At 56.5% G+C, this 57671-nt stretch carries 48 protein-coding genes, 4 tRNA genes, 5 pseudogenes and 1 other annotated feature (2 of these 58 cut by a window edge); of the genes and pseudogenes, 20 read left to right on the forward strand and 37 right to left on the reverse strand.

Annotated features, from left to right (window positions below; translation table 11 throughout):
- From rnr to nnr, 13 genes are all read right to left on the reverse strand, one after another.
- Positions 1 to 1292, reverse strand: the 5' portion of a protein-coding gene (rnr, locus tag ACMGGK_RS21605; RefSeq protein WP_033638918.1) for a ribonuclease R. 1183 nt of this gene lie to the left of the window's left edge; 1292 of the gene's 2475 nt are visible here — the first part of the coding sequence; the start codon lies at positions 1290 to 1292; its stop codon lies off the left edge, out of view.
- 59 nt (positions 1293 to 1351) lie between these two features.
- The gene (gene nsrR / locus ACMGGK_RS21610) at positions 1352 to 1777 is read right to left on the reverse strand and encodes a nitric oxide-sensing transcriptional repressor NsrR (protein ID WP_004933660.1); all 426 of its coding nucleotides are present in this window, start codon (positions 1775 to 1777) and stop codon (positions 1352 to 1354) included.
- 233 nt (positions 1778 to 2010) lie between these two features.
- Entirely contained in the window at positions 2011 to 3309 is a 1299-nt protein-coding gene (locus tag ACMGGK_RS21615) for an adenylosuccinate synthase (protein WP_004933663.1), read from the reverse strand.
- A 98-nt stretch (positions 3310 to 3407) separates the two neighbouring features.
- The gene (locus tag ACMGGK_RS21620; RefSeq protein ID WP_004933666.1) at positions 3408 to 3608 is read right to left on the reverse strand and encodes a DUF2065 domain-containing protein; all 201 of its coding nucleotides are present in this window, start codon (positions 3606 to 3608) and stop codon (positions 3408 to 3410) included.
- Between the two features lie 63 nt (positions 3609 to 3671).
- Complete coding sequence (hflC, locus tag ACMGGK_RS21625) at positions 3672 to 4676, reverse strand: protease modulator HflC (protein WP_004933669.1); 1005 nt, start codon at positions 4674 to 4676, stop codon at positions 3672 to 3674.
- Positions 4677 to 4679: 3 nt separating this feature from the next.
- Entirely contained in the window at positions 4680 to 5930 is a 1251-nt protein-coding gene (gene hflK / locus ACMGGK_RS21630) for an FtsH protease activity modulator HflK (protein WP_004933672.1), read from the reverse strand.
- A 68-nt stretch (positions 5931 to 5998) separates the two neighbouring features.
- A complete protein-coding gene (hflX, locus tag ACMGGK_RS21635; RefSeq protein ID WP_004933675.1) occupies positions 5999 to 7279 on the reverse strand; it encodes a ribosome rescue GTPase HflX in 1281 nt (426 codons plus the stop codon).
- 98 nt (positions 7280 to 7377) lie between these two features.
- Positions 7378 to 7686 (reverse strand): RNA chaperone Hfq, encoded by a 309-nt coding sequence (gene hfq, locus ACMGGK_RS21640; RefSeq protein WP_004933678.1) that lies wholly within the window; start codon positions 7684 to 7686, stop codon positions 7378 to 7380.
- Positions 7687 to 7800: 114 nt separating this feature from the next.
- Entirely contained in the window at positions 7801 to 8742 is a 942-nt protein-coding gene (gene miaA / locus ACMGGK_RS21645; RefSeq protein WP_004933679.1) for a tRNA (adenosine(37)-N6)-dimethylallyltransferase MiaA, read from the reverse strand.
- Positions 8729 to 10618 carry a DNA mismatch repair endonuclease MutL gene (gene mutL, locus ACMGGK_RS21650; protein ID WP_420277194.1) on the reverse strand — a complete coding sequence of 630 codons (1890 nt, stop codon included), beginning with the start codon at positions 10616 to 10618 and terminating at the stop codon, positions 8729 to 8731. Before mutL ends, miaA begins: the two co-directional genes overlap by 14 nt.
- A gap of 22 nt (positions 10619 to 10640) precedes the next feature.
- Positions 10641 to 12437, reverse strand: coding sequence for an N-acetylmuramoyl-L-alanine amidase AmiB (amiB, locus tag ACMGGK_RS21655; protein ID WP_033638922.1), 1797 nt, complete (start codon positions 12435 to 12437; stop codon positions 10641 to 10643).
- Between the two features lie 7 nt (positions 12438 to 12444).
- Entirely contained in the window at positions 12445 to 12915 is a 471-nt protein-coding gene (tsaE, locus tag ACMGGK_RS21660) for a tRNA (adenosine(37)-N6)-threonylcarbamoyltransferase complex ATPase subunit type 1 TsaE (RefSeq protein WP_025305017.1), read from the reverse strand.
- Positions 12916 to 12925: 10 nt separating this feature from the next.
- On the reverse strand, positions 12926 to 14440 hold the full coding sequence (gene nnr / locus ACMGGK_RS21665) for a bifunctional ADP-dependent NAD(P)H-hydrate dehydratase/NAD(P)H-hydrate epimerase (protein WP_110146627.1): 1515 nt from the start codon (positions 14438 to 14440) through the stop codon (positions 12926 to 12928).
- Between nnr and queG the strand changes: the two genes are divergently transcribed.
- A complete protein-coding gene (gene queG / locus ACMGGK_RS21670) occupies positions 14439 to 15578 on the forward strand; it encodes a tRNA epoxyqueuosine(34) reductase QueG (RefSeq protein ID WP_016929367.1) in 1140 nt (379 codons plus the stop codon). The two genes, nnr and queG, sit on opposite strands and share 2 nt — an antisense overlap.
- A 311-nt stretch (positions 15579 to 15889) precedes the next feature.
- Here the strand turns inward: queG and ACMGGK_RS21675 are convergent.
- The 4 genes from ACMGGK_RS21675 to orn form a co-directional block, all read right to left on the reverse strand.
- Positions 15890 to 15965: transfer RNA gene (locus ACMGGK_RS21675), tRNA-Gly, on the reverse strand.
- Positions 15966 to 16019: 54 nt separating this feature from the next.
- Positions 16020 to 16095, reverse strand: a tRNA-Gly gene (locus ACMGGK_RS21680).
- A gap of 66 nt (positions 16096 to 16161) precedes the next feature.
- Positions 16162 to 16237: transfer RNA gene (locus tag ACMGGK_RS21685), tRNA-Gly, on the reverse strand.
- A gap of 192 nt (positions 16238 to 16429) precedes the next feature.
- The gene (gene orn, locus ACMGGK_RS21690) at positions 16430 to 16975 is read right to left on the reverse strand and encodes an oligoribonuclease (protein WP_004929689.1); all 546 of its coding nucleotides are present in this window, start codon (positions 16973 to 16975) and stop codon (positions 16430 to 16432) included.
- Positions 16976 to 17220: 245 nt separating this feature from the next.
- Between orn and rsgA the strand changes: the two genes are divergently transcribed.
- From rsgA to mscM, 3 genes are all read left to right on the forward strand, one after another.
- Positions 17221 to 18270 (forward strand): small ribosomal subunit biogenesis GTPase RsgA, encoded by a 1050-nt coding sequence (gene rsgA, locus ACMGGK_RS21695; RefSeq protein ID WP_033641617.1) that lies wholly within the window; start codon positions 17221 to 17223, stop codon positions 18268 to 18270.
- Between the two features lie 76 nt (positions 18271 to 18346).
- The gene (gene asd, locus ACMGGK_RS21700) at positions 18347 to 19240 is read left to right on the forward strand and encodes an archaetidylserine decarboxylase (RefSeq protein ID WP_028127565.1); all 894 of its coding nucleotides are present in this window, start codon (positions 18347 to 18349) and stop codon (positions 19238 to 19240) included.
- Positions 19241 to 19253: 13 nt separating this feature from the next.
- On the forward strand, positions 19254 to 22601 hold the full coding sequence (mscM, locus tag ACMGGK_RS21705; RefSeq protein WP_016929370.1) for a miniconductance mechanosensitive channel MscM: 3348 nt from the start codon (positions 19254 to 19256) through the stop codon (positions 22599 to 22601).
- 68 nt (positions 22602 to 22669) lie between these two features.
- Here mscM and epmA read toward each other — a convergent pair whose 3' ends face one another.
- Entirely contained in the window at positions 22670 to 23647 is a 978-nt protein-coding gene (gene epmA / locus ACMGGK_RS21710; protein WP_004929681.1) for an elongation factor P--(R)-beta-lysine ligase, read from the reverse strand.
- A gap of 385 nt (positions 23648 to 24032) precedes the next feature.
- Here epmA and frdA point away from each other — a divergent pair, with 385 nt between their 5' ends.
- From frdA to blc, 5 genes are all read left to right on the forward strand, one after another.
- A complete protein-coding gene (gene frdA, locus ACMGGK_RS21715; protein ID WP_028127563.1) occupies positions 24033 to 25829 on the forward strand; it encodes a fumarate reductase (quinol) flavoprotein subunit in 1797 nt (598 codons plus the stop codon).
- On the forward strand, positions 25822 to 26556 hold the full coding sequence (locus ACMGGK_RS21720; RefSeq protein ID WP_004929676.1) for a succinate dehydrogenase/fumarate reductase iron-sulfur subunit: 735 nt from the start codon (positions 25822 to 25824) through the stop codon (positions 26554 to 26556). The genes frdA and ACMGGK_RS21720 overlap by 8 nt, the downstream gene beginning before the upstream one ends.
- Before the next feature lie 14 nt (positions 26557 to 26570).
- A complete protein-coding gene (frdC, locus tag ACMGGK_RS21725; protein ID WP_025305010.1) occupies positions 26571 to 26963 on the forward strand; it encodes a fumarate reductase subunit FrdC in 393 nt (130 codons plus the stop codon).
- Between the two features lie 12 nt (positions 26964 to 26975).
- Entirely contained in the window at positions 26976 to 27335 is a 360-nt protein-coding gene (gene frdD, locus ACMGGK_RS21730; protein WP_420277195.1) for a fumarate reductase subunit FrdD, read from the forward strand.
- Between the two features lie 84 nt (positions 27336 to 27419).
- Entirely contained in the window at positions 27420 to 27953 is a 534-nt protein-coding gene (gene blc / locus ACMGGK_RS21735; protein ID WP_033638927.1) for an outer membrane lipoprotein Blc, read from the forward strand.
- On the opposite strand, the gene sugE is transcribed toward blc, so the two are convergent.
- The 4 genes from sugE to efp all read right to left on the reverse strand — a co-directional run bounded on the left by sugE (position 27947) and on the right by efp (position 29477).
- Complete coding sequence (gene sugE, locus ACMGGK_RS21740; protein ID WP_004929669.1) at positions 27947 to 28264, reverse strand: quaternary ammonium compound efflux SMR transporter SugE; 318 nt, start codon at positions 28262 to 28264, stop codon at positions 27947 to 27949. The two genes, blc and sugE, sit on opposite strands and share 7 nt — an antisense overlap.
- A 192-nt stretch (positions 28265 to 28456) precedes the next feature.
- Positions 28457 to 28588, reverse strand: a complete 132-nt coding sequence (locus ACMGGK_RS21745; RefSeq protein WP_004929668.1) for an entericidin A/B family lipoprotein — start codon at positions 28586 to 28588, stop codon at positions 28457 to 28459.
- Positions 28589 to 28708: 120 nt separating this feature from the next.
- Positions 28709 to 28840, reverse strand: a complete 132-nt coding sequence (locus ACMGGK_RS21750) for an entericidin A/B family lipoprotein (RefSeq protein WP_004929667.1) — start codon at positions 28838 to 28840, stop codon at positions 28709 to 28711.
- A gap of 70 nt (positions 28841 to 28910) precedes the next feature.
- A complete protein-coding gene (gene efp / locus ACMGGK_RS21755) occupies positions 28911 to 29477 on the reverse strand; it encodes an elongation factor P (protein WP_004929666.1) in 567 nt (188 codons plus the stop codon).
- Between the two features lie 42 nt (positions 29478 to 29519).
- On the opposite strand from efp, the gene epmB reads away from it, so the two are divergent.
- The gene (gene epmB, locus ACMGGK_RS21760; protein ID WP_028127561.1) at positions 29520 to 30548 is read left to right on the forward strand and encodes an EF-P beta-lysylation protein EpmB; all 1029 of its coding nucleotides are present in this window, start codon (positions 29520 to 29522) and stop codon (positions 30546 to 30548) included.
- An 88-nt stretch (positions 30549 to 30636) separates the two neighbouring features.
- Here the strand turns inward: epmB and ACMGGK_RS21765 are convergent, their stop codons facing one another.
- The 4 genes from ACMGGK_RS21765 to ACMGGK_RS21780 form a co-directional block, all read right to left on the reverse strand.
- Positions 30637 to 30981, reverse strand: coding sequence for a DUF4156 domain-containing protein (locus ACMGGK_RS21765; RefSeq protein WP_025305007.1), 345 nt, complete (start codon positions 30979 to 30981; stop codon positions 30637 to 30639).
- Between the two features lie 243 nt (positions 30982 to 31224).
- Entirely contained in the window at positions 31225 to 32871 is a 1647-nt protein-coding gene (gene groL, locus ACMGGK_RS21770; protein WP_004929662.1) for a chaperonin GroEL, read from the reverse strand.
- Positions 32872 to 32915: 44 nt separating this feature from the next.
- Positions 32916 to 33209 (reverse strand): co-chaperone GroES, encoded by a 294-nt coding sequence (locus ACMGGK_RS21775; protein ID WP_004929661.1) that lies wholly within the window; start codon positions 33207 to 33209, stop codon positions 32916 to 32918.
- 189 nt (positions 33210 to 33398) lie between these two features.
- Positions 33399 to 33887, reverse strand: a complete 489-nt coding sequence (locus tag ACMGGK_RS21780; protein ID WP_004929660.1) for an FxsA family protein — start codon at positions 33885 to 33887, stop codon at positions 33399 to 33401.
- 368 nt (positions 33888 to 34255) lie between these two features.
- On the opposite strand from ACMGGK_RS21780, the gene aspA reads away from it, so the two are divergent.
- The 6 genes from aspA to ACMGGK_RS21810 all read left to right on the forward strand — a co-directional run bounded on the left by aspA (position 34256) and on the right by ACMGGK_RS21810 (position 40296).
- The gene (aspA, locus tag ACMGGK_RS21785) at positions 34256 to 35692 is read left to right on the forward strand and encodes an aspartate ammonia-lyase (RefSeq protein WP_004929659.1); all 1437 of its coding nucleotides are present in this window, start codon (positions 34256 to 34258) and stop codon (positions 35690 to 35692) included.
- Between the two features lie 324 nt (positions 35693 to 36016).
- The gene (locus ACMGGK_RS21790; protein ID WP_118892531.1) at positions 36017 to 37318 is read left to right on the forward strand and encodes an anaerobic C4-dicarboxylate transporter; all 1302 of its coding nucleotides are present in this window, start codon (positions 36017 to 36019) and stop codon (positions 37316 to 37318) included.
- A gap of 109 nt (positions 37319 to 37427) precedes the next feature.
- Positions 37428 to 37751 carry a divalent cation tolerance protein CutA gene (gene cutA / locus ACMGGK_RS21795; RefSeq protein WP_015376376.1) on the forward strand — a complete coding sequence of 108 codons (324 nt, stop codon included), beginning with the start codon at positions 37428 to 37430 and terminating at the stop codon, positions 37749 to 37751.
- On the forward strand, positions 37727 to 39445 hold the full coding sequence (locus ACMGGK_RS21800) for a protein-disulfide reductase DsbD (RefSeq protein ID WP_164053124.1): 1719 nt from the start codon (positions 37727 to 37729) through the stop codon (positions 39443 to 39445). The genes cutA and ACMGGK_RS21800 overlap by 25 nt, the downstream gene beginning before the upstream one ends.
- A gap of 39 nt (positions 39446 to 39484) precedes the next feature.
- Positions 39485 to 40060, forward strand: a complete 576-nt coding sequence (gene dicD, locus ACMGGK_RS21805) for a division control transcriptional repressor DicD (RefSeq protein WP_015376374.1) — start codon at positions 39485 to 39487, stop codon at positions 40058 to 40060.
- A gap of 160 nt (positions 40061 to 40220) precedes the next feature.
- Positions 40221 to 40296: transfer RNA gene (locus tag ACMGGK_RS21810), tRNA-Phe, on the forward strand.
- A 192-nt stretch (positions 40297 to 40488) separates the two neighbouring features.
- On the opposite strand, the gene ACMGGK_RS21815 is transcribed toward ACMGGK_RS21810, so the two are convergent.
- Together ACMGGK_RS21815 and ACMGGK_RS21820 are read right to left on the reverse strand one after the other, a co-directional pair.
- Positions 40489 to 41520 (reverse strand): tyrosine-type recombinase/integrase, encoded by a 1032-nt coding sequence (locus ACMGGK_RS21815; protein ID WP_080352509.1) that lies wholly within the window; start codon positions 41518 to 41520, stop codon positions 40489 to 40491.
- An 85-nt stretch (positions 41521 to 41605) separates the two neighbouring features.
- On the reverse strand, positions 41606 to 43207 hold the full coding sequence (locus ACMGGK_RS21820; protein WP_420277196.1) for a TraI domain-containing protein: 1602 nt from the start codon (positions 43205 to 43207) through the stop codon (positions 41606 to 41608).
- A 102-nt stretch (positions 43208 to 43309) separates the two neighbouring features.
- Here ACMGGK_RS21820 and ACMGGK_RS21825 point away from each other — a divergent pair.
- Positions 43310 to 44550 (forward strand): IS3 family transposase gene (locus tag ACMGGK_RS21825; RefSeq protein WP_420276929.1). Its coding sequence is split into 2 segments (ribosomal slippage): positions 43310 to 43625 and positions 43625 to 44550, totalling 1242 coding nucleotides; the frame shifts between segments, so codons are not numbered across the junction.
- Positions 43618 to 43734 (forward strand) — a sequence feature (AL1L pseudoknot). It overlaps the preceding gene by 117 nt.
- Here ACMGGK_RS21825 and ACMGGK_RS21830 read toward each other — a convergent pair.
- The 3 genes and pseudogenes from ACMGGK_RS21830 to ACMGGK_RS21840 all read right to left on the reverse strand — a co-directional run.
- A complete protein-coding gene (locus tag ACMGGK_RS21830; protein ID WP_420277197.1) occupies positions 44514 to 44873 on the reverse strand; it encodes a hypothetical protein in 360 nt (119 codons plus the stop codon). The genes ACMGGK_RS21825 and ACMGGK_RS21830 overlap by 37 nt on opposite strands.
- Before the next feature lie 560 nt (positions 44874 to 45433).
- Positions 45434 to 46333 (reverse strand): annotated as a pseudogene (locus ACMGGK_RS21835) (integrase domain-containing protein).
- 1815 nt (positions 46334 to 48148) lie between these two features.
- Positions 48149 to 48896: pseudogene (locus ACMGGK_RS21840) on the reverse strand (transposase); the annotation flags it as partial.
- A 281-nt stretch (positions 48897 to 49177) separates the two neighbouring features.
- On the opposite strand from ACMGGK_RS21840, the gene ACMGGK_RS21845 reads away from it, so the two are divergent.
- Complete coding sequence (locus tag ACMGGK_RS21845) at positions 49178 to 49783, forward strand: tyrosine-type DNA invertase (RefSeq protein WP_420277198.1); 606 nt, start codon at positions 49178 to 49180, stop codon at positions 49781 to 49783.
- Between the two features lie 166 nt (positions 49784 to 49949).
- Here ACMGGK_RS21845 and ACMGGK_RS21850 read toward each other — a convergent pair.
- Positions 49950 to 51086 (reverse strand): annotated as a pseudogene (locus ACMGGK_RS21850) (IS3 family transposase).
- Positions 51087 to 51274: 188 nt separating this feature from the next.
- On the opposite strand from ACMGGK_RS21850, the gene ACMGGK_RS21855 reads away from it, so the two are divergent.
- Positions 51275 to 52234 (forward strand): IS110 family transposase, encoded by a 960-nt coding sequence (locus tag ACMGGK_RS21855; protein ID WP_420277199.1) that lies wholly within the window; start codon positions 51275 to 51277, stop codon positions 52232 to 52234.
- A gap of 129 nt (positions 52235 to 52363) precedes the next feature.
- Here the strand turns inward: ACMGGK_RS21855 and ACMGGK_RS21860 are convergent, their stop codons facing one another.
- The gene (locus ACMGGK_RS21860) at positions 52364 to 52555 is read right to left on the reverse strand and encodes a hypothetical protein (protein WP_420277200.1); all 192 of its coding nucleotides are present in this window, start codon (positions 52553 to 52555) and stop codon (positions 52364 to 52366) included.
- Between the two features lie 222 nt (positions 52556 to 52777).
- Between ACMGGK_RS21860 and ACMGGK_RS21865 the strand changes: the two are divergent.
- Positions 52778 to 53888 (forward strand): annotated as a pseudogene (locus tag ACMGGK_RS21865) (integrase core domain-containing protein).
- 1271 nt (positions 53889 to 55159) lie between these two features.
- Here the strand turns inward: ACMGGK_RS21865 and ACMGGK_RS21870 are convergent.
- The 4 genes and pseudogenes from ACMGGK_RS21870 to ACMGGK_RS21885 form a co-directional block, all read right to left on the reverse strand.
- The gene (locus tag ACMGGK_RS21870; RefSeq protein WP_420277201.1) at positions 55160 to 55432 is read right to left on the reverse strand and encodes a hypothetical protein; all 273 of its coding nucleotides are present in this window, start codon (positions 55430 to 55432) and stop codon (positions 55160 to 55162) included.
- A 34-nt stretch (positions 55433 to 55466) separates the two neighbouring features.
- On the reverse strand, positions 55467 to 55895 hold the full coding sequence (locus ACMGGK_RS21875) for a hypothetical protein (protein ID WP_420277202.1): 429 nt from the start codon (positions 55893 to 55895) through the stop codon (positions 55467 to 55469).
- Positions 55867 to 56055 carry a hypothetical protein gene (locus tag ACMGGK_RS21880; RefSeq protein WP_420277203.1) on the reverse strand — a complete coding sequence of 63 codons (189 nt, stop codon included), beginning with the start codon at positions 56053 to 56055 and terminating at the stop codon, positions 55867 to 55869. The genes ACMGGK_RS21875 and ACMGGK_RS21880 overlap by 29 nt, the downstream gene beginning before the upstream one ends.
- A gap of 534 nt (positions 56056 to 56589) precedes the next feature.
- A pseudogene (locus ACMGGK_RS21885) lies at positions 56590 to 57671 on the reverse strand (IS3 family transposase); it runs 111 nt beyond the window's last position.

Below are 57671 nucleotides of genomic sequence, written 5' to 3' on the forward strand. Positions count from 1 at the left end.
GTTTCGAACGCGATGCCGCCGCGCTCGGCGCGCGCCTTATCCAGCACCTTGTACATGGCGTGCAGCTCTTCCAGGTGCTTGACCAGCGGATGGTAATGCTCGCGCAGCTCCTGATCGCCCTGCAAAATGTGCCACACCTTGTTGTAGGTCAGGCGGGCGTGAGAGCTCATTACCGCCTCGTAGAACTTGGCCGTCGACAGGCGCCCCTGGGCGGAGATGGTCATTTCGCACACCATGCACAGACGATCGACCTGCGGGTTCAGGGAGCACAGCCCGTTGGACAGCACTTCCGGCAGCATCGGGATCACCTGCGACGGGAAGTACACCGAGTTGCCGCGGCTGCGCGCTTCATCGTCCAGCGCGGTGCGCGGGCGCACGTAGTAACTGACGTCGGCGATCGCCACCCACAGGCGCCAGCCGCCGCCGCGTTTTTTCTCGCAGTACACGGCGTCATCGAAGTCGCGCGCGTCTTCACCGTCGATGGTGACCAACGGCAGCTTGCGCAGATCGACGCGGCCCTTCTTGGCCGCTTCCGGCACCTGCTCGCTGAGATCGGCTACCTGTTTTTCCACCTGCGGCGGCCAGGTATGCGGGATCTCATGGGTGCGCAGCGCGATGTCCACCGCCATGCTGGTGCCCATCTTGTCGCCGAGGATCTCGACGATCTTGCCGACCGCCTTGGTGCGGCGGGTCGGGCGCTGAGTCAGCTCCACTACCACCATAAAGCCCATGCGCGCGCCGCTGACGCTGTCCGCCGGGATCAGAATATCGAAGCTCAGACGGCTGTCGTCCGGCACCACGAAGCCGGTACCGGCGTCCATGAAGAAGCGGCCGACAATCTGGCTGGTTTTCGGCACCAGCACGCGCACGATGCGCGCTTCGCGGCGCCCTTTGCGATCCGCGCCCAAGGCCTGCGCCAGCACCACGTCACCGTGGATCGCCATTTTCATCTGTTCGGCAGACAGGTACAGATCGTCTTTGCTGCCTTCAACGCGCAGGAAGCCGTAGCCGTCGCGGTGGCCGATCACCGTGCCGCGCAGCAGATCCAAACGTTCCGGCAGCGCGTAGCACTGGCGGCGGGTAAACACTAACTGGCCATCGCGCTCCATGGCGCGCAGGCGGCGGCGCAGCGCTTCCAGCTGTTCTTCGCCGCTGAGGCCCAATTCGTTGCCCAGTTCTTCGCGGCTGGCCGGCGTTTCTCTTTTCGCCAAATGGGCCAGGATATATTCACGGCTGGGGATAGGGGATTCGTATTTTTCTGCTTCTCGTTCCAGGAATGGATCTTGTGACATTGCGGTTCCTCCGTTGTCATCAGCAGGATGACGTTGAGCCTTGTCTTCTCAACGTCGTTTTATTCGACAAGCAATAGCTTGTAGAGCGGCGGATTGTCTTCGACCATGTCGGCCAACGTATGCTTATCCAGCTCTTCAAGGAAATTCTGTACGCCCTGGTGGAGCACCTGCTTCAAGCGGCAGGCAGGGGTAATGTGGCAAAACTCACTGCTGCAGTTAACCAGCGCGAGCGGCTCCAGCGCCCGCACCACGTCACCGAGGCGAATGCTCTCGGCCGGTTTGCCCAAACGTATGCCGCCATGCTTGCCGCGCACCGCCGTGACAAAACCTACCCGGCTCAACTGATTGATGATCTTCACCATATGGTTGCGAGACACGCCATAAACCTCAGTCACTTCCGAGATGCTGGTCATCTTGTCCTGCGGCAACGAGGCCATGTAGATCAACGCCCGCAGGCCATAATCAGTAAAACTTGTTAACTGCACATCTTACCTCTGGGTATCACTTTACCCGTCTGATACGCCGCTTTTCGGCGCTATTCAAAAGATTACTCATTGGATAATAAACCAGCCGGAGAGTTCGTCGCTAATTATTTAGCGAATCCCGCGCCCTAAGGCGGGTTTATGAAAGGATTTTTTGACGTGAAACCGCAATCGGAGGGAGTCAGGATAAAAACAAACCGGGACGCGCCCGGTTTGTTTAATGCCGCAAAGCCTGATTATGCGTCGAACGGGTCGCGCAGGATCATGGTTTCGCTGCGATCCGGGCCGGTAGAGATGATGTCTACCGGTACGCCGGTCACTTCTTCGATGCGCTTGATGTAGTTCAGCGCAGCCTGAGGCAGCTTGCTGTGCTCTTTCACGCCAAAGGTGGTTTCGCTCCAGCCCGGCATGGTTTCGTAGATAGGCTCAATGCCTTCCCAGCCTTCAGCCGCCAGCGGAGTGGTGTCCACTTCGCGGCCGTCCGGCATGCGGTAGCCCACGCAGATCTTCACTTCTTTCAGGCCGTCCAGGACGTCCAGTTTGGTCAGGCAGAAGCCGGACAGGGAGTTGATCTGCACGGCGCGGCGCACCGCTACCGCGTCCAGCCAACCGGTACGACGACGACGGCCGGTGGTGGCACCGAACTCGTTACCCTGCTTGCACAGGTATTCGCCGGTTTCATCGAACAGTTCAGTTGGGAACGGACCTGCACCCACGCGAGTGGAATAGGCTTTCACGATGCCCAGCACGTAATCCACATAACGCGGGCCGATGCCGGAACCGGTAGCCACGCCGCCGGCGGTGGTGTTGGAAGAGGTCACGTACGGATAAGTACCGTGGTCGATATCCAGCAGGGTACCCTGAGCGCCCTCGAACATGATCAGGTCGCCACGCTTGCGCGCGCCGTCCAGCAGTTCGGAAACGTCAACCACCATGGCGGTCAGGATGTCGGCGATAGACAGCACGTAGTCCAGCGTCGCCTGATAATCGACGGCGTCAACTTTGTAGTAGTTGACCAGCTGGAAGTTGTGGTAATCGACGATCTCTTTCAGCTTAACGGCGAAGGTTTCTTTGTTGAACAGGTCGCCGACGCGCAGGCCGCGACGAGCCACTTTATCTTCGTAAGCCGGGCCGATGCCGCGACCGGTGGTGCCGATCGCTTTCGCGCCGCGCGCTTTCTCACGCGCGTTATCCAACGCAACGTGGTAAGGCAGGATCAACGGGCAAGCTTCAGAGAGTAACAGACGTTCGCGTACCGGGATGCCACGCGCTTCGAGTTCACCCATTTCTTTCATCAACGCGTCCGGCGCCAGAACAACACCGTTGCCGATGATGCTGGTGACGTTTTCACGCAGAATACCTGAAGGAATTAAATGAAGGACGGTTTTTTCACCGTTGATTACCAGAGTGTGGCCAGCGTTATGGCCACCTTGGTAGCGCACAACATATTGAGCCCGTTCAGTCAGCAGGTCTACAACCTTGCCTTTACCTTCGTCACCCCATTGGGTGCCCAGTACGACGACGTTCTTACCCATTTTTCAAAATCACCGATTGCTTAAAAATGGATTCTACCACCGTAATTTTCGATTTTCAGCACTTTTAGCATACGATTGCATAAATTTTGGGCTAGACTTTAAAGACCCGTGCGGCCGCTCAACATGTAGTAGATCACGCAGCCCGCAACCACTATTCCACCGCCAAATCGCCGCAGCGTCGCGTCCGGCAGCTGCGACATCGCCACTATCATTTTGCGCCAGGCCTGCGGAAACAGCATCGGCCCCAATCCTTCCAGCACCAGAACCAGCCCGAGCGCCAGCCAAATCGTTGAGTTCATGCATCCCCCAAAAACAAGAAAGGGCCCGCGTAAACGGGCCCTCGATCAGATTGCCTGCCGCGCTTATTTGCGCAGAGTATCAGGCGACTTCATGTAGCGGAAGAAATCGCTGTCCGGGCTCAGTACCAGCACGTCCTGGTTGTCCTTGAAGCTGGCTTCATAGGCGCGCAGGCTGCGGATAAAGGCATAGAAATCCGGATCCTGGCTGAACGCGTTGGCGAACAGCTTGGCCGCTTCGGCATCGCCTTCACCGCGGGTGATACGCGCTTGACGCTCGGCTTCCGCCAGGGTACGGGTCACTTCGTAATCCGCGCTGGCGCGCAGCTTCTCGGCTTCTTCCTGGCCCTGCGAGCGCAGACGACGGGCTACCGCTTCACGCTCGGCGCGCATACGCTGGTAGATGGCGTCGGACACTTCGGCCGGCAGGTTGATCTGCTTGATACGCACGTCGATCACTTCGATGCCCAACGCCGCCATGCTGTTCGGGTTCACCTGCGGCTGTTTGCCGGTGGTTTCCCGCTCAACGCGCGCCGCCGCAGAGGCGATAGCGTCATCGGCTTCGGTGGTCGCCACCTCTTCGCCGTCACCCACGGTGCCGGTGTTCAGCGCGTCACGCACGTCAGACATCAGCTTGCCGCGCGAGTCGGTCACGATGTCTTTCACGTCCAGACGGCCAATTTCGGAACGCAGACGGTCGCTGAACTTGCGTTTCAGCAGCACTTCGGCCTGGGAGACGTCGCCGCCCCCGGTCGCCAGGTAGTAACGGCTGAAGTCGCTGATGCGCCACTTCAGATAGGAGTCGACGATCAGGTCTTTCTTCTCGCTGGTCACGAAGCGATCGGCCTGGTTGTCCATGGTCTGGATGCGCGCATCCAGGTTCTTCACGGTCTCAATGAACGGGATCTTGAGGTGCAGACCCGGCGCATACACCAGCGGCTTGTTTTCGCCGTCGCGCAGAACCTTGCCGAAGCGCAGCACGATGCCGCGCTGGCCTTCCTGCACCACGAACAGCGAAGCGTACAGCACCACCAGCACCGCGAGGACAATAACTACAAAAGACTTACGCATTGATTACTCTCTCCCTACGCGAGTGGTGTCGTCACGCTGCGCATTCGCCCGGCGCTGATCCATAACCGATCCGCCGCTGGTGCGCGGAGTGCTGCTGTTGGCAGCCGGCGCAGGATTCGGATTGAGGCGAATCAGGCTGGTATCCTTGTTGCCGCTCTCCGCCGCCGCGCCTTGGCCGCGCAGCATCTGATCCAGCGGCAGCACCATCAGGTTGTTGCCTTTGTCGCTCACCAACACCTTACGGGTATGGCCCAGCACTTTTTCCATGGTTTCGATATACAGACGCTCGCGGGTGATCTGCGGTGCGGACTTGTATTCCGGCAACAGCTTGGCAAAGCGCGCCACCTCACCCTGAGCTTCCAGGACGGTGCGGTCCTTATAAGCCTTGGAGTCTTCCAGCAGACGCTGCGCCTGGCCGTTCGCACGCGGCTGAACTTCGTTGGCGTAAGCTTCCGCTTCACGGATGTATTGCTGCTCGTTCTCACGCGCGGCGATCGCATCGTCGAACGACGCCTTCACCTCTTCCGGCGGACGCGCCGCCTGGAAGTTGACGTCCAGCAGCGTGATGCCCATGTTGTAAGGACGGATGGTCTCTTCCAGCATGCGCTGCGTATCGTTACGCACCACGGTACGGCCTTCAGTCAGGATGCGATCCATCGAGTACTTGCCGATCACGCCGCGCAGGGCGCTGTCGGTCGCCTGGCTCAGGCTGTCGTCGGCATTGACGACGCTGAACAGGTACGCTTCCGGGTTGGTCACGCGGTACTGCACGTTCATTTCCACGCGCACCACGTTTTCATCGGAGGTCAGCATCACGCCGGACGCCGCCAATTCGCGCACGGATTCCACGTTCACCGGACGCACGTCGTCGATGAAGGTCGGCTTCCAGTTCAGGCCCGGCTGCACCAGATGGCTGAACTTGCCGAAACGCGTCACGACGCCGCGCTCGGCTTCCTTGATGGTGTAGAAGCCGCTGGCGGCCCAGATCACCACCACGGCGACCGCCGCGATACCGATAATGCGGCCGCTGAAGCCCGGGCCAGAGGTGCCGGTGCCGCCGCTATTGCTGTTGGAGCCTTTGCCCCCGCCGAAACCGCTCAATTTCTTGCTCAGTTTGCGGAAGATATCGTCCAAATCAGGTGGCCCTTGATCACGACCGCCTTTGTTGTTACCGCCAGAGTTGCCGCCATTATTATTGCTGCTCCCCCACGGGTCGCGGTCCTGTCCGTTATTACCGGGCTGATTCCACGCCATGTTTTAGCTCCATATTCTGTGATTGGGTACTTCAGGCTTTCGCGAAGCATAAATGTAACAGGATATGATCATACGATAAAGTCAATCAGGTCCTGTTCTTGCTTGCAGAGACGACGCCATTCGACGATCGGCATTCGCACCACCACGCCAATGCTGCCGTCTTCTTCGTTCCACTCTTTTTCAATCGCCTGAAGCTGGTAAAAACGGCTGCGAAGACGGCCTGCCCGTGGCGGTAAGCGCAATTCGTAATGCGCGATCTCCCCCGATAAGCGCTCCGTCAACGCCTGATACAGCAACGGAATACCCTCTCCGCTGGCGGCGGACAGCCACACCCGGATCGGCAGGTTTTCGTCGTTGCGGTCGATACGCGGCACAAAATCGTCCAGCATATCTATTTTGTTCATCACTAACAGTGTAGGAATTTCATCCGAGTCTATCTCCGCCAGCACGGTGTTCACCGCTTCGATGTTCTCATCGACGCGCGGATCTGCGGCATCGATGACGTGCAGCAGCAGAGATGCCTGGCGCGTTTCCTGCAGCGTCGCCTTGAAGGCGGCCACCAGATCGTGCGGCAGGTGCCGGATGAAGCCTACGGTATCCGCCAACACGGTATCCCCCACGTCCGGCACGTCAATGCGCCGCAACGTAGGATCCAGGGTGGCAAATAGCTGGTCCGCCGCATACACCTCGGCAGACGTTATTCGGTTAAACAGGGTGGATTTGCCGGCGTTGGTGTAGCCCACCAGCGATACGGTCGGCACATCGGCACGGGTCCGCGCGCGTCGGCCTTGTTCACGCTGCTTTTCTACCCGCTCCAGGCGGCGCAGAATCAAGCTGATGCGATCGCGCAACAGGCGACGGTCGGTCTCAAGCTGGGTTTCCCCCGGCCCGCGCAGGCCAATCCCCCCTTTTTGCCGCTCCAGGTGCGTCCAGCCGCGTACCAGACGCGTGGCGATGTGACGCAACTGCGCCAGCTCCACCTGCAGCTTACCTTCATGGGTGCGGGCACGCTGGGCGAAGATGTCTAAAATCAGCCCGGTGCGATCGATCACCCGGCATTCGCACAGGCGCTCGAGGTTTCTTTCCTGCGCCGGGGAAAGGGAATGATCAAACAGGACAACAGACGCGCCGCTGGCTTTCACCGCATCTGCAATTTCTTCGGCCTTTCCTTCGCCGACAAAGTACTTCGGATGCGGGGCTTTGCGGCTACCAGTCACCACTTGCAAAGCTTCGACACCGGCTGAGGAGACCAGCGATTCGAACTCGTTGAGGTCTTCCGTATCTTTGTCTTGCGAGAAATAGATATGAACCAGTACGGCCTGCTCACCGGCTTCATAACGGTCAAACAAGCGTGCAACCTCTCAAACGGACACTCACCGTGAGTTTGGGGGACATAAACAGCCCGCGGCTGCTTATGCTCCCCGTCATGGTTGACTTGCAACGCGCTTTATTCAGCGTCATCGCTTTCCTGCTGCGGCTGTTGCTGCGCAGACGGATTGTTGCCATGGTGATAGTTGCTTGAACCGCCGCTCGGGTTGTTGCTGTGATGCGAAACCGGACGTGACGGGACAACGGTAGAGATAGCGTGCTTGTACACCATCTGGCTAACCGTGTTCTTCAACAGGATGACAAACTGGTCAAAAGACTCAATCTGGCCTTGCAGCTTAATACCATTCACCAAATAAATAGAAACCGGAACACGTTCACGACGCAATGCGTTCAGGAACGGATCTTGCAAAGATTGCCCCTTAGCCATTCTATCTTTTCCTTATTTGCTTGTTGTTTGTAACTAAGAACCTGTCGGCTCTAAAATAAACGACGTAAAAAATTTGCGCGCTGAATACTCAGCAATTGTACACAATCACCCAACCTATGCACTAACAACCTGTGTCACCGAGTCCAAAGCCTCTCCCGGCTTTTCACTGTCCAACCAATGGACCGACTCCCAACCCCGTAACCAGGTCATTTGGCGTTTAGCCAACTGACGTGTTGCGCAAATACCACGATAAACCATCTCATCGTAACTAATTTCACCAGACAAGTATGACCACATCTGGCGGTAACCGACACAGCGAATGGAGGGCAAGTCCGTATGCAAATCACCCCGTGCGAAAAGTGCACGCGCTTCCGTCTCAAAACCCGCCGCCAACATTTGATGGTACCGCAGCTCGATGCGTTGATGGATCAACTCACGGCTGGTCGGCGCTATCGCAAATTGGTGAACTTGATACGGCAACGATTCACCCGAAATTTTAGTCAGTTCCGTTAAAGTTTTACCCGAAATAAAAAAAACTTCCAGTGCTCTGGACAGTCTCTGCGGATCATTCGGATGAATTCTCAATGCCGCGACCGGATCGATCGCCTGTAACTGACGGTGCAACGCCTCCCAGCCCTGCTCCGCCGCTTGCCGTTCGATACGCTCGCGCACCGCGGGATCGGCGGACGGCAACGGCGATAATCCTTCCAGCAACGCCTTGAAATACAACATGGTGCCGCCCACCAACAGCGGAATGCGGCCGGCGGCGGTGATGTCGGCCATCTCTTTCAGCGCATCGGCGCGGAACTCCGCGGCCGAGTAAGCTTCGGCGGGATCGCGAATATCGATCAGCCGATGCGGCGCCTGCGCCAATTCTTCAGCGCTCGGCTTGGCGGTGCCGATATCCATGCCGCGGTAAATCAGCGCGGAATCGACGCTGATCAGTTCCACCGGCAGGCGTTCGCGCAGCGCGATCGCCAGCGCGGTCTTGCCCGAGGCGGTCGGCCCCATGATGAAAATAGCCGGGGGACGTGGTGTCATTTCAGTGTCTGTCATGCTTGAGGGCCGCCAGTGCGGCCTGTAAATCAACGGGTTGTAAAAGTCCGCTCGGTGGCGATTTGACCAGCTGCGGGCAAAGTCGTTCAACGTCGGTCAGCAATTGTATCGCTTGCGAGGTGTTCCACTGTTCATGTTCGCTGCCAAGACGGCGAGCGAGCCAGGTGGCCAGCACCGCGGGCGACATCTCCTGATGTTCGGCCAGATAGCCTAACAGTTCGGGTATCAGTTTTTGTAAATTTTGTTGGCGTAATGGTAAAGGCACTGCGCGCAGCGTCACACGGCCGTGATCCGCCTGCAGATCCAGCCCCATCATCGTCAGCAGCGCCTGATGCCGTGCGATGGCTGCCGCTTCGCTCTTTTCCAACGTCAGCTTGACTGGGATTAGCAGCGGCTGCGGCCGCAGCCCTTCCGTCGGCGGGTTGAGCTGCGCCTGACGCAGCCAGCGCTCGGCCACCGTAAGATTGAGCAACGCCGGCTGCTGGCGCTGTTCAATCAACGCATAACACGGCGGATGGATCATCAACACCCGGCCAAAACTGTGCTGGCCGCCCGCCAACGGCGTTTCCGCTGCGGCTTTCGCCGGCGGGAACAGCGGCGGCTTGATCGAGACTTCCGGCGCGGCCTCGGCCGGCGGCTCGGCGGCGGGCTGCATCAGTTTACCGTACAGCTCGCCTTCGCGTTTCTGATAACCGCCCGCCGCTTGCCAGCCCGGCTGCGGCGGCCGCTCGCGGGCGGTGCCGGCCGGTGGCGGCGTTTCACGGCGCGGCGCAGGCTGAGAAAAATGGTTACCGCCGGCGGCGACGCGGTTTTCCTGCTGCCAGACCGGCGCGGGCGCTTCGGCCGGCATTTCCGCCAGCGGCAGCGACGGTGTCTGACCGGCCTGTTGCAGCACGGTGGTCACCGCCTGGTAGATAAAATCGTGCACCAGCCGCGCCTGATGGAAACGCACCTCGTGCTTGGCGGGATGCACGTTGACGTCCACCTGGTGCGGATCGACCTCCAGATACAGCACGTAAGCGGGCTGCTGATCGTCCTTCAACTGATCCTGATAGGCCTGACGAATGGCGTGATTGATCAAACGATCGCGCATCATGCGGCAGTTGACGTAACAATACTGCATTTCACCCAGCTGGCGCGCCCCGGCCGGATCCGCCACCCAACCGCGGATGCTCAGATCGCCGTGCTGCCAGTCGATGTTCAGCGCATGCTGCAAAAACGCCGGGCCGCAGATGCTGCCCAAACGGCGCTCGTGCTGGCTTTCTTCCTTCGCCGCCCGGTATTGGCGGATCAGTTTGCCGTTGTGGCTGAGGTTGATCGCCACATCGAAGCGCGCCAGCGCGATGCGCCGCACCACTTCATCGATATGGCCGAATTCGGTTTTCTCGGTGCGCATGAACTTGCGGCGCGCCGGGGTGTTGTAAAACAGATCCAGCACTTCCAGCGTGCTGCCGACCGGGTGCGCAGCGGGTTTGACCGTCACCGCCTGCTCGCGCCCTTCGGCATAGGCTTGCCACGCTTCGCTCTGGTCGGCGGTGCGCGACGTCAGAGTCAAACGGGACACCGAACTGATGCTGGCCAGCGCTTCGCCGCGAAAGCCGAGGCTGACGATCGCCTCCAGGTCGTCGAGCGTGCTGATTTTACTGGTGGCGTGCCGCGCCAGCGCCAGCGCCAGATCGTCCTTGCCGATGCCGCAACCGTTGTCGCGAATGCGGATCAGCTTGGCGCCGCCGCGTTCGATATCGATATCGATGCGCGTCGCCCCGGCGTCCAGGCTGTTTTCCACCAGCTCTTTGACGACCGACGCGGGGCGCTCAACCACCTCTCCGGCGGCGATCTGGTTGGCGAGCTGTGGCGGTAACACCTGGATAGGCATGCTGACTCCTGTAGCGGTGGCGCTAGGCCTGCGGAATGGTCAGCGTCCGATCCAGCGGCGCGACGTCCGACTTCAGATTATTGACCCGTTTCAGATCGCCGACGCTGACCCCGTAGCGGGAAGCGATGGAGGACAGCGTATCTCCGCGGGCCACTTTATGTTTAGACGGCCTTTTCGCCGGCGTTTTCGCTTTGGCGACGGCGGTGACAGCGGCGGTTTTCCCCGCCGGCACCTTCAGGCGTTGCCCGACCCACACGCCATCTTTCTTCAGTTTGTTCAGATCCCGCAGCGCCGCCATGGTGGTGCCGTAGCTGTCGGCGATGCCGGACAGCGTCTCCGCCCGTTTCACCACGTGGATCTGGGTCTTGCCGCTAACGCTGCGGCTCGCGCCGGCCGGGCTGACGATAGGCTCCGGCTGACGCACGTCTGGTGTTGAGGTGTTAACCGCCGCTGCGACGTCCAGCGGTCGGTTTTCCACCTTTGGGTCGGCTTGCAGCGGATGCGCCAGGAAGTAGCTGCGCAGGCCGTTATGAATGGCCTTGGCAATCTTCTCCTGATACGCGCTACTGCCCAGCAGCCGCTCCTCCGTGCTATTACTGATAAATCCGGTTTCCACCAGCAGCGATGGAATATCCGGCGAACGCAGCACGCCCAGGCTGGCGTGTTCCGGCCGGCGTTTATGCAACGATCCGACGCTCTGCAGCTGCTGCAGCACTTTCACCGCCACGTCGTACCCGACGCGCTGCGAGTGACCGAACTGCAGATCCAGCACCGCCTGGCTCAGATAAGGGTCGGCCTGGCTATTGGCCAGCAAATCGCCGGCGCCGCCGAGCAGCTCAGACTGCTTCTCATGCTGTTCGAGCCAACCGGCCATTTCGCTGTTGGCGCGGCGGTTGGACAGCACCCAGACGGAAGCGCCGCTGGCGCTGCGGTTTGGCGCGGCGTCCGCATGGATGGAGACCAGTACGTTGGCGCCCTGTTTACGCGCAACGTCGGAACGCCCCATCACCGAGATGAAATAATCACCGTTACGCGTCAGCACCGGTTTGAACTGCGGGTCGGCGTCCAGCATCGCCTGCAGGCGACGCGCGATGGCGATGGTGACATTCTTTTCTTTCAACCCGCTCGGGCCGATGGCCCCCGGATCCTGGCCGCCGTGGCCGGCGTCGATCGCCACCACCACCCGATCGCCGGAACCGGCGGAAACGCGGCTGCTGCGCGGCGTGACCTCAGTGGCGGTGCCTGCGACCACGGTCTGTTTTTGGGTAAAGGGATTCGATCCCGTCGGCGCTTTGCGCAGCGGCGGCTCCGGCGCTTCACGCACCGCGACCGGCGCCTGACGCGGCGGTTGACTGACGGCGACCGGCGGAGGCGTTTGCACCGGCGCTTTACGCGCCACGATATTGGCGCCGCCTTCGGCCGAAATGGTGAACACCACGGTATGCACGCCGCCGTTCTGGCGAGTGGAAACGCGGGTTTTGGCGCGCTGGGTCAGATCAAACACCAGGCGCACGCTCTGAGCGTCTTTCGGCGCGCTGGAGCGAATGCTTTTCACCAGGTTTTGCCCGCTGAAATTGAGCGGAAGACCGCCGACCTTGCCCTTCTGATTAACGTCCAGCACCACCCGTTCCGGGCCGTGCAGCGGGAAAAACGCATAGTCCGGCGGACCATTGAAGCTCACCGACACCGTCGCTTCGCGTTGGGCGTTCGACACTTTGATATCGGACAGCGAGGACGCCGCCAGCGCGTTCAACGCGCCGAGCGGCCCCAGCACGGCGATCAGCATGATGACCGCAAATTTTTTCAACACCTGCGTCATTGCAGCATCATCCCTGTGATCCATGAATGCGGTCTAACAACTGGCTGCCGTATGCGGAAATCGCCTCAATCTTCGCCTCTCGCCCCTCGCCCTGATAGCTGAGGTGCAGCGCCAGGTCCGGCTCCGGCAGCACGCCGGTGCCCTGCTGCGGCCATTCGACCAGGCAGATGGCGTCTTGCGCGAAGTAATCGCGAATGCCCATGAATTCAAGCTCTTCCGGATCGGCCAAGCGATACAGATCGAAGTGATACACCGCCAACGGCTGCAAGGCATAGGGCTCTACCAGCGTATAAGTCGGGCTTTTGACGTTGCCCTGATGCCCCAACGCCTGCAGGAAGCCACGGCTGAAGGTGGTTTTACCGGCGCCCAGGTCGCCGTAGAGATAGATGACGCTGGCGCGATCGCAGGCCTTGGCCAAAGTGGTGCCCAAAGCGACAGTCGCTGCCTCGTCCGGCAGAGGTAAAACGAGTTCTTTCATTCGATAAAGTCTATTTTGCCCACTCAGGATTAACGAAATGAAGGATGTCCGGCAGTAAATCGGTCGCCAACATGCCTCTTGTTCCTTGTCTTTCCGCTACGCGATCGCCGGCCGCGCCATGCACGACGCAGCCCGCACAGGCGGCATCATACAGCGGGAGCTTTTGCGCCAGCAAACCGCCGATGATGCCCGACAGCACATCGCCCATGCCGCCGGAGGCCATGCCGGCGTTGCCGACGTCGGCGATCGCCATCTGCCCCTGCTCATCGGCGATCAGCGTACCGGCGCCTTTCAGCACCGCCACGCCGCCGTAGCGCGCCGTCAGCTTGCGCACGGCAAGTAAGCGATCACTCTCGATGTCAGCAGTGCTGCAGCTCAACAGCCGCGCCGCCTCTCCAGGATGCGGAGTCATCACGCGATTCTGCCGTTTCTCGGGATTTAATGCCAGCAAGTTCAGCGCATCGGCGTCCCACAAGGCTGGTTTATCGCTGGTTTGCAGCACGCTCAAGGCGTTTTTGCCCCACTCAGCCTGGCCCAGCCCCGGGCCAATCACCAGCACATCCGCCCATTGCATCGCCTGCCGCAGCGTCGCCTCGTCCAGCGCCTGCGCCATCAGCTCCGGCCTGGCCGTCAGCAGCGGCGTAACATGATCAATGTGAGTAAGCACTCGCACCAATCCAGCCCCGCTGCGCAGCGCCGCCTCCGCCGCCATGCGAATGGCGCCACCGAAACCGCTATCGCCGCCCACCAACAGCAGGCGGCCATGCTCGCCCTTATGAGCGCAAGGACGGCGCGGATGCAGCCAGCGCGGCAACACCTCGGCGGTAAGCCGCTGAATCTGCTCCGGTTGCTTCGCCAACCAACCCGATAAGCCTAGCGCATTCTGATGAAGTTGCCCGACCCAGTCACGCGCCTGGCCGGTCAGCAACCCCGGTTTGAGGCCGATGAACGTGACGGTGTGGGCGGCACGCACCACCGCGCCTGGCGCCGCGCCGCTTTCCGCCAGCAGGCCGGACGGAATATCGAGCGCCACCACCGGCGCCGAATGGCGGTTGGCGGCCTCGATCAGCGCGTCGTAAGGCGCACGCGGCGCGCTGCCCAGACCAGTGCCCAGCAGGCCGTCGATGATGAGCGAAACAGACGCCGGCCAGCGGCTGTTCGCCGGCAGAATGTCGCCGCCTGCTGCTTGCCAGGCCTCGCGAGCCGCTGCGGCTTCCGGTGGCAAAGGACGTGCGCCTTCGCAGGCGATCAGCGTCACCTGCACGCCCGCCGCCTTCGCCAGACGCGCCACCACATAACCGTCGCCACCGTTGTTGCCGTGGCCACACAGCACCAGCCAGTGGTCGCGGGAAGGGTACGCGTTGCGCGCCAGCGCGTAGGCCGCCTGACCGGCGCGCTGCATCAAATCGTAAAGAGAAATACCGAGCGAGGCCGCCGCCGCGGGTTCCGAGCGACGGATCCAATCCGCAGGCCAGACAGAGTGTGGTAAACTGTCAGCGTATGCTTTTTCACTGTGGCCCGTCATGACGCACCCCCTCGATCTTCATCAACTCGCCCAACATATCAAGCAATGGGGGCAATCGCTAGGATTCCAGCAGGTTGGCATCTGCGATACCGATCTGAGCCTTGAAGAGCCGAAGCTGCAGGCCTGGCTCGACAAGCAGTACCACGGCGAGATGGAATGGATGGCGCGCCACGGCATGTTGCGCGCACGCCCTCACGAACTGTTGCCGGGCACGCTGCGAGTGATCAGCGTACGCATGAACTACCTGCCGGCCAAGGCGGCGTTCGCCAGCACCTTGCAAGATTCGCAGTTGGGCTACGTCAGCCGCTACGCGCTGGGGCGTGACTATCACAAGCTGTTGCGCCAGCGCCTGAAAAAACTGGGCGATCAGATCCAGGAATACTGCGGCGAGTTGAATTTCCGCCCCTTTGTCGATTCTGCGCCGGTGATGGAGCGCGCGCTGGCCGCCAAGGCGGGCATCGGATGGGTTGGTAAACACTCACTAATTCTCAACCGCGAAGCCGGATCGTGGTTTTTCCTCGGCGAATTGCTGATCGATCTGCCGCTGCCGGTGGATCAGCCGCAGGAAGAACAGTGCGGCCGCTGCGTCGCCTGCATCACCACTTGCCCGACCGGCGCCATCGTCGCCCCCTATACCGTCGACGCCCGGCGCTGCATCTCCTACCTGACCATCGAGCTGGAAGGCGCGATCCCGGAAGAATTCCGCCCGCTGCTCGGCAACCGCATCTACGGCTGCGACGACTGCCAGCTGATCTGCCCGTGGAATCGCTTTTCGCAGCTCACCGACGAAGACGATTTCAGCCCGCGCGCCGCGCTGCATGCGCCGCAGCTGATCGATCTGTTCAACTGGACAGAAGAAAAATTCCTGCGCATCACCGAAGGCTCGGCGATACGCCGCATCGGCCACCTGCGCTGGCTGCGCAATATCGCCGTGGCGCTGGGCAATGCGCCTTATGAGGACGGCGTCGTGCTCGCGCTGCGCACGCGTTTGGGCCAGGACAGCATGCTGGACGAACATATCCACTGGGCGCTGGCGCAACAGCTCGCCCGCCGCGAAGCGCAGGGCATCGAGGTGCAGACGGCACAGAAAAAACGGCTGATACGGGCTGTGGAAAAAGGTTTGCCGAGGGACGCCTGACGGCGTGCGCCGCGCGGGCTTATCGCCGGAAGACTCACTCTGTGGATTTGTGCATAAAAATAAAAACACGTTGTCTTTCAACTGCAACAAAAAGAGCAAGTGATCGGCATAACGTTTTGGGATAAATAAATAAACATATAAATCAAATAGATAAATATTTAATTTGTATGACGTTGATTTTTCAGGCAGGCGAGTTTAAGTGCAGAGGCTGTGGATAACTCTGTTCACAACATTTTTAGCAGGCGTGTAAAACGGGACAAAAATCCGCGCCGGATAAGGCGTTGGACTTGAGTTTGAAACGAAGAGAAAATTGGAGCGGGAAACGAGACTCGAACTCGCGACCCCGACCTTGGCAAGGTCGTGCTCTACCAACTGAGCTATTCCCGCATAGAGATGCTTTTGGCATCCGGTCACCAAACACTGGCGTGACCTTTGAATTTTTGGAGCGGGAAACGAGGCTCGAACTCGCGACCTCAACCTTGGCAAGGTTGCGCTCTACCAACTGAGCTATTCCCGCGTCGCATAGGTACTGCTTGATACTGCTTTATTTATTCATCATGCCGCATCGCGACATTGTTGAATTTGGAGCGGGAAACGAGACTCGAACTCGCGACCCCGACCTTGGCAAGGTCGTGCTCTACCAACTGAGCTATTCCCGCCCGGCGTATCGATGGTGGAACGTTACGAAATTCTTCATCGGTACGGGGTGCGCATTATACGAGAAATCCTTTTTGCCGCAAGCCCCTGAAAGCAAAAAAACGCGATTTTTGTTTGATTGCCGATTAAAGCGCCAGATTGGCGAATTAAGCGGCTAAAAACGACGTTTTTTCCCCGCAGGGGCCGCCATCGCCTTAAAGCTGAATGAAATGTTCGCGGTAATAAGCCAGTTCGGCCACCGATTCGCGGATGTCATCCAGCGCCTGATGGGTGCCCTGCTTCTTAAAGCCGCCGAGAATTTCCGGCTTCCAACGGCGCGCCAGTTCCTTCAGCGTGCTGACGTCCAGATAGCGGTAATGGAAGTAGGCCTCCAGCTCGGGCATATAGCGGAACAGGAAACGGCGATCCTGGCCCACGCTGTTGCCGCAAATCGGCGATTTGCCGGCCGGCACCCATTGCTGCAGGAAGGCGATGGTTTCCAACTCGGCGGCGCGATCGTCCTGGCGGCTGGCTTTCACCCGCTCCACCAGCCCGCTGCCGGTATGGGTGCGCACGTTCCACTCGTCCATCAAGGCCAGTTGCTCGTCGGATTGGTGCACGGCGATCACCGGCCCTTCCGCCAGGATGTTCAGGTTGGCGTCGGTGACCAGCGTGGCGATCTCGATAATGCGGTCGCGCTCGGGATCCAGCCCGGTCATCTCCAAATCGATCCAAATCAGGTTATTTTCGTTTCCTGTCATGATGTTTCCTGCCTAAAAGCCGAGAGAAAAACGCTGTGCGGACGAGACGACGGGCGCCGCCGGTGGCAACGCGCCGCAGCCGGCGGCTAACAACGGTTATTTAATATAAAATAGCGTGTATCATAGTCTTTTTGGTCGCCTTGGGCGACATATACCCTGACGGGTTCAAGGCTGCGCCCGGGGCTAGTCCCTCGCCGCAGCTGTGCGTATACGTAAAGGTATAAAACCGATTCAAGTGAGGCGCAGTGAGTAAGAACAAACTGTCCAAAGGTCAGCAACGCCGCGTGCAGGCGAACCATCAGCGCCGTCTGAAGCGCGCCGATAACAAACCGGAACCGGATGATTCCCAGCTGGGCGAGCCGCAGGAAGGCGTCGTCATCAGCCGTTTCGGCATGCACGCCGACGTTGAGGCGCCGGATGGCACTCAGCACCGCTGCAACATCCGCCGCACGCTGCGTTCGCTGGTCACCGGCGATCGCGTGGTGTGGCGCCCCGGCCTGGGCGCCCATGAAGGGGTGAAGGGCATTGTGGAAGCGGTGCACGAGCGCACTTCGGTGCTGACGCGCCCGGACTTCTACGACGGCGTGAAGCCGATCGCCGCCAATATCAATCAGATCGTCATCGTGTCGGCGATCCTGCCCGAGCTGTCGCTGAACATCATCGACCGCTATCTGGTGGCCTGCGAAACGCTCGAAGTCGAGCCGCTGATCGTGCTCAACAAAATTGACCTGCTGGACGCCGAAGCGCGCAAGCTGGTCGACGGCATGATGGATATCTATCGCAAGATTGGCTACCGGGTGCTGGAAGTCTCCAGCCAAACGCGGGAAGGCATGGCGGAGTTCGAACAGGCGCTGGCCGGGCGCATCAGCATCTTCGCCGGCCAGTCGGGGGTCGGCAAATCCAGCCTGCTGAACGCGCTGCTGCCGCCGTCTGAAGAGCAAATTCTGGTAAATCAGGTTTCCGACGTCTCGGGCCTCGGGCAACATACCACCACCGCCGCGCGGCTGTACCACTTCCAGCACGGCGGCGACGTGATCGACTCCCCCGGAGTGCGCGAGTTTGGCCTGTGGCACCTGGAGCCGGAACAAATTACCCGCGGCTTTGTCGAATTCCGTGATTATTTAGGCGGTTGCAAATTCCGCGACTGCCGCCACGATACCGATCCCGGCTGCGCTATCCGCGCGGCGATGGAGAAAGGCGATATCGCGCAAGAGCGTTTCGACAACTACCACCGCATTCTGGAAAGCATGGCGCAGGTGAAGGTTCGCAAGAACTTCACGGACGCCGCAGACTGACACTGACGGGCGGGCATTGACGACGGCGGCGCCCTCGTTACAATGCGCGCCCTTTACCCTGATTCACGAGGTTAACGTGCTGGATAGCATCAAGATTAAACTGCAATATTGGCTGCCTAAGCTGGCGCTGACCCGCCTGGCGGGCTGGGGCGCCGACAAACGGGCCGGCTGGCTGACCCAACTGGTGGTCAAAACCTTCGCCCGCTACTACCGCGTGGACATGCAGGAAGCGCAAAACCCGGACCTGGCGTCTTACGCCACCTTCAACGACTTCTTCGTGCGCCCGCTGCGCGATGGCGCGCGCCCGATCATCGCCGACGCCAACTGGCTGGCGCTGCCCGCCGATGGCGCCATCAGCCAGCTCGGCCCGATCCGCGAGGACCAAATCTTCCAGGCCAAAGGCCACCACTACAGCCTGGAAGCGCTGCTGGCCGGCAACTACCTGTTGGCCGAGCCGTTCCGCAACGGCCTGTTCGCCACCACCTACCTGGCGCCGCGCGACTATCACCGCGTACACATGCCGTGCGCCGGCGTACTGCGCGAAATGATCTATGTGCCGGGCGATCTGTTCTCGGTCAACCCGCTCACCGCCGCCAACGTGCCTAACCTGTTCGCACGCAACGAGCGCGTGATCTGCGTCTTCGACACAGACATCGGGCCGATGGTGCAAATCCTGGTCGGCGCCACCATCGTCGGCAGTATCGAAACCGTCTGGGCCGGCACCGTCACGCCGCCGCGCGAAGGCATCATCAAACGCTGGACCTACCCGGCCGCCGGCGAAGAAGGCGCCATCGCGCTGGAAAAAGGCGCCGAGATGGGCCGTTTCAAACTCGGCTCCACGGTGATCAACCTGTTTACCGCAGGCAGCGTGCAGTTCGCGCCGCAGCTGCATAACGGCACCGTCACCCGCATGGGTGAAGCCTTCGCCGAAATCCCGGCCGCCGCTGAAACACCACAGACCCCGATCTAAAGGAATCGACGCCGTGCGCCTGATCATCACGCTTTTGCTCGGTTGCCTGCTGTGGCAACCGGCGCTGGCCGCCCCCGTGCCGACCGAGACCCAGCTCAAACAGGAGCTGAAGCAGGCGGAAAGCAGCAAAAACGCGCCGAATCAGGCGGAAACCACCGAGGCGCTGCAAAGCGCCCTCAACTGGCTGACGGAGCGCAAAGAGTCGCAGACTCGCTCCGAGCAGTATCAGAGAGTGATCGACGATTTCCCGAAGATGACGCAGGAACTGCGCCGTCAGTTGGTGCTGGAAAGCAACAAGATCCTGCCGAACGGCGACGATCTGCCGGCCGCCGAGCTGGAACAGCAGATCCTGCAAACCAGCAGCCTGCTGCTGGAACAGGCGCGCCTGCTGCAGCAAGAACAGGATCGCACGCGGGAAATCAGCGATTCGCTCGGCCAGTTGCCGCAGCAGCAGACCGACGCCCGCCGTGCGCTGACGGAAGTGCAGCGCCGCCTGCAGGCGCAGCCCGCCAACCCGACCACGCCGTACGCGCAGGCCGCCCTGGCCCTGCTGCAGACCGAAGCTGCGGCGCGCAAAGCCAAAGTGGACGAGCTGGAGCTGGCGCAGCTGTCGGCCAACAACCGGCAGGAGCTGGCGCGCATGCGCGCCGAGGTCTATAAAAAGCGCCACGAGAAAATAGACGTTCAGCTGCAGGCGCTGCGCAACAACCTCAACGCCCAGCGCCAACGCGAAGCGGAACTGGCGCTGGAAAAAACCGAGCAGTTGGCCGAGCAGAACGGCGATTTGCCAAGAAGCATCAGCCAACAGCTGCAGATCAACCGCGAACTGTCCGCCGCGCTGAACAGCCAGGCGCAGCGCATGGATCTGATTTCGTCGCAGCAGCGGCAGGCGGCGGCGCAGACGCTGCAGGTGCGCCAGGCGCTGAGCACCATCATCGAACAGGCCCAATGGCTCGGCTCGTCGTCGGCGCTGGGGGAAACCCTGCGCGCCCAGGTGGCGACGCTGCCGGAAATGCCCAAGCCGCAACAGCTGGACGGCGACATGGCCCAGCTGCGCGTGCAGCGCCTGCAGTTTGAAAACCAGCTGGAAAAACTGTCGCAGCGCGAATTCAAGCGCGACGACGGCAGCGCGCTGACCAACCAGGAGCAGCGCATCGTCGATGCCCAGCTGCGCACCCAGCGCGAGCTGCTCAACTCGTTGTTGTCCGGTTGCGACACCCAAATCCTTGAGCTGACCAAGCTGAAGGTGGCCAACACCCAGTTGATCGAAGCGTTGAACGAGATCCGCGACGCCACCCACCGCTATCTGTTCTGGGTGCCGGACGTCAATCCGATCAACTTCTCTTATCCGCTCAACGTGGCGCACGATCTGACCCGCGTCCTGTCGCTGGACACGCTGTCGCAGCTCGGCGGCGCCTTCATGATGATGGTGACCAGCCGCGAAACGCTGATCCCGATCTTCGGCGCCCTGCTGCTGGTGATTTTCAGCATCAGTTCGCGCAAGCACTATCACGCCTTCCTCGAGCGCGCCAGCAGCCGCGTCGGCAAGGTGACGCAGGACGAATTCTTCCTGACGGTGCGCACCGTGTTCTGGTCGATTCTGGTGGCGATGCCGCTGCCGGTGCTGTGGGCCGCGCTCGGTTACGGCCTGCAGAGCGCCTGGAACTACCCGGTGGCGGAAGCGATCGGCAAAGGGGTGACCGCCACGCTGCCGATCCTGTGGATCTGCATGATCTGCGCCGCCTTCGCCCACCCGCAGGGGCTGTTCATCGTGCACTTCCGCTGGCCGGCGAAGCAGGTTTCGCGCGCCATGCGCTACTACAAGATGTCGATCTGGCTGATCGTGCCGCTGATCATGGCGCTGATCACCTTCGATAGCCTGAAAGAACGCGAGTTCGCCAACACCCTGGGGCGGCTGTGCTTTATCCTGCTGTGTCTGGCGCTGGCGCTGGTCACCCACAGCCTGAAACGCGCCGGCATTCCGCTGTATCTGGATAAAAACGGCTCCGGCGACAACATGCTCAACAGCGCCTTCTGGGGGCTGCTGCTGTCGGCGCCGCTGCTGGCGGCGCTGGCGTCGACCGTCGGTTACCTCACCACCGCGCAGGCGCTGTTGGCGCGCCTGGAAACCTCGGTGGCGATCTGGTTCCTGCTGCTGGTCATCTACCACATCATCCGCCGCTGGATGCTGATCCAACGGCGGCGCATCGCTTTCGATCGCGCCAAACAGCGCCGCGCCGACATCCTGGCCCAGCGCGCCCGCGGCGAAGACGAAACCTCGCACACCCCGAACAGCACCGAAGGCGCCATCGATCCGGACGATTCGGACTTCGATCTGGACACCATCAGCGCCCAGTCGCTGCGGCTGGTGCGATCGATCCTGACGCTGATCGCGCTGGTGTCGGTGATCGTACTGTGGTCGGAGATCCACTCCGCGTTCGCCTTCCTGGAAAACATTTCGCTGTGGGACGTGACTTCGACGGTCAACGGCGTGGAGACCGCCCATCCGATCACCCTCGGCGCGGTGCTGATCGCCATTCTGGTGCTGATCATCACCATGCAGCTGGTGCGCAACCTGCCGGCGCTGCTGGAGCTGGCGGTGCTGCAGCACCTGGATCTGTCGCCGGGCACCGGCTACGCCATCACCACCATCACCAAGTACTTGCTGCTGCTGTTCGGCGCGGTGCTCAGCTTCGCCTGGATCGGCATCGAATGGTCAAAACTGCAGTGGGTGGTTACCGCGCTCAGTCTGGGATTGGGCTTCGGCATGCAGGAGATCTTCTCCAACTTCATCTCCGGCCTGATCATCCTGTTCGAGAAACCGATCCGCATCGGCGACACCGTGACGATCCGCAACCTGACCGGCACCGTCACCAAGATCAACACCCGCGCCACCACCATTTCGGACTGGGATCGCAAAGAGATCATCGTGCCGAACAAAGCGTTCATCACCGAACAGTTCGTCAACTGGTCGCTGTCGGACACCCTGACCCGCGTGGTGCTGACCGTACCGGCGCCGGGCGAAGCCAACAGCGAAGAAGTGACCAAGATCCTGATGAACGCCGCCGAGCGCTGCTCGCTGGTGCTGGATAACCCGGCGCCGGAGGTTTACCTGGTCGATCTGCAACAGGGCATCCAGATCTTCGAGATGCGTATTTACGCCGCCGAGATGGGCCACCGCATGCCGCTGCGCCACGAGATCCACCAGCTGATCCTGGCGGGCTATCGCGAGCACGGCATCACGCTGCCGTACCCGCCGTTCCAGGTGCGCACCGAGACGCTGTCGCGGTTGACCAACAACGGCCGTACGCCGCCGTCTACGCCGGCGCCGAACACCAAGCGCGACGCCGGGGGGCTGTAAGCGCTTCTCGCGATAAAAAAAGGGTCGGCAAATGCCGACCCTTTTTGCTTTTTTCACCGCCTGAAACGTCAGGCGATCCCGACCGGGAAGGCCAACACGTCGCTCAGGCTCTCGGCGCCCAGCGCCAGCATCACCAGACGATCCACGCCCAGCGCTACGCCGGAACATTCCGGCATGCCGTGCTGCAACGCCGCCAACAAGTTGTAGTCGATCGGTTGCTGCGGCAGACCGCGCTCCGCGCGTTTGCGGTTGTCCTGCTCGAAGCGCTGCTGTTGTTCACGGCCGTCGGTCAGCTCGCGGAAACCATTCGCCAGCTCAATGCCCTTGAAGTACACCTCAAAACGCTCCGCCACGCGGTGGTCTTCGGTGCTGATCTCCGCCAACGCCGCCTGGCTGGCCGGGAAGTGGTAAACGAACGCCGGCTTTTCACGGCCGATATGCGGTTCCACGCCCACGGTGAACAGCAGCTGCAGCAGCGTATCGCGATCTTCTTCGGTATCGGCGATGTTGCTCAGATCGAGTTTGGCCGCCGCTTCGCGCAGCTGCGCCTTCTCCGCCGACAGCGGATCGATGTCCAGATGGCGCAGGAACGCTTGCTGATAGGACAGGGTCTCCGCGCTCTCGCAGTCCAGCACCTGTTGCAGCAGATCGTCCACCTCATTCATCAGGCGGTACATGTCGTAGTGCGGACGGTACCACTCCAGCATGGTGAATTCGGGGTTATGGTGCCGCCCGGCCTCTTCATTGCGGAAGCTGCGCCCCATTTGGTAGATCGGGCCGCTGCCCGCCGCCAGCAGGCGCTTCATGTGATATTCCGGGCTGGTCATCATGTATAGCGTCAGGCCCTCTGCCGCCCCCGGCCCGACGAAACGCGTCTCGAACGGGAACAGGTGAACGTCGGTGACCGTCGCCTGGCTCATGGTGGGCGTCTCAACTTCCAGCACGCCACGATCGGCGAAGAAACGCCGGATCTCAGCCAGAATCGCTGCGCGTTTCAACAAATTGGCGATGGGTGCACTAGGCTGCCAGCTTGCCGTTTCGCTCATGGTAATTAACTCCGAAATCAAACAGGGGATGCAGTCTACTCGCATCCTTGCAGCCAAACAAATTCTTCACGATGCGCAACCGGCCATAACGCCAATTTCCGATAAATAGGCGGCAAAAGCGCGTTAAAAAGGGTAAAGCACGCCGAACGCGCGAAAAGGCAGGCAAGCCTGTTGGGCAAGCGTTAATCGACAAAACAATCGATCACATCAAATTTCGACTACTTAACTTTAGGTATAGTTAATTCCCCATTATTGGTGGGAGATATCTATCCTTAACCTTTAAGCAACATTAATCGGTTCAATTAGTTAGCACCCGAAGAGTTCGCTAAATTTTAAGCATAGATATTTAACTTGCCGTTCTTAACAAGAACATTGGAGGAATGCAGTGCAAACCTTTAACGCCGATCTTGCCATTATTGGGGCCGGGGGCGCTGGTTTACGTGCAGCAATAGCCGCAGCGGAAGCCAATCCCCAACTGAAAATCGCGCTGATCTCTAAGGTCTACCCGATGCGCAGCCACACGGTCGCCGCCGAGGGGGGCTCCGCCGCCGTCACTCAGGATCATGATACCTTCGACTACCACTTCCACGACACCGTCGCCGGCGGCGACTGGCTGTGCGAGCAGGACGTGGTCGATCACTTCGTGCATCAGTGCCCGCGCGAGATGACCCAGCTCGAACAATGGGGCTGCCCGTGGAGCCGCAAACCGGACGGTTCGGTCAACGTGCGGCGTTTCGGCGGCATGAAGATCGAACGCACCTGGTTCGCCGCCGACAAGACCGGCTTCCACATGCTGCACACCCTGTTCCAGACCTCGCTGAAATACCCGCAAATTCAACGCTTCGACGAGCACTTCGTGCTGGATATCCTGGTGGATGACGGCCAGGCGCGCGGCCTGGTGGCGCTCAACATGATGGAAGGCACCCGCGTGCAGATCCGCGCCAACGCGGTGGTGATGGCCACCGGCGGCGCCGGGCGCGTTTACCGCTACAACACCAACGGCGGCATCGTCACCGGCGACGGCATGGGCATGGCGTTCCACCACGGCGTACCGCTGCGCGACATGGAGTTCGTGCAGTATCACCCGACCGGCCTGCCCGGTTCCGGCATCCTGATGACCGAGGGCTGCCGCGGCGAAGGTGGCATCCTGGTGAACAAAGACGGCTACCGCTACCTGCAAGACTACGGCATGGGCCCGGAAACCCCGCTGGGCGAGCCGAAGAACAAATACATGGAGCTGGGCCCGCGCGACAAAGTGTCCCAGGCCTTCTGGCACGAATGGCGCGCCGGCCGCACCATCGCCACCCCACGCGGCGACGTGGTCTACCTCGATCTGCGCCACCTGGGCGAGAAAAAGCTGCTGGAACGGCTGCCGTTCATCTGCGAACTGGCCAAGGCCTATGTCGGCGTCGATCCGGTGAAAGATCCGATCCCGGTGCGCCCTACCGCGCACTACACCATGGGCGGCATTGAAACCGACCAGAACTGTGAAACCCGCATCAAGGGGCTGTTCGCGGTCGGCGAGTGCTCCTCCGTCGGCCTGCACGGCGCCAACCGCCTCGGCTCCAACTCGCTGGCGGAACTGGTGGTGTTCGGCCGCGTCGCCGGTGAGCATGCGGCGCGCCGCGCGCTGGAAACCGCGCCGGCCAACGGCAGCGCGCTGGATGCGCAAACCCGCGACGTCGAAACCCGCCTGAGCAACCTGATGAAGCAGGAAGGCAACGAAAACTGGGCGAAGATCCGCGACGAAATGGGGCTGTCGATGGAAGAAGGCTGCGGCATCTACCGCACGCCGGAGCTGATGCAAAAAACCATCGATAAGCTGGCCGAGCTGAAAGAGCGCTTCAAACGCGTCAAAATCACCGACAACTCCAGCGTGTTCAATACCGATCTGCTGTACACCATCGAGCTGGGCTACGGCCTGGACGTCGCCGAATGTATGGCGCACTCCGCGTTTAACCGCAAAGAGTCGCGCGGCGCCCATCAGCGCCTGGACGAAGGCTGCACCGAGCGTGACGACGTCAACTTCCTCAAGCATACGCTGGCGTTCCATAACCCGCAGGGCGCGCCGCGTCTCGAATACAGCGACGTGAAAATCACCAAACTGCCGCCGGCCAAACGCGTCTACGGCGCAGAAGCCGAAGCGCAGGAGAAAAAGAATAAGGAGCAGGCAAATGGCTGAGATGCAAACCCTGAAGATCGACGTCATGCGCTATAACCCGGAAAGCGACGCCGAACCGCATTTCGTCACTTACGCCGTGCCTTACGACGAACAGACCTCGCTGCTCGATGCGCTGGGCTATATCAAGGATAACCTGGCGCCGGATCTCTCCTACCGCTGGTCTTGCCGCATGGCGATCTGCGGCTCCTGCGGCATGATGGTCAACCGCGTGCCGAAGCTGGCGTGCAAAACCTTCCTGCGCGACTACGTCGGCGGCATGAAGGTCGAAGCGCTGGGCAACTTCCCGATCGAGCGCGATCTGGTGGTCGACATGACCCACTTCATCGAAAGCCTGGAGGCGATCAAACCGTACATCATCGGCAACGATCGCAAACCGGAGGATGGCCCGAACGTGCAGACCCCGGCGCAGATGGCCAAGTACCACCAGTTCTCCGGCTGCATCAACTGCGGCCTGTGCTACGCGGCGTGCCCGCAGTTCGGCCTCAACCCCGAGTTTATCGGCCCGGCGGCAATCACGCTGGCGCACCGCTATAACCTGGACAACCGCGACCACGGCAAGAAACAGCGCATGCCGCAGCTCAACGGCCAAAACGGCGTCTGGAGCTGCACCTTCGTCGGCTATTGCTCCGAAGTCTGTCCGAAACACGTCGATCCCGCCGCCGCCATCCAGCAGGGCAAGGTGGAGAGCGCCAAAGACTTCATGATCGCCATGTTGAAGCCGCAATAAGGGAGAAAATTGCCATGACAACTCAACGTAAGCCCTATGTGCGCACCATGACGCCCACCTGGTGGCAAAAGCTCGGCTTCTACCGTTTCTACATGCTGCGTGAAGGCACCTCGGTGCTGGCGGTCTGGTTCAGCATCGTGCTGCTCTACGGCGTGTTCGCGCTGAAGGGCGGCGCCGAGAGCTGGGCCGGCTTCGTCGGCTTCTTACAGAACCCGCTGGTGCTGTTAATCAACGTCGTCGCCCTGCTGGCGGCGGCGCTGCACACCAAAACCTGGTTCGATCTGGCGCCGAAGGCCGCCAATATCGTGGTCAACAGCGAGAAAATGGGACCGGGCCCCATCGTGAAAGGGCTGTGGGCCGTCACGATCGTCGTCAGCGTGGTCATCCTGGCCGTGGCCCTGTTCTAATCCGGAGGAATCATGATAAATCAAGCACCTAAACGCTCCGACGAGCCGGTTTTCTGGGGATTGTTCGGCGCCGGCGGCATGTGGGGCGCGATCGTCGCGCCGGCTATCGTGCTGCTGGTCGGCATCCTGCTGCCGCTGGGGCTGTACCCCGGTGAAGCGCTGGGTTACGAGCGCGTGCTGGCGTTCTGCCAGAGCCTGATCGGCCGCCTGTTCCTGCTGCTGATGATCATTCTGCCGCTGTGGTGCGGCCTGCACCGCATCCACCATGCGATGCACGATCTGAAGATCCACGTGCCGGCCGGCAAGTGGGTGTTCTACGGTCTGGCAGCAATCCTCAGCGTCGTCACCGTCATCGGCGTCGTCACTCTGTAAACCGCTCGGGTGGCCAACGCCCGTTGGCCGCCCTTTTCTCATCGGCTACACTGTCTACTCGCCCCCGGTAAACAGGAGTCACCGATGCGTTTATGGTCAAAGCTTAGCGTCATGCTTTCCGCCCTGCTCTCCGTGGCCTGCAGCGTCTCCCCGCCTAAAGACATCAAGGTCGTGACCCCTTTCGACAGCCAGCGCTATCTCGGCACCTGGTATGAGATCGCTCGTCTGGATCATCGTTTTGAACGCGGTTTGCAGCAGGTGACCGCCCATTACGGCCCGCGCGCCGACGGCGGACTGAAAGTCATCAATCGCGGCTTCAATGCGCAAAAACAGCAATGGCAAGAAAGCGAAGGCAAAGCCTACTTTATCGGTTCACCGCAGGTCGCGGCGCTGAAAGTGTCGTTCTTCGGCCCCTTCTATGGCGGCTACAACGTGATAGCCCTGGATCCGGAATATCGCTACGCGCTGGTTTGCGGCCCTAACCGCGACTATCTGTGGATCCTGTCGCGCACGCCGACGCTTGACGCCAGCGTACGCGACCGTTTATTGCAGACAGCCAAGGGCTACGGTTTCGCCACCGATGCGCTGATCTGGGTGCAGCAGTCCGCCGATCAGTGACTGCTGAACTTCAGCCCGAGTATGCCGACCACGATCAGGCACAGGCTGATGATGCGCGCAATATTGGTCGATTCCCCCAACAGCACCATGCCCATGATGGCCGCGCCCACCGCGCCGATGCCGGTCCACACCGCGTAGGCGGTGCCGGCGGGCAGCGTTTTCATGGCGTTGGCCAACAGCAACATGCTGACCACCATTGCGGCGATGGTGATGATGCTCGGCGTCAGCCGGGTAAAACCGTGGGTGTATTTCAGACCGATAGCCCAAACCACTTCGAGCAAACCGGCGATAAGCAAAATAATCCAGGCCATGAGACGGCCTCCCTACCACTGGGGTCGTCCCCGATAAAATGACGCGTAAACGGGTCGTCCCGTTCAGCTGAGTGATGAATGGCGGGCAACCTCACCCGCACTGCGGCAGGATAGCAGCAGCGTTAACGCGCAAGCAAGAGGTGGAAATGCGGCGGCCCTCCGCAGCGGGAACGCCGCCGGGTGGAATGCGGATTATTCCGCGCTGCGCTGAATAGCCTTGCCGCCGGCCTGAATGTCTTCACCCACGCCGCGGGTGGTATTGCAGGCGGTCAGCGAGCTCAAAATCATCAAAGAGAAGATCGCGATAATACTTTTCTTCAGCATAAGAAAGTCCTTATTTGTCGTTGATGAAAAAGTACGGCTTTCTAAGCGTAGTCAAAATTGGCGCAGAGAGTGGAATCGCCACCGGCTTTGTGGCGCGAATACATCGGGTTAAGGGCCGGGTCAGCTGGCCGTGCGCGAAATGGCGCCGCCGAGATGCTGAACGTCTTCGCCGAAACCGCGAAACGTATTGCAACTGCTGAGGGAGAAAAGGAACAACAGGGAGAGCACGGCCAACAACGTTTTCTTGAACATGCGGATTTTCTGCCAACGAACGGGGATGGGGTAAAACAGAGGAACCGCCAGGGTTCCTCTGTTTTGAAACTTATTTAACGCGAGAGACGTATTCGCCAGAGCGAGTGTCAACCTTGATCACTTCGCCGATCTGGACGAACAACGGCACTTTCACCACGGCGCCGGTGCTCAGGGTCGCCGGCTTGCCGCCAGTCCCTGCGGTATCGCCTTTCAGGCCAGGATCGGTATCGGTGATTTCCGCTTCGATGAAGTTCGGCGGCTGAACGGCGATTGGACGGCCATCCCACAGGGTGATGATGCACTCTGCGTTATCCTGCAGCCATTTGGCCGCGTCACCGACGGTTTTGCCGTCAACCTGATGCTGTTCGAAAGACTCAGGGTGCATGAAGTGGTAGAACTCACCGTCGCTGTACAGGTAGTTCATGTTGGTGTCCATCACGTCTGCGCCTTCGCAAGAATCGGTAGACTTGAAGGTTTTTTCCACGCGGGTGCCGGTCAGCAGACGACGCATTTTCACGCGTGCAAACGCCTGGCCTTTGCCCGGCTTAACGAACTCACTGGCTTCGACGGCGTAAGGTTCGCCCTCGAACATGATTTTAAGACCCGGACGGAAATCGTTGCTAGAATAAGTCGCCATGATGGCCCTCTGAATATTTGAACTGGTAGCTTAGCCAAAAAAATGGCACACATTATAACCCAAAGTACGGCACATAGAGAAGATTGGTTGCATCAACTCGCCGATGTTATTACCGATCCCGATGAATTACTGCAGCTTTTGTCACTGAATACGCACCCGGAACTGCCGCAGGGGCGAGATGCCCGCCGGCTGTTTGCCCTGCGCGTGCCGCGCGCCTTCGCTGCGCGCATGCGCCCCGGCGATGCCAACGACCCGCTGCTGCGCCAGGTGCTGACCGCCAGAGAAGAGTTCATCAACGCCCCAGGGTTCACCACCGATCCGCTCGATGAGCAGCGCAGCGTGGTGCCGGGCCTGCTGCACAAATACCGCAATCGCGCGCTGCTGCTGGTCAAAGGCGGCTGTGCGGTCAACTGCCGTTACTGCTTCCGCCGCCACTTCCCCTATCAGGATAATCAGGGCAACAAGAACAACTGGCGGCAGGCGCTGGATTATATCCGCCAACACCCGGAACTCGACGAGATCATTTTTTCCGGCGGCGATCCGCTGATGGCCAAAGACAGCGAGTTGGAGTGGCTGGTCGGCGAACTGGAGGCCATCCCGCACCTGAAACGCCTGCGCATTCACACCCGTCTGCCGGTGGTGATCCCGGCGCGCATTACGCCGGCGTTGTGCCGCCTGCTGTCAGCCTCGCGCCTGCAGGTGCTGATGGTCACACACATCAACCACGCCAACGAAATCGACCGCGAGCTGCGGAGCGCCATGGCCCAGCTGCGCCTCGCCGGCGTCACGCTGCTCAACCAGAGCGTGTTGCTGCGCGACGTCAACGACGATGCCGACACGCTGGCGGCGCTCAGCAACGCGCTGTTCGACGCCGGCATCCTGCCCTACTATATCCACGTGCTGGACAAGGTGCAGGGCGCGGCGCACTTCATGGTCAGCGACGATGAAGCGCGCGTCATCATGCAGGCGCTGCTGAGCAAGGTGTCCGGTTATCTGGTGCCGCGCCTGACGCGTGAAGTGGGCGGCGAACCGAGCAAAACGCCGATCGACCTGCGCCTGATGCAGGAATGACGCGCGCCACATGGCCCGATGGAACGAAAAGAGGAATGCCGTGGCATTCCTCTTTTTTTATCTCTGTGCGGCGTTTGGCCTCAGCGCCTTACGGGCACTTGTAAACCTGGCCGACCATTTTGCTGTCCAGCGGCGCGAAGCTGGAGAGCAGGTTCTGGCTTGGGCTGTTGGCGCCGTAAATGACGTTGCCGCCCATCGCCGCCGCCTTGTTGCGCAGATCGTTGGCCGCACCGCGCATGGAGCTGCCCTCACCGCCGTTGCCGGACAGCCAGTTGCTCTGGGTGCCGGTCACTTCCCCCAGCAGCTGGCATTCCGCCGCCGGCTTGCTGTCGGTGAACTTGATCTGCTGACCCGCAGCGGTCAGTTCATGAGTGGTGCTGCAACCCGCCAGCAGCATCGCTGCCGAAAGACCCAGTAAGGCTTTAATCCGCATCTTGTTCCCCATTCGATGTTGAGAATTACGCAAAAGCTTATCAGAAAGCGATGCCATCTCTTAAGCATCCGTTGCCACGGCTAGCGGGCCAACGTCTTGAGCGACAGCTGATGACTTACCAGTTTACCAGTTAAATCGCCTCCGGCGGCAAAAATATCATCAAATACAGTGCGGCGGCGCTCAGGCATAAAAAACCCCGGTCACTTGACCGGGGTTCTCAGCACACAAGCGTGTGGGGGATGATTACATCATGCCGCCCATACCGCCCATGCCACCCATGCCGCCTGCTGCGCCCAGATCCGGTGCGTCAGCCTTCGGCAGGTCGGTGACCATGCATTCGGTGGTGATCATCAGGCCAGCCACGGAAGCCGCGTACTGCAGAGCAGAACGGGTCACTTTGGTTGGATCCAGGATACCCATCGCGATCATGTCGCCGTATTCTTCAGAGTAAGCGTTGTAGCCGTAGCTGCCTTCGCCCGCTTTCACCTGGTTGGCGATAACGGAAGCTTCTTCACCGGCGTTGACCACGATCTGACGCAGAGGGGCTTCCATTGCGCGCAGCGCAACTTTGATACCCACGTTCTGGTCTTCGTTGTCGCCTTTCAGCGCGGCGATTTTGCCTGCAACGCGGATCAGCGCGACGCCACCGCCGGCAACCACGCCTTCTTCCACTGCAGCGCGGGTCGCGTGCAGGGCGTCTTCAACGCGTGCTTTCTTCTCTTTCATTTCAACTTCAGTCGCTGCGCCAACCTTGATAACGGCAACGCCGCCGGCCAGTTTCGCTACGCGCTCCTGCAGTTTTTCACGATCGTAGTCAGAGGTCGCTTCTTCGATCTGCTGACGGATCTGAGCAACGCGGCCCTGGATGGTCGCTTCGTCGCCCACGCCATCGATGATGATGGTGGTGTCTTTGTTGATGACAACGCGTTTCGCCTGACCCAGGTCTTCCAGGGTGGCTTTTTCCAGCTCCAGACCGATCTCTTCAGAGATAACGGTACCGGCAGTCAGGGTCGCGATGTCCTGCAGCATGGCTTTACGACGGTCGCCGAAGCCAGGCGCCTTAACGGCAGCCACTTTCACGATACCGCGCATGGTGTTGACCACCAGGGTCGCCAGCGCTTCACCTTCAACGTCTTCAGCGATGATCAGCAGCGGTTTGCCTGCTTTGGCAACGGCTTCCAGCACCGGCAGCATTTCGCGGATGTTGGAGATCTTCTTGTCAGCCAGCAGGATGAACGGGCTTTCCAGCTCAACAGAACCGGTTTCCGGCTTGTTGATGAAGTATGGGGACAGGTAACCGCGGTCGAACTGCATACCTTCAACCACGTCCAGCTCGTCTTGCAGGCCGGTGCCTTCTTCAACGGTGATAACGCCTTCTTTGCCCACTTTCTCCATCGCTTCCGCGATCAGTTTACCCACGGTTTCGTCGGAGTTGGCGGAGATGGTGCCCACCTGAGCGATAGCTTTGGAATCGGAGCAAGGTACGGACAGTTTTTTCAGTTCTTCAACCGCAGCGACAACCGCTTTGTCGATGCCGCGCTTCAGATCCATCGGGTTCATGCCGGCAGCAACCGCTTTCAGGCCTTCGGTGATGATGGATTGAGCCAGTACGGTTGCCGTGGTGGTGCCGTCGCCCGCCGCGTCGTTCGCTTTGGAGGCCACTTCTTTCACCATCTGTGCGCCCATGTTCTCGAACTTGTCTTCCAGCTCGATTTCACGCGCAACGGAAACGCCGTCTTTGGTGATGGTTGGTGCGCCGAAAGATTTATCCAGCACTACGTTGCGGCCTTTCGGGCCCAGGGTCACTTTTACTGCATCAGCGAGAACATTCACGCCGCGGAGCATTTTCACGCGAGCGTCATTGCCGAATTTTACGTCTTTAGCTGCCATTGGTATTTCCCTTCAACTCGTTCAGTTCAGAAGATAAAGCGCAATTACGCTTCAACAATTGCCAGAATGTCGCTTTCGGACATGATCAACACTTCTTCATTGTCGATCTTCTCTGCTTTCACGCCGTAGCCGTCGTTGAAAATCACGATATCGCCAACTTTCACATCCAGCGGTTGGATGTTGCCGTTTTCCAGCACACGCCCTTTACCCACTGCAACCACTTCACCGCGAGTGGATTTACCCGCAGCAGAGCCAGTCAGGACGATGCCGCCAGCAGATTTTGATTCAACTTCTTTGCGCTTGACGATAACGCGGTCATGCAATGGACGAATACTCATTGAACGCTCTCCTGTAAGAAGGTCTCTATCAGATTTAGGGTTGTACACCGGGTGGTTGTTATTACCGGCCTCGTGGCATTTGAGATGGGGGCGTTCCAGCCCCCTTCAAGGGGGCTAGCGAAAAAAATTTCGCATTTTTGGTTCGGCGAGTGCCGCAGAGATGAAAAACGCGGCCTGGGCCGCGTTTGCTTAACGATCGTGAGGTTTGCGATCCTCGTCCGGGCGATGTTCCAGCACCGGGCGCTCGTCGTCCTTGCGCTGGAATTCGCCGTCAAAGGTATTGCCGTTGGCGGCGTCGCCGCCCGTCCAACCGCCGGGGCGATACACCGACAGATGCGGCATCAGCTTCAGCGTCAGCGATTTTTGCACCGGCGGCAGCAGCAGCAGCAGGCCGAGGAAGTCGGTGAAGAAGCCCGGAATCAGCAGCAGGAAGCCCGCCAGCACCAGCGAAACGCTTTTCACCATTTCCGCCGCCGGGCTTTCGCCGGCCGCCAGTTTTTGCTGCATCTGGACGAAGGTTTTCATGCCCTGATTGCGCACCAGCGAAATGCCGACGCAGGAGCTGAACACCACCAGCAACAGGGTGACAGCCACGCCGAGCACGGCGGCGACTTTGATAAAGATGGATATTTCTATGTAAGCCAGCAGAAATATCAGCAGTAGCGGTAACCAGCGCACCTGGTTCTCCTATCGGTAGGTAAAGCGCGGCCGCCAAGGGGGCGACGGCGCGAAAAAAGAGGCCGTAAACGGCCGACACCATTACAATGAGGGCATCCCCCCACCATTTCAACCGAGAGCCGGTTTTTATTGCTAAAGTTCACAAACGTGAAAGAAGTCACAGAACCGGAAAAGGGCATATCCTTAAACACCATAAGGTGATCTGGATTCAGTCATTTCTTATCAACCAGCATATGATCTGGGCAGCAACGGGCGATTTGGTTAATCGTTTCACGCCCCAAGCCTTCGGCAATATTAATTTAGGCTGTGCCCTTTAGCCTTGACCTGACAAATTATTAATTCGGCAGCAACACATAGAGAAGGTTCTCATGTCAAACAACATTCGTATCGAAGAAGACCTGTTAGGAACACGTGAAGTCCCCGCAGACGCTTACTACGGAGTTCACACTCTGCGTGCGATTGAAAACTTCTACATCAGCAACAGCAAAATCAGCGATGTCCCTGAGTTCGTTCGCGGCATGGTGATGGTGAAAAAGGCCGCGGCGATGGCCAACAAAGAACTCAAAACCATTCCGCGCAAAATCGCCGACGTGATCATCCAGGCCTGCGACGAGGTGCTGGATAAAGGCAAGTGCATGGATCAGTTCCCGGTAGACGTATTCCAGGGCGGCGCGGGCACCTCGCTGAACATGAATACCAACGAAGTGCTGGCGAACATTGGCCTGGAGCTGATGGGCCACCAAAAAGGCGAATACCAGTACCTGAATCCGAACGATCACCTCAATAAGTGTCAGTCCACCAACGACGCCTACCCGACCGGGTTCCGCATCGCGGTGTACGCCTCCAACCAGAAACTGATCGACGCCATCAACCAGCTGCGCGAAGGCTTCGATCGCAAAGCGAAAGAGTTCGAAACCATCCTGAAAATGGGCCGCACCCAGCTGCAGGACGCGGTGCCGATGACCCTCGGCCAGGAATTCCACGCCTTCAGCGTGCTGCTGAACGAAGAGACCCGCAACCTGCACCGCACCGCGGAGCTGCTGCTGGAAGTGAACCTGGGCGCCACCGCCATCGGCACCGCGCTCAACACCCCGGAAGGTTACCAGCCGCTGGCGGTGCAAAAACTGGCGGAAGTCAGCGGCCTGCCGGTGGTACCGGCGGAAGACCTGATCGAAGCCACCTCCGACTGCGGCGCCTACGTGATGGTGCACAGCGCGCTCAAACGCCTGGCGGTGAAACTGTCCAAAATCTGCAACGACCTGCGCCTGCTCTCCTCCGGCCCGCGCGCCGGCCTGAACGAAATCAACCTGCCGGAGCTGCAGGCGGGATCGTCCATCATGCCGGCCAAAGTGAACCCGGTGGTGCCGGAAGTGGTCAATCAGGTGTGTTTCAAGGTGATTGGCAACGACACTTGCGTTACCATGGCGGCCGAAGCGGGCCAGCTGCAGTTGAACGTGATGGAGCCGGTGATCGGCCAGGCGATGTTCGAGTCGATCCACATCCTGACCAACGCCTGCTACAACCTGCTGGAAAAATGCATTAACGGCATCACCGCGAATAAAGAAGTCTGCGAACACTACGTCTTCAACTCGATCGGTATCGTCACCTATCTGAACCCGTTCATCGGCCACCATAACGGTGACATCGTCGGGAAGATCTGCGCCGAAACCGGCAAGAGCGTGCGCGAAGTGGTGCTGGAACGCGGCCTGCTGACCGAAGCCGAGCTGGATGACATCTTCTCCGTGGAGAACCTGATGCACCCGGCCTATAAAGCCAAACGCTATACGGATGAAAATGAACAATAACAGACCTACCCGGTAGCCCTGAAAGGCACGCTAAATCCTCTGGATAGCGTGCCTTTTTACTTTTAGGCGCCCACAAAATTTTAACGTTTTATTTTCAATTTACACCCTAAATCATTGGGACTGCATCAAGGCGGCAAGAGCGCAAGTCCCCAGGAGCTTACTCAAGTAAGTGACTGGGGTGACAAATCTGCCGGGAGCAGATTTGAACGCTGTATTCAGCGGCCCCGCAGGGGGGAGGCCCAAGGATGGGCCGAATAGTGCTCGCAGCCAACACCGATGCAGTTTCAAGGATGACGGGAAATCTCATTTTAAGGAGTAAACACTATGCTAGCCGTAGAATTGGTTATCGTTCTGCTGGCCATCTTTTTAGGGGCCAGATTGGGCGGTATCGGTATCGGGTTCGCGGGGGGGCTGGGCGTTCTGGTCCTGGCGCTGATCGGCGTCAAGCCGGGCAGCATCCCTTTCGACGTGATTTCCATCATCATGGCGGTGATCGCGGCGATCTCCGCCATGCAGGTCGCCGGGGGGATGGACTACCTGGTGCAGCAGACCGAAAAGCTGCTGCGCAAGAACCCCAAACATATCACCATTCTCGCCCCTATCGTCACCTACTTCCTGACCATCTTCGCCGGCACCGGCAACATCTCGCTCTCGGCGCTGCCGGTGATCGCCGAAGTGGCGAAAGAACAGGGCATTAAACCTTGCCGGCCGCTGTCGACCGCCGTCGTCTCCGCCCAGATCGCCATCACCGCCTCGCCGATCTCCGCCGCGGTGGTGTACATGTCTTCGGTGATGGAAGGCCACGGCGTCAGCTACCTGCACCTGCTGATGGTGGTGATCCCGTCCACCTTCTGCGCCGTGCTGGTGATGTCGCTGCTGGTGACCTGGCTGTTCGACTCCAAGCTGTCTAACGATCCGGTCTACCTGAAACGCCTGGAAGAAGGCCTGATCACCCTGCGCGGCAACAACGCGCTGGCGATCAAACCGCGCGCCAAAGCCTCGGTGCTGCTGTTCCTGCTCGGCGTGCTGTGCGTGGTCGCCTACGCCATCATCAACAGCCCGGGCCTGGGCCTGGTGGCCAAGCCGCTGATGAACACCACCAACGCCATTCTGATCATCATGCTGAGCGTCGCCACGCTGACCACCCTGCTGTGCCGCGTCGACACCGACATGGTGCTGAACTCCAGCACCTTTAAGGCCGGCATGAGCGCCTGTATCTGTATCCTCGGCGTCGCCTGGCTGGGCGATACTTTCGTCCAGGCCAACATCGATTGGATCAAAGAGACGGCCGGCAGCGTCATTCAAGCACACCCGTGGCTGCTGGCGGTGATTTTCTTCTTCTGCTCGGCGCTGCTGTACTCGCAGGCCGCCACCGCCAAGGCGCTGATGCCGATGGCGCTGGCGCTGAACGTGTCGCCGCTGACCGCCGTCGCCTCCTTCGCCGCCGTTTCCGGCCTGTTCATCCTGCCGACCTACCCGACGCTGGTCGCCGCGGTGCAGATGGACGATACCGGCACCACGCGCATCGGCCGCTTCGTGTTCAACCATCCGTTCTTCATTCCCGGCACCATGGGCGTGATCTTCGCTGTGGTATTCGGCTTCCTGCTCGGCAGCGTCATGCTGTAACGCTTCGACCGGGGCTGCGGCCCCGGTTTTCCTTTTGGCGATAAACTCACCTTCTAGCCAATCCGCCTTCAGGGTATAGTGCCCATTCGAACCGATGAGAGGGCTGAAGATGTCTGATTGCGAAGCTGTCGTCATACTCTGTACCGCACCCGATGAAGCCAGCGCCCAGGAACTGGCGGCGCGGGTCCTGGGCGATAAGCTGGCGGCCTGCGCCACGCTGCTGCCCGGCGCCACCTCGCTGTATTACTGGGAAGGGAAACTGGAACAGGAATACGAGGTGCAGATGCTGTTCAAAAGCGATCGCCGCCGTCAGCAGGCCCTGCTCGACACCCTGAAACAACATCACCCCTACCAGACGCCCGAGCTGCTGGTATTGCCGGTGATGGCCGGAGATAAAGACTACCTGTCATGGATCAACGCTTCATTAAACTGATTTTGCTGCTGTGCAGCCTGTTCTTCCTGCCGCAGGCGGCGCAGGCTTCGCTGTTCGCACCGACGGGCGGCAGCCAGTTCGTGCCCGTCGATCGGGCCTTCGCTTTCGATTTCAAACAGCAAGGCAACCAGGTAACGCTGAACTGGCAGATCCGCCCCGGCTATTACCTGTATCGTCAGCAGATCAAACTGGTGCCCCAGCAGGCGACGCTTGGCGCCTTTACCCTGCCGGAAGGATTGAGCCACAAGGACGAGTTCTTCGGCGAAGTCGCCATCTTCAAGCAGCAGCTTAATCTGCAGGTGCCTCTGCAACAGGCGGCGGCCAACGCCAGCCTCAGCGTCACCTATCAGGGCTGCGCCGAGGCCGGTTTCTGCTATCCGCCGGAAACCCGGGTGATCCCGCTGGATGCCGTCAGCGCAAACGCTGCCGCCCCGCTCCCGGCCGCTGCACCGGCTGAAGCGCCCGCCGCACCGGCCAGCCTGCCGTTTTCGCCGCTGTGGGCGCTGCTGATCGGCATCGGCATCGCCTTCACGCCGTGCGTGCTGCCGATGTACCCGCTGATCTCCGGCATCATCCTCGGCCGTGACCGGCCACAAAGCAGCGGCCGCATTCTGGCGCTGGCGGTGGTTTACGTGCAGGGCATGGCGCTGACCTATACCCTGCTCGGGTTGGTGGTGGCCGCCGCCGGCCTGCAGTTCCAGGCGGCGCTGCAACATCCTTATGTCTTGATCGGCCTGTCGGTGCTGTTCATCGCCCTGGCCCTGTCGATGTTCGGCCTCTATTCCCTGCAGCTGCCTTCCGCACTGCAAACCCGGCTGGCTAACTGGAGCAACACCCAGCGCGGCGGCTCGCTGACCGGCGTGTTCCTGATGGGCGCCCTGGCCGGGCTGATTTGCTCGCCCTGCACCACCGCGCCGCTCAGCGCCATCCTGCTGTATATCGCCCAGAGCGGCAATCTGTGGGCCGGCGGCGGCACGCTATACCTGTACGCGCTGGGGATGGGCATTCCGCTGGTGATCGTCACCCTGTTCGGCAACCGCCTGCTGCCGCGCAGCGGCCCGTGGATGCAGTACGTGAAAGAGGCCTTCGGCTTCGTCATTCTGGCGCTGCCGGTGTTCCTGCTGGAGCGAGTGATCGACGATCTGTGGGGCATGCGTTTGTGGAGCCTGCTCGGCCTGGCGTTCTTCGGTTGGGCCTTCGCCCTGAGCCTGAGAAGCGCGCGCGGCTGGGCGCGCGCCCTGCAACTGCTGCTGCTGGCGGCGGCGGTGATCGCCGCACGGCCGCTGCAGGACTGGGCTTTCGGCGCCGACCAGGCGCAGCAGGCCGCTCAGCCACACCTGGCCTTTACCCGCATCAACAACGTCGAACAGCTCGATCTGGCGCTGCAACAGGCGCGCGGCAAGCCGGTGATGCTGGATCTGTACGCCGACTGGTGCGTAGCCTGTAAAGAATTCGAGAAATACACCTTCAGCGATGCGGCGGTGCAGGCGAGCCTGGCCAACGCGGTGCTGCTGCAGGCGGATGTGACCGCCAACAGCGCGGAACAGGCGGCGCTGCTGAAGCATCTGCAGGTGCTGGGGCTGCCGACGATCCTGTTCTTCGATCCGGCGGGCCAGGAACTGACGGCGCAGCGGGTCACCGGTTTTATGAAGGCGGAAGCCTTCAACGCGCATTTGCAGAAAGTGATGCGATAACTGACACTGAAGATCGGAAGCGAATGGGAGGAAGCACAAGTGCAACGTGAACACGTCCTTGATACCGCGCTGGGCCTGTTGGAACAACAGGGCCTGGCGACCGCCACATTAGAGATGCTGGCGGAAAAACTCGACGTTCAACCCGGCGATCTCAAACGGTTCTGGCCGGATCGCGAAGCGTTGCTGTACGACTGCCTTCGCTATCATGGCCAGCAGATAGACACCTGGCGCCGCCAGCTGCTGCTGGACGAAAATCTGAGCCCGCAGCAAAAGCTGCTGGCGCGCTATGACGTGCTGGCGGAATACGTGCAGCAAGACCGCTATCCCGGCTGCCTGTTTATCGCCGCCTGCAGCTTCTTCCCGGAAACGGACCACCCGATCCACCAGCTGGCGGAGCAGCAAAAGCTGACCTCGCTGGAGCTGACCCGCGAACTGCTGCGCGACATGGATGCCGACGACGCCGACATGGTGGCGCAGCAAATGGAGCTGATTCAGGAAGGCTGCCTGAGCAAACTGCTGGTAAAACGCCAGCTCCAGGACGTATCGGTCGCCAAACGGCTGGCGGAAGACATCTTGCAGGTGGCGCAGTGCCGCCGCAACGGGGCGTTGAGCTGAACCGGCAGGGTTGGCAGCGCCACCAACCCGAGGCGATAGCCCCAACAGGCGCATTTTTTGCGCCCTTTGCCTGAAAAGCCAGCAACCGGAGGCATTTTAGCGTCTTTCACGCATAAAGCCGTTGACGGCTTTCGGCCAATACGGTTTAATGCTGCCCGTTGCCCGGATAGCTCAGTCGGTAGAGCAGGGGATTGAAAATCCCCGTGTCCTTGGTTCGATTCCGAGTCCGGGCACCACTAATTCTGCATCAATGCACACTGGTTAAAGGATGAGAACTTTAACGGGTGGTTAATACGGAATCGACTTGTCAAAGTGATAACAGAGTAACTGTTTACTACCGCGACGTTGTAAGTTGAATTCCTCAAGAAGGATGCCTGTGTGGCTGCACAGGCGTCCTTTTCTCGATCACTGGTGATATTCACAGCAAATCATGCCTGTGTCAAGCTTTGTAAGCTTCTCGTAGCGGTGATATCCGTATGTAAAACAAGCTCCTGTTCTAGTGCTTTTCCTGCTACTTCCATATCCAATTCGATATACTCCATTGTGGTACTGACGTTACGGTGACCCAGCAAATCCTTCACCAGTTTTAGATTTCTGTCCGGGGATTTCATCAACTCCGTGGCAAGTGTGTGACGGAAACGGTGTGAGGAAATATCGAAACCACTCTCCCTGGACAACCGACGATAGAAGCTACGAAATGACTGCAGAACGTTTTTCTCGTCATAGATGTAATGTGTATTCCGTGGATTGGTGAACCGTTTGACATCAAAAAGCATGTCATGCTGACCCGCACCTCGCTCGATTGCACGCATCATGAGCAACTCTATTCGCTCCCTTAATTGACGAACCACCGGTACTTTCCACTCTCGATGTGTTTTGCTACCTTCAAGTCGAAGTTCGATCCAACCTTGCTCAATGTTCACATCTCTCAGGCGGATGTGGATCATCTGATTATTACGCATACCGGTATATCGAAATGTGTCTAATACCGTCATCCAGAACCAGGTAGGGTAGAGTGCGCACTTTCCCCCCTTCACTGGTTTTCTCTCCTTCTCCCGCTGTTCATACTGTTGCATCACGAGGTAAAGACGGGTCAGTTGAGACTTCGTCAATATTCGTTTTTTCTTAGTATCAGATCGAACTACCGTTCCATTAAAAGGGTTCTCACCGTGCTGAACCAACGCTTTTTTAATCCCCAAATTAAATATTGCCCGCAGATGGGCCACCTTATTGTTCCAGGTATTTACCGAAAGATTTTTCTCCTTTAACAGATGCCGACGCCAAAGCAACACATCCCTTTGCGTCACCATAGCGGGTGTTATAGTTCCGCCAATAAAACGCGTAAATGTTAGTGCTACTTTCCTATAACTCCATTCCGTTGCTGCACGTAGTTGTTTGGTGAAAAAATATTCCTCGAGCAAGAACTCCCACTCATCGTGCATTTTTTCTTCACTTTTCATTTCATAACCTCGAATGAGTTTATTTATCCACTCACAATCCGTCAGTTTTACCCAACATTTATGAGATTCTCCCTGCATCAAAAGACTACGGGATAACGAGTAATTGACTGTCCTCTGGCACGCGTGTCCCACCGTACAAACTATTTGCTTTAATCAGGTAACCATTGATACGACGATATGTGCCCATCCCCTCAGGCTTTTCATAAAGATGGCCAATAAAGAATCGCTGCCCCTTACGGATCCGATGTCTTCCCAGTTTTTCAAACGCTTTTTGGATAGCATTTCGGTCAGTACGCTCCAAATTATTTTCTTTGATATACAGATGAAAAATATCTGGAACACAGAGAAACACGAACCCACTGACAATATGTGCTCTGGAACCTATGGTATTAACGGATATATCCTCTTTTTTTACCCCAAGACTCAACCACTGTAGAAATGCGTTCCCAACATTACTCTCTGCATTCAAAATATCTTCCACGTTATTCTCTTCTAACCGTGGATCCTTTGATAAATGTTGAGCCTCTAAAATAGCCGTTGTGTCCGTGCTCTTTAGTAGTTCAGGTTCCATTACGCCTGGTAAAACACAGTCATCTTCAATTACAGTAGTTATGTCATGTACCGCCCCCTGCTTTTCTTCAGGAAGGAGGCTCTCTTTCTGAGGGGCGTTTCCCTCTTCTTGGTTATCCAGGCAAGGCGGTACTGACACCTCTACCGCCATTAATGACAACAGAGCTTGCATATCTTCTTCCACACCAACCACCGTTTCTGGCGCCAGGGCCATCTCAGCCAAAGGCTTATCGTTGACCGGCGCATCCAGGGCCGAGCTAAGTAACACTTCCGTGACTAACGGTGCATTTTCGTTGGGTTGTTCTAATGTCTCTGCTGGCAGTTGCTCCTGAGCGAGAGGAGGACGGATACTGCTGACTGCGCCTTGCAAATCAGTCTCGGGTACTGAAGAGGTGATATGTTCTGTCGCCGGCGCCACTGACGGTAAGGTTATTGCTAATGTGTCGGGGTTGAATATCGGCAAAAGCGATACCGCCAAACCATCGCCACGAGCCAGTTTGGCCGCCTCCAGAGTAATGTCGTCAATTGCAGGTAATGTGCTCGGTTGCCTGGACGCTATCGTCATCAACGAATGTATCGCCGCTGGTAGTGTTGACAACCATTCAATAAGCTCTTCAGGCAGCAGTCGTGCCGCAATCATTGCGTTCTGACTGCTGGCCAGAGTCGGGGCTAACGGAGTGGCTCTGAAGCGAAAACGGTAAGGTTCACCCGGCACCGTCAAACCAGGTAACCAGGCTCGGCCACTTTGAAGCTCACCCTGCAACTGAGTCAACAGCGGCAGGTAGTGCCATAGCGCTGCATAAAACACCACGACATTCCACTGCACATTCTGGGCGGATTGTTCTTCGGACGCGGCCCCTGGGGGCAACATGTGCCCTTTGGCCAGTCGAACCGCATACGTCGTCGTCTGCAGGGTAACATCGACCAGTCCTCCTTCCCTGGCATACTCCCCCTGAGGCGCGGCCGGAAGTACCTGCATCAGCGTAACAAGCTGCTTCAAGGGTTGCAGATAGAAATGTTCATAAAGATCTTTGGGCAGTGCGCTGTTCTCCCACAGCTGCTGTAAACACTGCTGACGAGAGGTCGTGCTCAAAAGCTGCTCTGCGGATGCCGGCATAAAATAACCTACAGGACATTGAGAGGCTGAAATGCCTGCCGTTGGATTTTGAACCGTACCGGGTTTCTTGGAGACTAAACTCTCAGTGAAAGGAGACCCAAAATGAAATCACCATCCGCCAAACGCTATCCCCCTGAACTGCGTGAGCGCGCTGTCAGAATGTTGTTGGAACACCGTAATGAGTATGACTCTGAGCCGGATGCCATTCGTGCCATATCGTCAAAAATCGGGTGCCATTACGACACCTTACGAGCCTGGTTGCGCCAGCATAAAAATGATGCCAGTGGTGGTGTCAGCCCCGTCAACACTGATGATGGCGGACTGAGCACCAATGAGCGCCAGCGTTTAAAAGAACTGGAGCGTGAAAATCGGGAGCTACGCCGCAGCAATGATATATTGCGCCAGGCCTCAGCTTATTTTGCCCAGGCGGAGCTCGACCGCCACTGGAAAAAATAATGCCACTTATGCAGTGTCTGAGTGGTACACACGGGGTCGGGCCGGTATGTCGCGAACTGGATATTGCCCCGTCGACATATTACTGGCATCAGCAACGCCGGCTGTATCCTGAGAAATGTAGCCAACGAGAAAAGTGCGATGCTCAAATCAGCCAGGAGATAAAACGCGTTTACGAAGAAAATTACAGTGTCTATGGAGCACGAAAAGTCTGGCGTCAGTTGCTCCGCGAGGGCTTTAGCGTTGCCCGGTGTACTGTTGAACGCCTGATGAAAATAATAGGTCTTCGGGGCGTACTCCGTGGCAAAGTCATCAAGACCACGATCGGTCGCAAAACAGCGGCAGCAGCGGATCTGGTAAACCGCCAGTTCGTGGCAGAACGTCCCAATCAGCTTTGGTGTGCAGATTTTACGTACGTTAGCACCTGGCAGGGCTTCGCCTATGTGGCGTTCATAATCGATGTGTTCGCGGGCACGATCGTTGGCTGGCGGGTCTCATCGTCGATGGAAGCAAGGTTCGTGCTAGATGCTCTGGAACAAGCTCTGTGGGCACGTCGCCCCTCAGGTACAATCCATCACTCGGACAAGGGCTCCCAATACGTGTCACTGGCGTACACCCAGCGGCTGCAGGAGGCGGAGCTGTTGGCGTCGACAGGCAGCACAGGCGACTCTTACGATAATGCCCTGGCCGAGAGTATCAATGGCCTTTACAAAGCGGAAGTGATCCACCGTAAGAGCTGGAAAAACCACGCGGAAGTGGAGCTTGCGACACTGGCGTGGGTGGACTGGTTCAACAATAGAAGGTTACTGGAACGGCTAGGACACATACCGCCGGTAGAAGCTGAAAATGCCTATTATGCTTCCAGTACAAATAATGGTCTGGCAGCCTGAGCTTCCGGACTAAAAACTCTCCAAAAAAACCGGGGCGGTTCAGCTTTTCTGCGCTCGGTATGCTTGCAAGACAGCACAACATGGGTGCTTGCGTAGGTGTATTCGCCTTTGTACCAACCTTTGCGCAGCGTCAGTAACGCGCTGACCGAACCATCATCACTGCAGATAACATGCGCGCGAACGGCAAAATTACCGGCTGCATTGACGTACCAGTCAGTAAAACGCGGCGGCGCCATGCGAAAAGGTATTCGCTGGACAGCCGATTTGACACGGTGCAGGGTTGAGAAGAAATCAGGAACAACTGAAGAAGTAAAAGAAGACATGGTGTTTCTCCTGTAAAAAAGGGAAACACCGCTCCCAAGGGAAAGGTATTTCCCTTGGGATTTGATTGCGTCACGCACAATCATCATAGGTAAGAAAGTTAAGCCTTGTTCATCAAAACTACGATGACATCTACTCTCAAAGGCGGGCAGATGTACTACACCGTAAACGGCGTGCTTCCTTTCAAGCTACGGAAACGTTTTTTGCCACTACCCGAAGGCGATCCTCACAAGTGACAGGATCATTGGTGGCTGTCGACTGACAGCTAGGTCACCCGAAGGCGCTCATCACAGACCCATTGAGCATTGGTGGTTGTCCGAAGACAACGAGTAAGCATGTTTATTTTCCGAGCAAATCGCTGATCTGTCAAGAGACCATGAACACCTGTTTTTGGAATAATATTTCCTATTATCCTAATAACATAACGTCTCAGCACCATTATTATTTCGAGGTCGCAGCCCTGTGAGAGCTGCGACCGTCATGCACAAACCATCATATTCACGCATACAATTGATAAAATTTTAAATTAATAAAATCCCGCATACTAAATGCAATTAATCCGTTACTCCACATCACCTTTGAAATAGACTTGCTTAATATAACGACCTCGACCATCACCATGGCCCAAATCCATCGATACCAATGCCTCTGCTTCTACACGACTCATTCCATTTTAAACATGATAAGTCACCGCATCACGTGAATACGCGTATCGCAAACTATGGGGAGCATCTTTCCCTGTCATTCCAGCTTCACGAACAATATTTCTGTACCGTTCTATTGCTGTATGCAATGAAGGCTTATCAATCAGTTTCCCATTGTGTTCATCACAATGTTTTATTGCCGCCTCTAAAATAGATAAAACCTTCTCACGATTAAAAATGGTCGTATCACGAGGACGACCTCCTTTCGTGCCAAACACAACCCGAACACGCTCGTCTCCATTAATTAAAGCCTGTCGCCATGTTTTTACTGACTTTGCTGACTGAACCGTTTCTTCCGTTCGCAAACCTACATAGCGAGACAACTGAACACCCAATGCTACCCCTGCATCTTTTTTTATGACGTGATTGATGACAGCAGTTAACTTTTCATCCGAAATAGGGGCTTTTTTTCCATCACGGTTAGCACCTGAAATCCCTAAAGCCTGGTTACTCAATTTCTCATGGTTGGGATCAGCCAGTTTATTCCGCCCCGCAGCTGACATGATTGAGCGCACAGCTGCCATCTCGTTTTGCAATGTGCGAAGCGATATATTTTCAGCCTGCCGGCTATGAATGTACTTTTCGATATGGGTGGTCTTGATGTGTTTTACATCCCGAATTTGAATATTTAACTTTGCCAGACGTTCAGAAAAACGGTCTGCAATTCTGGAACGGTCAGCAACGGTTTTAAAACTCCCTCGACCCTGACGAGCAAGCGTGACAAGTTGTTTTCCCAGCTGTTTACCGAATCTGGACATATTAACATCTCCAATGGGATACACGTCCTTCTGCTTTAAAAGAAGCAGACGGATCTGTACCTCAGTAATTTCAACCCCGACGACACGGTTGCTTTTGCGCTTCCTGCGTCTCGACTGGTATCTGTGCATCGGGGCGGCGAAATGTTGAGTTCTTGCGAGGCACCCCAGATCCCTGATCCGTTTGCTGCTAATGCAGAGCTGACTTTCATCAAGCTGCCTCCAACACTACTGTTCGTAGTGTCGCCATCGATACCGAGTCGATTTCCTCCTTTTAGATAGTGAAACGTTCAAAACGGTGTTTTCCGTCGTAATTACGTTGAAGTGAATGAGTGTTTAAACCGTACTGACACAGACTACATGTTGGTCAGATGGTAGTTAAACGTTGAAAGCCACGTCGTACGTGGGTTGAGACGTTATGCGCTACGCGCGTCACTTGGTAGTGTCTTCGCCACTTCACAAGTGACGCGCGCTCCTCTGCTCCTAATGAGACTCACGTAAGCGGCCAAATGTACCAAATGGCCTTATACGTGCGTTCAAAAGTCGCATCGTCAGCAACACGTCATAAAGGCCTTAACAGCTTTAAAGAAGTAAGCGATATCAGTCTGTTGCGACTAAATTCTTCAGGCAAGGACTGCCAGATGTAGATGTGTGCCAAGCTAAGAGGCCATGGCATTGTGATGACTTTTCAGCAGCCTTAACCGCCCCGAATACTACGTTATGCAGGCGATATCTGCTCCCAAAGGCGGACAGATGTACCACACCATACTTGGCGTGCTCCCTCTCAGGCTACGGAAGCTTTCTTTTGCCATCACCCGAAGGCGATCCTCGCAGATGGCCAGATCATTGGTGGCTGCCTATCGACAGCAGGGTCACCCGAAGGCGCTCATCACGGACCCACTGAACATTGGTGGTCGTCCGGAGACGACAGTACAACGGGATTAGCTTAAGCGATCCATATGAGTACAGTCAATTATATTTAGCCGCGCACTTTTTCTCTTGTATTGATAACGCCTGTGATTATTGTGAGTTGTAAGAGTGATCTGATATTAAAAGAAGAACATTAACTTTAGTTACAATATCCGATTTAGATAATAATAGTGAGGCGACTCTAAAACCCAAGGAAACATAATTATAAAACCATTAAAAACCTCAATAAAAACAGAACGGACAACAACAGAAAACCAAAGATTTACATCTGGATATTAACCAGAAAGAGAATAAAAACCATCTATTTATTTGCAGTAATAAAGGGGCTCATAATATTGTCACACTCACTTCCAGCATGAAATAACACAAAATACGTATAACTAATCAGATTAAATCTTACTTTTCCATTTCCAACCTTAAGAAAAACTGCAACATTGGTAATAGTTACACTCCCTTCACTAATAGCCACCAAACCATATAACACCCAAACAAGATTACAAAAAATCAGTTATTAAGGCTAAGCTCGACAACTATAAACATCCTTACGACCCCAGACACTCATAGAGCAACATGCTCTCACGTTGACATTGCCGCCCCTAAGACACATACTTCTGACTATCAACTTAAATAGAACAGTAAAAAATCAATTAAGATACAATCAATTAATTTTACAATGTTGAGTTTGGCAATCACATTATCACTTACAACATCAATTCACCTTCCCTCTCTCATAGAAAGCGTATAAAAAACATATTCACCTGATTACCACCCTTTATCTTTAACACTATTTCATTCCTTCGCAAACCACCAAGGTAATCAACAAGAAAACAAAAATGCAATATTAACAACAGCAGGTATAGCACTACTCCTATCAATTTGGCATTTTACATACCAATGTCCATCTTCCAATAACATCTGAAATATACGCTCATTAATTTTTTCAATAAATCAGTTCTGTGTCGGCCTGTCCGACTGAATAAGCCGCAACCCCACCATGTTCAAAAGCCCATTGATCCGGCACCTGGCAGGTAAATTCGGCCCTTATCGTCGTCGCCGGATAATGATGAAACAGTGCAATTCTATCCAGAATACGTGTCACCTGAAGACTTGAAATTTACGACATCACCTGAAATTATTTCAAACCCTAGCAGATGATAAACACCTGCATTAATGTAAAGCCCTTCACGCCGCAGAATCTTCCATATGCACCGGTAGCCAAAACGTCTGCGCCCAAGTGTCAATTCAGTGATACATTCAGATAAGCGAGCATCAACTGCCAGCCGCGGTGCTTCATGACAGCATGTTGACATAGACGGCTAGCACAACATTGCGACAGACCCATCGCGTCACACATCACTCCCACTGCTTCCCGCTTCTGGTCTATCGTCAGTACTTTAATCCCCAAAGCCACCTGAAGCGCCTCCTTGCAAGCAACTTCTGCAGGCGAGTGTTCCCTTCTTCGAGAAGTCTTCAAACGTTTAACATCTGGCACTTCCATGCCGCCAAACTTTTTACGCCAAGAGTAGTAAGGCGGCGTCGGAGATGGCATACCTACGGCAGAGTTCACTGGCTGTCCCCCGGATTCAGCCTTGCGGAGAACACTGATGATATGTTTATCGGGAAAACGCTCCATCATGGGACGTCCTCATGTTGCTTATGAAGACATTACTAACATCGGAGTATGTCAATCAATGAGGAATCTAGCCACAGCATCAATGAATGCATTTGCGATTCCCCCCATTCATTTAAAAACTTGCATAATACCATATTAACCACATTCGCTAGCAAAAAATTAAATAATCGTATACTTGCCCACAAATCAAATGCACTACACATAACAAAAACAAACAATTGACAATAATAATTACATCTGGTAGTAACTAAAAACCCAATAGTAAGCAAGGGGTACTACCTATAATGAGTAAACGCTTGTATCTCACTTACAAGGAGGTTCAGCAGATTTTTAAGGCCACGGCAGGCGCCAAACACTGCATACGAGACCGCTGCATGATCCTAATGTGCTTCATTCATGGCTGTAGAGTCAGTGAACTCATCGGGCTAAAAATGACAGATATTGATTTTTTGAGTGGGAAGATTTATATCCGGCGCCTCAAAAATGGTCTCAGCACCACTCACCCACTACTTCCCAGGGAGTTATCTTTGCTCAATAAATGGCTAGTTCTACGCCACATGTATAACAAAAAAAATAACGAATGGTTATTTCTTTCCGTCCATGGGAAACAACTGACACGCCAAGGGTTCTGTAAACAGCTCCACCTATACGGGCAACGGGCCGGGCTCAATCTCCAAGTTCACCCACATATGCTACGTCATGCATGTGGGTACGAATTAGCTGAACAGGGATTAGATACTCGTCTGATCCAAGATTATCTAGGGCATCGAAATATACGCCACACAGTGCATTACACAGCAAGCAATGCAGCTAGGTTTGCCAGCGTGTGGCAAACCGCTGTTCCCCCTCCACAAGAAGAAGAGCTAGAATCCCCATTCTTATCTTGGTAGCATCTAAGCCATCGTTTTCCGGCGATGGCTTTCGTTCGCCCCCCCCAATATAGCGATATTTACGTCAAATCAGACTAAGTAATTGGCAGTGTGTCGTAAGTTCTATTAACTATAACACGTTTTACTAGATGTGGACTGCCCCCACGACCGTAGACATATCCTGTCCTCACGACGAGGCCTGTTCAAAGGCCTCCGGACTGACACCGCCGAAGTGGCTGTGACGCAGGGCCCGGTTGTAGAACACTTCAATGTAATCGAAGATATCTGCCCGAGCCAGATCCCGAGTTTTGTATATTCTCTTCCTGATGCGTTCTTTTTTTAGTGAACTGAAGAACGATTCGGCCACCGCATTATCCCAACAGTTGCCACGCCGGGCTCATACTGGGTGCTAGGTTATTGGCCCGACAGAACCGTTGCCAGTCGTCGCTGCCGTACTGGCTGCCCTGGTCTGAGTGCACGATGACTTCGCTGTCCGGTTTACGTCGCCAGACCGCCATCATCAGCGCATCCAATGCCAGTTCGCGTGAGAGGGTCGGCTTCATCGACCAACCCACCACGTTACGGGCAAAGAGGTCGATAACCACCGCCAGATACAACCATCCCTGCCAGGTCCGGATATAAGTGATGTCGGTGACCCAGACCTGATTGGCCCGAACAACGGTAAACTGCCGCTGTACGCGATTAGGAGCTACCACTGAAGGTCGGCCGGCGATACGGCGTGGCGCTTTATAGCCGCGTACAGCTTTGATCCGGTTCAGTTGCATAATACGACCCACCCGGTTTTTACCGCAGGTTTCCCCGATTTCGTTCAGATCGCCATGAACTCGCCGGTAACCGTATACGCCTCCGCTCAGTGAATATGAGTCGCGGATAAGTATCAGCAGACGCAGGTTATCTTTATCACGCGCCGAGACCGGGTTGTGCAGCCACGCATAGAACCCGGTCCGGGCGACATTCAGTACCCGGCACATAGTCATCACACCCCATACAGTGCGGTGCTCATTGATAAAGCGGTACTTCAGTCGGGCTCCCTTGCAAAGTACCGCGCGGCCTTTTTCAGGATATCCCGTTCTTCTTCGGTACGTTTTAGCTGTGCCCGTAGTTTCAGGATCTCGCTTTTGGCTTCCAGTAAATCCCGGGCATGCTGTTCGCTGTTATCAGGCTTGATAGCCCATAGCCACTTGTAGAGACTGTGCGCAGAAACGCCCAGACGGTCAGATAATTCGGCAACGGAATAACCGCGTTCCGTTATCTGACGGACGGCTTCTTCCTTAAATTCAGGTGTAAATCGTGGTGTGTCCATATGCTCCCCCTTGTATCTTGAAAGTGGATTACTATGTTCTGACTTAGATTTGGCAAAGCCCGTGTAGCCCGATTCCTCCTGGGGTTATTCAAGCCCGCAGCATAGCGACTGACGCACAGGCTGAGCCGTTCATCTGAAGCCCGAACAGTTGTCTGAACTTCACATCGTATTTGCAAGGAGGGGTATAGATGAGCGTGTCAAATCAACATTGCGCAGGCATTGATGTTTCGAAAAGCACTCTGGATATTGCAATCAGCAGTATTGCCCAGCCATTCACTATGCCAAATGAAGATGCCGGTTTTAATCAGATACTCAAAGAGTTAAAAACTCAACTGATCCTGATGGAAGCCACCGGGGGACTTGAGTCTGGTGTGGCTGGCTATCTTCAGTCTGAAGGTTTCGATGTGGTTGTTATCAATCCCCGACAGGCGCGAGATTTTGCTCGCGCAATGGGCTATCTGGCTAAGACCGACCAAATAGATGCCAGAGTCCTGCTACAAATGGCAAAAGTTATTAACCAGCATCCTGAGAGGGAAAAATATATTCGCCCCTTACCTGATGTTCACAGGCAGTTGCTGGCAGCAATGGTGGTCAGACGCCGACAATTAACGATCATGCTTACCGCTGAGCGGAACAGATTGCATCCATCGCATCATCAGAATCATGAAAGTATCAGATTTATTATTTCGGTATTGAAAAGTGAAATAGCGCGTATAGAAGCTGAAATGTCAGCCTATATTTCGAAAAATTTCAGTGAATTATCTGCATTATTGAGCGCCGTTAAAGGTGTGGGTGCAGCGACTGTTGCCGTGCTGCTGGCTGAAATTCCGGAACTTGGAACGTTGTCACGACGTGAAATTAGTGCGCTTATTGGAGTTGCTCCAGTAAACAGGGATTCCGGCACGATGCGCGGTCGCCGAACGGTATTCGGAGGGCGAGCCTCCGTCCGAACAGCTCTCTATATGTCAGCCCTGGTCGGGACGAGGCACGCCCCAGTAATTAAAGAGTTCTATACACGCCTCGTTGCCGCAGGGAAACCCAAAAAGGTTGCACTGACCGCCTGCATCAGAAAACTACTGACCATCCTGAACGCAATGCTGAAAAATAATGAAGCATGGGATCCGTTGTATCACCAACATACTTCGTAATCGGACTCGAAAGACAGTTGCTATGCTCAAACTATAGGGCAGGATCGTCTACCGGGGTGGGGTCAGTCCAATGCTTGCATACTTCTACAACTTGTTAGAACCGTTAAGACAACGCTATCAGAAACGTTTTTATTTTTGGAACCGAAGCCGCTTCTCATAATCATCACGACAATCGACATCACAAAAATGAGCTTCAGCTAATGGGTCAAGACAGTTGTGGCACATTCCTATGAACGAAAGTGACTCTCTGGTTCTATTCGCCAGCAAGCGATTCATTCGCTCTGTTTCGAGCTCTTGGGCAAGATCGACTTCATCAACCATAAAATTATCCTTATTTCATAAACACATTTTAATGTGAAATTAATCTTATGAATGGATGATTAATCAGTACAAGACCATTATGTGTTACAAAATGCAACATGCTAGCGGTAATCACTACCGTCTGATAAATATATCGCTGGGTATGTAAGCATCCCTACAAAACGGCTAATTCATTTTTAGAGAGCTTCCGGCACACTGATGATCCCCCCTGAGGAGAGCGCTATGCGTAAAGCTCGATTCACCGAACATCACATTATCATCGCCGTTCTGAAGTCTGTTGAAGCCAAGCCGGAAGATCGGAAGCTTCGTACTACAACTGACAAGCAAAGTATGAAAGCCTCTGATATCAAAAATATCAAAGATCTAGAAGACAAAAACCGGCGACTCAAACAGATGTTTGTCGATCCCAGCCTGAAATGTTGCACGTTAAAAGACGTCATCGAAAAAACGTTAAAACCAGCGATGATAAAGTGTGAACTCGTAGGCTCTTTGACCCCGTAATTTGCCATGAGTTTACGCCAGGCCTGCAGGACGTTATCGCTGGGCTGGGCTGGGCTGGGCTGGGCTGGGCTGGGCTGGGCTGGGCTGGGCTGGGCTGGGCTGGGCTGGGCTGGGCAGTGTACTGATACCGGGCGTGATAAACCAGTGATCCTGGCACTGACTAAGCTGGTATAACGTTCTCCGCGAGACGGTTTTAAGAAGCTGTTTCGGTGATCCGCAGTCAGGGACATAACTGGAATTATAAGCGAGTACACCGGATTTACTGTCTGTTGAAACTGAATTTTCGTCGCAAGGGAAAGCAGCGTTTGCCTGTCCGTAACCCGGTGCCATTAGCTACATCTGAAGCCGCTTAATCAGAGCTGGCCCAGAGATTTTATGCACGATGCCCTGCTCTGTAGCAGAGGCTTCCGGACTTTCAATGTGGTGAATAACTTTAACCGCGAAGCGCTGGCGATAAGTATCGCAGCGCATGCTACGGGTTCTGGACAGAATAGTGGCAAACCGAGGTTATCCGCTAAAGATGCGAATGGGCAACGTTCCAGAACTTATCTCACTGACACAATGGGCTGAAGAACATGGTGCCATGCTGAAGTTTATTAAGCCCGGTAAGCCGAAACAGAATGCCTTTATCGACCGCTTTAACCGGACATACCGGACGAAGATACTGAATTTTTATCTGTTCAGAACCCTGAATGGAGCTCGGAAAATTACGGAGCGCTGGCGAACTAAATATAACAGCGAGCGGTCTCATTAATAACTGAACAACCTGACGCCGGAAGAGTACCGGTTGATGGCTGAAAAACCGGAACTATCAAAAAGCGTCTGGAATTAAAACGGATGTGCTTACAACCGCACACGCATCATCAAGGTAAATGCTTACAAAAACCGACGTTTGTACATAATGGTGGGCATGCAATATTTTTTAATTTCCATAAGGAAAACAAGCCAAAAAACATCACAATCAAAACTGACATCATCAAAATTAATTTTCTCATGTTACCCACGCCTCATAGCAAAGAGGGAAATTAGTAACAACGAGTCCCTAAACAAGCATTAAATGAAAAACGTAATATCATGCAACACTCCATCTCAAGGTCGCCCGTAGGTTAAGATCTTCAACTCCCTTGCGGGAATGCTGTTATTAGCAGCACCACGTCTCCGCCTCAAATATTCGGTTCATTCATCCACGATCTTAAGTTACCAGCCAAACTGGCACAGTCGTATAACTCAAATTCAGAGCGGGTTACAAAACTGATACTCGTTGCAGTGCCCTATCTGCTCATTAACCTGCCCTGGCGATCACTGCTGCCTGCAGATACGATGATACCGGAATATACCGGCTGAGTATTACCGGGATTGCTGTTCCTGGTCATGGTGTTCAGCGGGCGGATAGTTTTTTCCCGTCCGCCGTTGCTGCTGTCTTTCCTTATTTTCTCCCTTCCCTTGCTGTGGATGCCCCCCCCGGGAGCGACACCTGGCGTGCAGTAACCCACGTGATCATGATGTGGTGTGGCAGTGTTTTTCTGCTGTGGCTTTCGGCCTGTCGGGTGTCTGAGGAACTGGCTGCATTCTCGGCATATGCCCTGATTGTCACAGGCCTTATGTAAAGAAGGTGCTCTGGCCGGCGGGCTATGCGCACTGGCTCCCCCAGCAAAGTGACATGCGTCCCTCCGACGGCTTTCGCCAGGTGGCCAGTTTCCTGCCGACGATGCTGGCACTAAGCCAGCACCGTTGGCTCTTTTCCGGGCAGAGACGTTTTCTGTCTGCTGTTGCGGTGTTTATTCTGGACCCAGTACGGTCGGGCTGCTGGGTGTGGTGCTGGTGTCCGGCCTGATAACCGTGGCTGGCTGGCGAGTAATACGCAGGCACCTGTATCTGACATATCGTGGTGCTGATGTTGACCTAGACCGCGCTGCGCGATGTCCGTGCTCCTGATGTCCCTGGCCCCATTTCTTGACCACGACAGCAGCAGAGCAGCCCGTCTGCAGATGTGGCACGTTTGCCTGAAACTCATGTGCACACATCCCTTGACTGGCATGAGGTACGGGATGTTTGAGGGGGAAAGATCTGCAGGAACTGCCCATGCCAGTGCACTCGCTTACATTAGCGCTCTTTGGTAATTACCATAGTTTGCGTCGTAAAATCACCTCTCTGCACATTTTCAGCATACCCAACTTTAAATTGTCCATCCGTTCGCATGTCAATAACCCGACCATCGAGAGAGAAGGTCCCCCTCTGATTTAAAAGCGACAGAGTAAATGCACTGGCCGAAGGCATATCAATAGCAACGCTCCCCTTGCTGGATGAAGCGAAATCAATAATCCCTTTAGGATACGCGGCTTCAGCATCACGGCTTTGTAGTGGGTCCCCTCCCACAGAGTACGCCATTATATTAAGTTGAGGGGTCCCATCAAAAATAGAAACTATCCACTGATCCTTTGTAACCATTATATTGTTTGTTGTGATGTTTACCAAGTAATTCAGTCAAACTATCGTAAGGAATAACCCTAGGAGTAAAAATATCTAACTTAGTACTGTCATAAGTGGAAAATCGACCACCCCATTCGAAAATAGAACAAGATAAGCTCAGCATCGATGTATCATACATTTCAACATCCACAGAACCATTCGAGTCTTCGTTTGATGCAGTATTTAACTTACTATCCACTGTTATTTTCATTGAACCATCACGCTGTGATGTCAGTTTGAAAGGCCGCTGCTGCCCCATAAAAACACTCATACCACTCGCGTAAGAAAACATTCCAGAGAAAATACCAAACTCTGTCACCGCATCTGCCAGTTCATTTGGATCAGTGGGGGGAAACTGGCCAAAAAACACCAACACTATCTTTCAACTTCAAAGATTTTCCAACGGCATCCATAATAAAACCAGTGCCGATATTTTTATTAAAATCAGAGTCTATTTCAGTCTTGTCACCACATTGCTGATCATAAATCTGAGTTTCATTCGCATCCCATGTAGTATATATTTTAGTCATTTACCCCTCAAATCATTACCATTAGAAATATAAACATTTACTATCAAACGGGAGTTAGATAATTGCAAATATATTCAGCTAAAACGTGACAAATGTCACAGCGTCATGCATCCCCGAAAGCAATTATAAGTTACATATACTGGGAGTAAAAATTCCGGTGGTTAGCTAGTACTCGTTATGGGACGTACTGGCCGGCGCCGATCTCCGACTTGCTGCACTTTCTCAGGACACTGGTATTGTTCGGTAGCTATCTGTTACATATAAGCCTACGCATGCACCACAGAGCCCCCCTATCCCCCTACCTACCGAGGTGCGCTCACTCGCTGGTTCCGACGTCATGGAATGCTCTGGTACTGTTGTACTTCTCCCTAACAGTACCAGAGCATAAATCAGTGTTGCAGTGCTGGGTGCCTCCCAGTGAGCCGTTGGCCAGCCACCGTGGCTCGAGATCTTTTAAGCAAATTCCCGGTTAGAAATTCTGGATTTGCCCCTGTAACTCTAGAACTCTAGACTCTTCGACTCTCTTATTTAGGTCTACCGGCGTCGCAGATATTCTCGCTGCGAACGGTAGCAGCCTAACGCACTGTGCGGATGCCATTCGTTATAATGTTCGAACGCCATCGCCAGATTCTGCACTGCAGTACGCGCATCCGGACGCGGTATAACGCTGATGTAGTCACGCTTCATCGTCTTCACGAAGCTTTCTGCCATGCTATTACTCTCCGGGCTACGCACCGCTGTTCTTTTCGGCTTCAGCCCCAGCAACCGGGCGAACCGCCGGGTATCATGCGCTCTGTAGGCTGGGCCATTGTCTGTCAGCCACTCGATTGGGTCTGGCGGCAGGTGTTGTCCGAAGCGACGTTCCACCGCACCCAGCATCACGTCCTGAACAGTGTCACTGTCGAAGCCGCCTGTGCCGGCGGCCCAGTGAAGTGCTTCGCGGTCACAACAGTCCAGGGCGAAGGTGACGCGGAGTTTTTCACCGTTATCACAGCGGAACTCGAAGCCGTCAGAACACCACCGCCGGTTACTTTCATTGACTGCCACCTTACCTGTATGCGCTCGACCTGCCGACCGCACTCTGGGTTTTCGTCCCAACAACAGTGAATGCTGGCACATGATCCGGTACACCCGTTTTGCATTGACGACGGCCAGCTCCTGTGTCTCCGATTGGCGGCGCAGTAATGCCCAGACTCGACGGTAACCGTAGGTCGGCACTTCACCGATAACGCCATTGATCCGCTCAAGCACATCGGCGTCATCGGCCTGGCGCTTTTATCTCTCGTCCTGCCAGTTATCGGGACGATGCTTCAGGGTATATAAGTGCGCACGCGAGACCTGAAGACAGCGGCTGACGAAGCTCAGTCGCCATCCCCGGGCAATAAGGGCACGTGCGCTATCCACTTTTTGGGCGACCATACTCGACAGCTTCCTTCAGCAGCTCGTTCTCCATGGTTTTTTACCCAGCAGGCACTGTAGCTCTTTGATTTGTTTCACCGCCGCCGCAAGCTCTGAGGCGGGAACAACATCTTAGCCAGCCATGATTGCGGTGAGGCTACCTTCCTGGTACTGCTTTCGCCAGGCGAAGATCTGGTTTGCATTTAACCATGAAGCCG

The organism is Serratia sp. BNK-33-b, from assembly GCF_048684565.1.
Taxonomy (GTDB): domain Bacteria; phylum Pseudomonadota; class Gammaproteobacteria; order Enterobacterales; family Enterobacteriaceae; genus Serratia; species Serratia marcescens.

Bases quoted from the DNA above. Each gene is read 5' to 3' on its own strand.
- orn (WP_004929689.1), bottom strand. From the start codon at position 16,975: ATGACAGGAAACGAAAATAACCTGATTTGGATCGATTTGGAGATGACC.
- ACMGGK_RS21855 (WP_420277199.1), top strand. From the start codon at position 51,275: ATGAGCGTGTCAAATCAACATTGCGCAGGCATTGATGTTTCGAAAAGC.
- ACMGGK_RS21620 (WP_004933666.1), bottom strand. From the start codon at position 3,608: ATGAACTCAACGATTTGGCTGGCGCTCGGGCTGGTTCTGGTGCTGGAA.
- ACMGGK_RS21615 (WP_004933663.1), bottom strand. From the start codon at position 3,309: ATGGGTAAGAACGTCGTCGTACTGGGCACCCAATGGGGTGACGAAGGT.
- aspA (WP_004929659.1), top strand. From the start codon at position 34,256: ATGTCAAACAACATTCGTATCGAAGAAGACCTGTTAGGAACACGTGAA.
- ACMGGK_RS21765 (WP_025305007.1), bottom strand. From the start codon at position 30,981: ATGCGGATTAAAGCCTTACTGGGTCTTTCGGCAGCGATGCTGCTGGCG.
- frdC (WP_025305010.1), top strand. From the start codon at position 26,571: ATGACAACTCAACGTAAGCCCTATGTGCGCACCATGACGCCCACCTGG.
- frdD (WP_420277195.1), top strand. From the start codon at position 26,976: ATGATAAATCAAGCACCTAAACGCTCCGACGAGCCGGTTTTCTGGGGA.
- epmA (WP_004929681.1), bottom strand. From the start codon at position 23,647: ATGAGCGAAACGGCAAGCTGGCAGCCTAGTGCACCCATCGCCAATTTG.
- ACMGGK_RS21845 (WP_420277198.1), top strand. From the start codon at position 49,178: ATGAGTAAACGCTTGTATCTCACTTACAAGGAGGTTCAGCAGATTTTT.
- miaA (WP_004933679.1), bottom strand. From the start codon at position 8,742: ATGACAGACACTGAAATGACACCACGTCCCCCGGCTATTTTCATCATG.
- ACMGGK_RS21790 (WP_118892531.1), top strand. From the start codon at position 36,017: ATGCTAGCCGTAGAATTGGTTATCGTTCTGCTGGCCATCTTTTTAGGG.
- epmB (WP_028127561.1), top strand. From the start codon at position 29,520: ATGGCACACATTATAACCCAAAGTACGGCACATAGAGAAGATTGGTTG.
- ACMGGK_RS21830 (WP_420277197.1), bottom strand. From the start codon at position 44,873: ATGTCTTCTTTTACTTCTTCAGTTGTTCCTGATTTCTTCTCAACCCTG.
- ACMGGK_RS21775 (WP_004929661.1), bottom strand. From the start codon at position 33,209: ATGAGTATTCGTCCATTGCATGACCGCGTTATCGTCAAGCGCAAAGAA.
- cutA (WP_015376376.1), top strand. From the start codon at position 37,428: ATGTCTGATTGCGAAGCTGTCGTCATACTCTGTACCGCACCCGATGAA.
- efp (WP_004929666.1), bottom strand. From the start codon at position 29,477: ATGGCGACTTATTCTAGCAACGATTTCCGTCCGGGTCTTAAAATCATG.
- ACMGGK_RS21745 (WP_004929668.1), bottom strand. From the start codon at position 28,588: ATGCTGAAGAAAAGTATTATCGCGATCTTCTCTTTGATGATTTTGAGC.
- hfq (WP_004933678.1), bottom strand. From the start codon at position 7,686: ATGGCTAAGGGGCAATCTTTGCAAGATCCGTTCCTGAACGCATTGCGT.
- sugE (WP_004929669.1), bottom strand. From the start codon at position 28,264: ATGGCCTGGATTATTTTGCTTATCGCCGGTTTGCTCGAAGTGGTTTGG.
- hflK (WP_004933672.1), bottom strand. From the start codon at position 5,930: ATGGCGTGGAATCAGCCCGGTAATAACGGACAGGACCGCGACCCGTGG.
- amiB (WP_033638922.1), bottom strand. From the start codon at position 12,437: ATGACGCAGGTGTTGAAAAAATTTGCGGTCATCATGCTGATCGCCGTG.
- ACMGGK_RS21720 (WP_004929676.1), top strand. From the start codon at position 25,822: ATGGCTGAGATGCAAACCCTGAAGATCGACGTCATGCGCTATAACCCG.
- hflC (WP_004933669.1), bottom strand. From the start codon at position 4,676: ATGCGTAAGTCTTTTGTAGTTATTGTCCTCGCGGTGCTGGTGGTGCTG.
- ACMGGK_RS21750 (WP_004929667.1), bottom strand. From the start codon at position 28,840: ATGTTCAAGAAAACGTTGTTGGCCGTGCTCTCCCTGTTGTTCCTTTTC.
- nnr (WP_110146627.1), bottom strand. From the start codon at position 14,440: ATGACGGGCCACAGTGAAAAAGCATACGCTGACAGTTTACCACACTCT.
- ACMGGK_RS21815 (WP_080352509.1), bottom strand. From the start codon at position 41,520: ATGAAAAGTGAAGAAAAAATGCACGATGAGTGGGAGTTCTTGCTCGAG.
- ACMGGK_RS21820 (WP_420277196.1), bottom strand. From the start codon at position 43,207: ATGCCGGCATCCGCAGAGCAGCTTTTGAGCACGACCTCTCGTCAGCAG.
- blc (WP_033638927.1), top strand. From the start codon at position 27,420: ATGCGTTTATGGTCAAAGCTTAGCGTCATGCTTTCCGCCCTGCTCTCC.
- ACMGGK_RS21860 (WP_420277200.1), bottom strand. From the start codon at position 52,555: ATGGTTGATGAAGTCGATCTTGCCCAAGAGCTCGAAACAGAGCGAATG.
- mutL (WP_420277194.1), bottom strand. From the start codon at position 10,618: ATGCCTATCCAGGTGTTACCGCCACAGCTCGCCAACCAGATCGCCGCC.
- groL (WP_004929662.1), bottom strand. From the start codon at position 32,871: ATGGCAGCTAAAGACGTAAAATTCGGCAATGACGCTCGCGTGAAAATG.
- tsaE (WP_025305017.1), bottom strand. From the start codon at position 12,915: ATGAAAGAACTCGTTTTACCTCTGCCGGACGAGGCAGCGACTGTCGCT.
- ACMGGK_RS21880 (WP_420277203.1), bottom strand. From the start codon at position 56,055: ATGACTAAAATATATACTACATGGGATGCGAATGAAACTCAGATTTAT.
- queG (WP_016929367.1), top strand. From the start codon at position 14,439: ATGACGCACCCCCTCGATCTTCATCAACTCGCCCAACATATCAAGCAA.
- ACMGGK_RS21800 (WP_164053124.1), top strand. From the start codon at position 37,727: ATGGATCAACGCTTCATTAAACTGATTTTGCTGCTGTGCAGCCTGTTC.